This is a genomic window from Nocardioides sp. YIM 152315 (assembly GCF_029210375.1).
In the GTDB taxonomy this organism is placed as follows: domain Bacteria; phylum Actinomycetota; class Actinomycetes; order Propionibacteriales; family Nocardioidaceae; genus Nocardioides.
On sequence record NZ_JARGER010000008.1, the window covers coordinates 55,687 to 113,357 of the forward strand.

Here is a 57,671-nt window from a genome sequence, read left to right on the forward strand (position 1 = left end):
CCAGCGCGAGGTGCGACCCGACCAGCACCGGCGGTGATCTGAGATGGGCCGTCCGCGGACCGACATCGGGACCTTCGGCGACTTCTCCTACCTCCCTACGCCCAACGGCAAGGTCAAAGCGCGCGTCCGCTTCCGTGACGAGGACGGCCGACTCCGCCTGGTTCAAGCAACCGGTGGCACCCGCAAGTCCGCCGAGCGAGCGTTGAAGCAGAAGTTGTCGCGGCGCGACAACTACGCCGCAGGAAGCCTCGACCTGACACGCGACAGCCCGTTCGGAGTTCTGGTCGACGTCTGGCTCGACGATCTCGACGTCACCGGCAAGCTCGCACCGAGCACCCGTTCGCTCTACGAGCGCAACATGCGACAGCTCGTCCTGCCGGCGTTCGAGCACTACGCGCTGCGCGAGATCACCGTCCGCAAGGTCGACCAGTTCATCAAGACCCTCGCGACGACCAAGAGCTACAGCATGGCGAAGCAGGCCCGGACCGTGATGAGCCTGGCCTTCGGGCTGGCCGTGCGCTATGACGCGATGCGCTCCAACCCGGTCCGCGACACCGCTCGCCTGCGCAAGCCGCCCTCCCAGGCGATGTCGCTGACGATCGACCAGGTCGAGGCCATCCGGCGGGCCGCACAGGGCTGGCGCCGAACGGACGGACTCCCCGGGCCCAAACCGGACGGACAGCTCGAGCAGATCATCGACGTGATGCTCGGGACCTCCGCCCGGATCGGGGAGGTGCTCGCCATCCGTCGGTGCGACGTCGATGTGACCACCTCGCCGGCGACCGTGCGGATCTGCGGCACCATCGTGTCGCCCACCGGCAAGCCGACCCACCGGCAGGCCCACCCCAAGACCACGAAGTCGAGCCGGACAGTCTCGGTGCCGTCGTTCGCCGCCGCGGTGTTGCGCGACCGGTTGGCCGGCACCTCCTCCGCGGACTCCAACCAGCTTCTGTTCTTCAGCCGCAACGGGACCCCGTTGACGACGAACAACATCCGTCGCCGCCTGCGGGCGATCCTGGACGAGGCGGGCATCGAGGGCGTCACGCCGCACTCGTTCCGTCGGACCGTGGCGACGGTGCTGGACCGAGCCGGCGGCGCGGACCTGGCAGCCGAGATGCTCGGACACACATCGTCCAAGATCACCAAGGAGCACTACATCCAGCCGGACGAGAAGGTGAACCCCGTGACCGCAGCGATCCTCGAGTCACTCGCTCCTCAGCGGCGGATCGAGGACCGATGAGGGATCACCGGTCCCGGAACGGGTCCGGGACCGACGTCAGCTCGGCATCAGACGCCCAGCCGTACGGCTCCGCGTCCGACGCGGAGCCGGAGACTCCGGTTGTGGACCGGGTGCACCGGGCGCGACCTCCAGCTGGAGTATGGCCCGGCTCCCAGACCGGCATCTGAGGGTTCGTGCATGGGTGGAGGCTAGAGGGAAGTTGTTACCGGATTCCGGTACCAATTCCGGGGGAACGTCGGGGAGCGCTGTGGATAACTGCGCGTTTGCGCAGGTCAGATGCGTTCCCCCAATTCATTCGCCCAGGGCCTTATCCAGTGCCCGAGATTGGTGCCCGTCGGGGCTGGCGGTCGGTTTTCTGGCACCGGGGGAAGAGGGGGAACGGAGCCGCGGCAAGGGACGACAAGTGTCCCGTAGCGGTCGATGGCGTCGATGGCTTGCCGTCGGGCGTGGGCGGGGCCGAGGTCGGCGCGGTCGCGTGCGAAGACGTCGACCCACTGGCGACGGGCGTCGTCGAGGTCGTCGGCGACGAGGTGCGCGGTGTTGTGATGGCGGCCGCGGGTCATGGCCACGTACGCGGCGCCGGCGCCGGTGTGCTCGCCGATCACGACGTGTGCGGCGTCGACGGTCTCTCCCTGGGCGCCGTGGACGGTGGTGGCGTAGGCAAGCTCGACGAAGCGGGCTGCGTACTCGGCCGGCACCAGGCGGTCTCGACCGCGACCTTTTAAAGTGAGGCTCCCGTCGTCGCCGATGCCGGTTACGGTCCAGGTCTGCCGGTTCGCGACCTGGAGGTCGGGGTCGTTGCGACGGGTGGCGACGCGGTCACCGAGGCCGACCCGTTCCCCGGCGGCCGTGGTGACCACCTTGCCCGGATCGACCAAGCCATCGGTGTGGTGGTCGCGGATAGTGGCGTTCAGATCGGCGACCTGCTCGCGGGTGTCGGCAATCACCAGGTCGCCGTGGGAGGCGGCCTCGGCGAGTGCGGCGGTGCGTTCGACCTCGGTGCGGTGAATGACGATCTGTCCGCGTCGGTGGAGGGTGTCGAACACTGCGTCGGGATCGTTGCCGGCACGCATCCTCAAGCTCAGGTCGGCGTAGGCCGGGTCGGTGAACCGGTGCACGGTCTCGAGGCTGACGACGGCGGTGGGGTGCGCGAACGCGACGGCGTGGTCGAGGACGCCGCCGCGGCCGACGGCGGGGAGCTGGTGCCGGTCTCCGACGAGGGCGATCCGTGCGCCGGTCTCGTCGGCGAGGATCAGGAGCGCGCGTGCCGTGTCGTGGTCGAGCATGCCGGCCTCGTCGACGAGCAGCAGATCGCCGGGTCGCAGGCGCGCGGCTTGGCTGGGGGTGGGGTCCGAGTGGCGGGTCCAGTGGCCGTGGTCGTCCCAGCGCCAGCCGTGTTGGTAGATCAGCCAGGAGGCGGAGTGTCCGTCGGCGCCGATCTCGGTGGCGGCGACCTCGGCCGCCTTCAGTGTCGGGGTCACCACCACCATTCGATGCCGACGCAGGGCGAGGTGCTCCTTGATGGCGCGTAAGGCGGTGGTCTTCCCGGCGCCGGCTGCTCCCTCGACCACGACCAATTTCCCGTCGCCGGCCAGGGCGCTCACCACGGCGGCGTGCGCCGGGTCGACCCTCACGAACCCCCGCCCCTCGAGCCGGGAGCGACGCGCCGGCTCGGCACCGCGGCGGGCGAGCCGGGTGATCATGTCGGCTTCGACGTCAAGGACGCGCGAGGAGGTGAGAGACCGGACATGCTCAGGGACCCCGGGGACTTCCTTTCGTTCGAGCAGGCGGGTGCATCGGCTTGTGGTGCGGGCGGTGACGTCCTCGGCGAGCTCGACCCGCGCCGCACGGTCGGCGACTAGGCCGGTCTGGGCGAGCAGGACCTCGGTCCTTCCGCGGATGTCGGCGGTGTTCCACGCCGACCGCTTCGAACCGAGGATGGAGACGACGAGGTCGGCGGCGGCGTCGCGGTCGATCCACCCTGGCCGAGTCCCCTTGAGCACCACCGGCGCATCGGGGTCCCGGTAGCCGAGGTCGCGGAGCTCGCTGTTCCACCGGGCGACCAGCTCGGCACCGTCGCGGGGGACGACCTTGTCGGGGCGGGCCTGGGCCCACGCCCGCCGGTCCCAGCCCTCCCGCAACCGGCGGCCCGGCTCCTCGCCCGGATGATCCCGTCGCCACTTGGCCTCGTAGCGGTCCGTGTTGCGACGGACCTGTGCCGCCCGCGCACTGAACGCCCCCACGTATGGCCTGAGCTGTCGGATCTCGCTGGTCTCGGGGTCGGTCGTGTACCCGTGAGCGGCCAGTGCCGCTCGGAACTGCGGGTCGGTGGCGACCGCGGCGTGGCCGATGCCGTTGATCGCCTCGATGGAGTCGCGGATCCCGACCGAGTGGATGCCGCGCCAGCGTCCGACGGCCCACACACGGGCGTTGATCTGCAGGTGGAGATGCCGGTGCGGATCCCCGGCCCGTGACGTGTAGTGCCGGATCACCGCCGCCTCAACCTGCTCGACCGGTACCTGGACCTGCCGACCCCGCGGCCCCACCCTCGTTGTCGCGTGCGAGGCGACCCAGCCGACGATCTCCTTTGCTGCGCGGTCCTGCGCTGCGTCGAGCGCGTCGGAGATCTCCGGATGCAGTGCGGCGGCGAGGGACCAGGTCTTCGGACCGTTCACGACCACCTCGACGAATCGCAACCCATCCGCATCCGTGCGGAGCCGGCCCTTCTTGCTACCGGTGTCGATGTCGACCCCGGCGACCCACTGCTCGTAGGTGTCGCCATCCATCGCACCCTGCACCTCGATGCGGCCGGGTGTGGCGACCAGCCGGGTTGCGACACCGCTGCCTTCGGCCAGATAGTAGTCATCCGCCCGAGATCGGTCGCGCTCGACGTACGCGCGGGCTGCCTTCGCGGCGCCGCGGTAGAACTTCACCCCACCATGCACGCGACCACCCCTGAAACTCGGTGATCTCAAGGTGTGCATCGGCCGCCTACGGGCCTCCGTAGCATGGGTGCCGACTGCCTTGCCGACTGCCTTGCCGACTGCCTTGCAGTGGTCGGCGATGAACATGCGGTGAGGGAAGGACGACATCCTGGGACCGGGGAGAGCTGGTAGGTGCAATGGTCGGACGACAATGAGGTCGAAGCCTGAGACTTGTGGATCGAGTGCAGCACAGCCGGTGGGCACGTGCGCTGTCTCGTCCGGGCGGGTCGTTCGCGGCCCGGCTCGCCGCCGCGGAAACTCGGCACCTGCGAACTGTGATCACCCTTGAGCCCACAACGGAGTCGCCGAAGGGCGCAACAGCCACCGAGCGGTGACAACGGCCTCCTCCGCCCTCGGGCCTGTAGCCACCGCCTGCAGGCGATCCAACAGCCAGCTCAACAGACCGCACTCCATGGGGTAAGGCCAGTCCGCAACGAGCGGCACGTCGAGCTCCTGCCATGGCCCGAGGGATAGGTCGTCGATCGCACTGGGCAGGTCGCCGTGGACCGCCTCGTCGCCGCCCTCGACGACCCCGTTGTAGATCCGCCGCATCAACTGCATCGCGGCCGTGAACAATTGGTCTTCGTCGAACTGATCGAACAGATGTAGTTGCGCGTCTGGTGTCATCCCTCCATGACAGCGACACAATCGTCCTCGCGGACGTCTGGCAGCAGTGGCTGTGGAGGAACGACGCCAAGTCGCGCTTGGGGCACCGTTCGGGCAAGTGACGAGCTCCTTGCGTAGCGATAAGGCGAGCTCGACCGTCTGGGGTGGGCCGCGGTCGGTGAGGTCTTCGGTGCCGTGGAGGAGCGGGGCTCGAATGCGGCCTCGCCCTCGTCGCGGTAGCGGGCGAGGAGCTCGTAGACCCAGGACCTGGAGACTCCGTAGTCAGCGACGACCTCGCTCACGGGCGTTTCTCGGTGGTGACCAAGCGAGCCTTTGACATGGCACATGGCTATCGACGGGTGTCGTGACGCCTCGCCGTTCGGGTCCGGGATGTCGTGTGACGTCAGGTCGGAATGACGTGAGACATGTGTCCGGGATGTCCCGAGCCAGCACACTGACCCGCTGCAAAATCAGGCTCGGATCCCCTGCGCGGTGACTCCGGGTACCCGCCGCACGCACGAGGCAGTCCGCCAGCTGAGGCGAAGGTCGCCGGCCGTTGCCTGCCGACCACGGATGGCTTCGTCAGCCGGGTCGGCGACGCAGTGCCGCCCTCGTTACCTCCGCCGCGAGAAGGCATCCATCCGCTGGGCCGCGTCCTCGGTCTTGATAGTCGCGGCGATTGTCCGCGCCTCATCGCGCCCGGTCTCCGTCCTGGTGGAGTTCCAAGATGACCTGACCAGGCGCCGCGTTTGTCCCAGTGCGAGTCGCGGACCATTGGCGAGCGTTGCCGCCAGGCGATCGGCCGTGCCACGCGCGTCGGGCTCTACACGGGAGACCAGGCCCCAGTCCAACGCTTCCGCGGCTGTCAGAGTCCGCCCGGTCACCGCCAGATCGAGAGCTCGGACTTGACCGACCGCCCTAGGCAGTAACCACGACACGCCGCAGTCCGGAGTGAGCCCGACCCGTGAGTACGCCATCGTGAACCGGCAGTCGTTCTCGGCGACGATCACGTCCGCGGCGAGCATGACCGCCATCCCGGCGCCGGCGACGGCCCCCTGGACCGCGCACACCACGGGCTTGGAGAGACCGTCCAGCGCGATCAGTGCGGCGTCCAGGGTGGTGGCAAGGTTGTGCACGTAGTTGCTGCGGTCTGTCGCGGCCATCATGGCGACCAGGTCGCCGCCCGTGCAGAACCGGGAGCCCGCGCTGGTGACCAGGACGGCACGCACGGCGTCGTTCAAGGATGCGGTGCGCACCGCATCCTGTAGGGCCATCGCGGTCGGAAGATCGATCGCGTTGCCCATGGAGGGCCGGTTGAGGCGTATCTCGAGGACGCCGCCGTCCTTCACCTGCGCCTCCAGTCCGCTCACGGCTGGTACCGCCTGAACAACGCAGCGAGCGCTTGGCCGCCGCCGATACACATCGACACGATCCCGAATTCGAGGTCTTCTCGTACGAGGTGCTTGGCCACGCGCAGGGTGAGGATCGCGCCAGTTGCGCCGACTGGGTGTCCCAGCGCGATCGCGCCGCCGTACGGGTTGACGCGGGCGGGGTCAAGACCGGCATCTCGGATGCACGCCACCGCTTGCGACGCAAAGGCTTCATTCAGCTCGACGACATCGATGTCGTCGACTGTGAGACCTGCGCGGTCCAGTAGCGATTGGATCGCCAAGACGGGCGCATATCCCATGAGCTCAGGCTCCATAGCAGCCGTAGCGACTGCTTCCAATGAGACGAGTGCGCTCAGGCCGCGTGCACGCACAGCCGACTCGCGAGCGAGGACCAACGCGGCCGCGCCGTCGTTGATGCCGGACGCATTTCCAGCCGTGACGGTGCCACCGGCCTGGAAGGCCGGCCGTAGCCCGGTGAGACCGTCGTGAGTGGTCTCCGGTTTCGGGTGCTCGTCTGCTTCCAGGTGATACCCGCTGCGAGCAGAGACCTGGACCGGGACGATCTCCTCAGCGAAAGCGGCGGCGGCCCACGATGAAGCGGCTCGACGCTGCGACTCGAGAGCAAACTCGTCCTGTTCTGTTCGAGACACACCGTACTTCGCTGCGACGTTCTCAGCGGTCACGCCCATGTGGACTCCGCTGAAAGGGTCCGTCAGCATCATGACAGTGCCGTCCTTGAGGGACCTGTCGCGCAGAGCGAATCCCGAGCGCGCTTCGAAGTCGTAGAACGGCATTCGTGACATCGACTCGTCGCCGCCGGCGAGGGTCATGTCGAGCCCGTTCCACTGCATCTCCATCGCTGCCGACCAGACCGCTTGAAGGCCTGACCCGCAGAGCCGATTCACGGTGTACGCGGGAGTCGAGGTCGGCAGCCCGGCAGCCAGCGCGACACGACGCGCGTTGTAGGCGTCGGCGCCGACCTGCCCGATGCAGCCGAACACGGCTTCCTGGATCAGGTCCGGTGTGATGCCGGCCCGGCTGAGCGCTTCCCGTGCGGCGACGGCACCGAGCTCGTGGGCCGGGACGCCACGCAGGGACCCGCCGAACGAGCCGACGGGGGTCCGGGCACCGTCGACGACCAGAATCCGATCGCCATTCACGCCGCCCTCACGCATGAGAGGGGAAGAGGGCTAGCGAGCAGTCCGGGCACGCAGACGCGCGGCCAGGCCGGAACTCGAGGGTCCAGAAGTACCGCCACGAAACGGCGTACATCCCGCACGCGGTCTGGGCACTCCCGACCCGGCGGGCGTGTTGCAGCCCGTATGGCCTCGGCAGTGTGTCGTCGTCGCCGTGCCTGTCGACCATGTACGGCTCGCGGTGGGGGGCGGAGACGAGGTACTCGGGCCAAGAGTGCCGCTTGTAGGTCGCGTTGGCCAACGATTCGCGTCGTCGTCTGATGGAGTCTCGTCGCTCGGGCATCGGTGTCCTCCTAATTCATCATGAGAATTATGCATGATAGATGCTTGGACGTCCAGAGATGTCGAGGAGGAGTCGCATGAGTTCCAACCCCGCGGGCGACGACGAAATCCGCGATCCCATCCGCGAGGCTCATCGACTCTGGGAGGCGCATGGCTGGCTCGAAGCGGCCAACGGCATGGCAATGGTCACCTCGATTGTTCGTGTTCATCAGCTCCTCCTGGAGCGGGTCGATGCGGTGCTCAAGCCGTACGACCTCACCTTCGCCCGCTATGAGGTTCTGCGGCTGCTGGCGTTCGCATCCAATGGGCGTGTGTCCATGACACGCATGGGATCGCTCCTGCAAGTCCATCCCACGAGCGTCACTAGCGCAGTCGCCCGCTTGGAGCGTCAAGAACTTGTCGAGCGTCTTCGGCGCACCACCGATCGGCGAGTCGTCCTCGCATCGATCACCGACCACGGCAGGGAAGTAGTCGAGGCTGCCACCGTTCGGCTCAATGAAGAAGTCTTCGAACAGCCGGGCCTCGCCCCAGCGGAAGTGTTGACTGCCACTCGTCTCATGACCGACCTGCGGGCGGCCGCCGGCGACTGATTCTTGATTCGAAGATAGTTGGATGTCCTAGTATCTGCGTTGCTAGGACGTCCAACTATCTCGATCGAGGGATCCATGTCCGCTCTGCACTCGCCCGTCCACCCGGTCCGACTGGTCACCGCTTCGAGCTTGTTCGACGGGCACGATGCGTCGATCAACATCATGCGGCGGATCTTCCAGTCGCAGGGGTGCGAGGTGATCCACCTGGGGCACAACCGGTCGGTCCAGGAGGTCGTGGACGCTGCGATCGAGGAGGATGTCCAGGGTGTGGCGGTGTCGTCGTACCAGGGCGGTCACGTGGAGTACTTCGAGTACCTGGTGGACCTGCTGCGACAGCAGGGTGCGGGTCACGTGAAGGTCGTCGGTGGTGGAGGCGGCGTCATCGTCGCCGACGAGATCGAGCGATTGCGCGCCGCCGGGGTCACGATCTTCTCGCCGGAGGACGGGCAGCGCATGGGGCTGCCCGGCATGGTGAACTCGGTCGTGAAGGCCTGCGACTTTGACCCCTGGGGAGCGGGTCCGGTGACGGCGGAGAGCGTGCTCAGCGGCGACCGGGCAGCGGTCGCCCGTGCGCTCACCGGCGCGCAGCAGGGCGTGCTGCCCGCGGGGATGCTCGAGCGTCTGCGCTCGGCCGCGCAGGGTTCGGGGACCCCGGTGGTGGGCATCACCGGCACGGGTGGCTCGGGCAAGTCCTCGCTCACCGATGAGCTCGTGCGCCGGTTCCGCAACGACCAGCAGGACAAGCTGCGGATCGCGGTGATCGCGGTCGACCCGACGCGGCGCAAGGGCGGTGGGGCGCTGCTGGGCGACCGGATCCGGATGAACTCGCTCGACGGGGACCGGGTCTTCTTCCGCTCGCTGGCCACGCGCGGCGCGCACGAGGTGCCCGAGCACCTCGACGACGCGATCGCGGTGGTCAAGGCCGCGGGCTACGACCTGGTGGTCGTCGAGACCCCCGGCATCGGCCAAGGCGACGCCGGGATCCTGCCGTACGTCGACCTCGCGGCGTACGTGATGACGCCTGAGTTCGGTGCGGCCTCCCAGCTGGAGAAGATCGACATGCTCGACTTCGCCAACGTCGTGGCGATCAACAAGTTCGAGCGCCGGGGGGCCATGGACGCGCTGCGTGACGTCGGCCGCCAGCTGGTCCGAAACCGGGAGGCGTTCGGAAGCCAGCCCTCCGACATGCCCGTGTTCGGCACCTCGGCGGCGACCTTCAACGACGACGGCGTGACCGCGCTCTACCAGGAGTTGAAGGGCCTGCTCAGCGGGCTCGGCATGCTGTTCGACGAAGGCGTGCTCCCGGGAGTGGACGCGCGGCACTCGACGCGCATCCAGCAGGTGCTCCCGCCAGAGCGGACCCGCTACCTCGCCGAGGTCAGCGACACCGTGCGCGACTTCCACGCGCGCACCGACGAGCTCGCCGCAGCCGCGCGCCGCGTGCAGCAGGTCGAGTCGGTGGCTACCGAACTGCCCGGCAACCAGGGAGTCGCACAGCTGCTGGAGACCGCGCGCGCGGACCTTCCCGGCGACATCGCCGCGGAGGTGGCCGGGTGGCCCGCCGTCGTGGCGGAGTACGCCGCAGCGCCGGGCCGTGAGTCGCTCTCGGGGAACGTGATCCCGAAGGTCGCGCTCCCGGCGTACGTGGACCACGGTGAGCTGGTGCGGTTCTGGCGGCGCGAGAACCTTCCCGGACACTTCCCCTTCACCGCTGGTGTCTTCCCGTTCAAGCGGGAGGGCGAGGACCCCGCCCGGATGTTCGCCGGCGAGGGCGACCCGGCCCGGACCAACCGACGGTTCAAGCTGCTGTCCGAGGGTCAGCCCGCGACGCGGCTCTCCACCGCGTTCGACTCGGTCACCCTGTACGGCCGTGACCCGGGGGAGCGTCCCGACATCTACGGCAAGATCGGCACCTCGGGCGTGAGCGTGGCGACGCTGGCGGACATGAAACAGCTCTACGACGGCTTCGACCTGCTCGCACCGACCACCTCGGTGTCGATGACCATCAACGGCCCCGCGCCCACGGTCCTGGCGTTCTTCCTCAACACCGTCATCGACCAGGCTCGCGAGCAGGGCATCGAGCCCGCGGCCGCCCTGCAGGCAGTGCGCGGCACCGTGCAGGCCGACATCCTCAAGGAGGACCAGGGCCAGAACACCTGCCTGTTCTCGACCGAGTTCTCGCTGCGCTGCATGGCCGACATCCAGGAGTGGTTCATCGAGAAGGGGGTGCGCAACTTCTACTCAGTGTCCATCTCCGGCTACCACATCGCCGAGGCCGGCGCGAACCCCATCAGCCAGCTCGCCTTCACCCTCGCCAACGGATTCACCTACGTCGAGTCCTACCTCGCCCGCGGGATGGACATCGACGACTTCGCGCCCAACCTGTCCTTCTTCTTCTCCAACGGCATGGACCCCGAGTACTCCGTGATCGGCCGGGTGGCCCGCCGGATCTGGGCGGTCGCCATGAAGGAGAAGTACGGAGCGAACGAGCGCTCACAGAAGCTGAAGTACCACGTGCAGACCTCCGGCCGCTCCCTGCACGCGCAGGAGATGGACTTCAACGACATCCGCACCACCCTGCAGGCCCTCATCGCGATCTACGACAACGCCAACAGCCTGCACACCAACGCCTACGACGAGGCCGTCACCACCCCGAGCGCGGAATCAGTTCGCCGCGCGCTCGCCATCCAGCTGATCATCAACCGCGAGTGGGGCCTGGCGATGAACGAGAACCCCCTCCAGGGCTCGTTCATCATCGACCAGCTCACCGACCTCGTCGAGGAAGCCGTCCTCGTCGAGTTCGACCGCATCAGCGAGCGCGGCGGCGTGCTCGGCGCGATGGAGACCGGCTACCAGCGCGGCCGGATCCAGGACGAGTCGATGCTCTACGAGCACCGCAAGCACGACGGCACCCTGCCCATCATCGGCGTCAACACCTTCCGCAAGCCCGACGATGACGATGTCACCCCCGGCCACGTCGAGCTCGCCCGCGCCACCGAAGCCGAGAAGCAGTCCCAGCTGCAGCGGCTCCGCGCCTTCCAGGACGAGCACCAAGATGAGGCCGAAGCCGCGATCGCGCGCCTGAAGCAGGCGGCCGCATCCGGAGAGAACGTGTTCGCGGTCCTCATGGACGCAGCACGCGTCTGCTCCCTCGGCCAGGTGACCGAAGCCTTCTTCGAGGTCGGGGGCCAGTACCGCCGCAACGTGTGACTCAGGGCGGGTGCCCGGCACATCACGAACATCAAGCCCAGATGGGATTCAGCCACGGACGGTCGAAGGCCCGACCGTTTCGAGTGAGCCAGAAAGTTAGAGGAGTTGTCGGTGAATATCAACAGCACTGCGTCAATCGTGACGGGAGCTGCGTCCGGGCTGGGGGCCGCCACTGCGACAGCCCTGGCAGCGGGCGGTGCTCACGTCTTCGGCTTGGACCTGCCCCGGGCGATCGAGCGCGCCGAGACGGTGCCAGGTGTCGAATACCTCGCTGTAGACGTTACTGACCCAGATCAGATCGAGCAGGCCGTAGCGCACGCGATGGAAGGATCTGCCCCGCTTCGATCAGTCGTGAACTGCGCAGGTATCGGGCCCTCGACGCGGATCGTCGGTCGGGCAGGCATGCACAATCTGGCCGACTACGCACGGGTCGTGCAGATCAACCTCATCGGATCCTTCAACGTCCTGGCGATCGCGGCGCGCGCCATGACTGGACTGCCCGCCACCGAGACAGGGGAGCGCGGTGTCATCATCAACACGGCATCGGTCGCGGCGTACGAGGGCCAGGTCGGCCAAGCCGCCTATGCCTCCTCCAAAGGTGGGATTGTGGGCCTCACCCTCCCCGCGGCACGGGACCTGGCGCAATACGGCATCCGGGTCAACACCATCGCTCCAGGCATCCTGGAGACGCCGATGCTGGCTTCGGTATCCGACGAGTTCCGGGCCGGTCTGGCCGCAGGGATCCCCTTCCCGCAACGCCTGGGCAGGCCAAGTGAGTATGCGGACCTGGCGCTCTTCATCATCGACCACGAGTACATCAACGGCGAAGTGATCCGGCTCGACGCCGGCCTGCGCATGGCATCGCGGTAGCGGAGCGAAGCCGCGCGACGCCCGTGATGCCTGCGACCGATGATCTCGGCACACCTGTCGCCGTCGACGGCGTGGCTCGCCGCGTCGTCTCACTGGTTCCGTCTCTGACTGAGACGCTCGCTGAGGCCAGACCGAGCGCGGTGATCGGCGCGACCGACTGGTGCACTCGTCCCAGAGGTCTCGACGTTGCTCGCGTTCGAGGGACGAAGAACCCCGATCTCTCCAAGATCGCCCTCCTCGCCCCAGATCTGGTGATAGCCAATCAGGAGGAGAACCGCGAGCTCGATGTGCGCCGATTGCGCGCCGCTGGTGTCCCCGTTTGGGTCACGCGCATCGAAACGGTGCCGGGGGCGATTCAGTCGATCGAGCGACTGTTCGACGAGGCACTCCGCTGGCCACGTCCTGGGTGGCTGCGGACCGCTCGCGAGCAATGGTGTGGCCCACTCACCTCAGCGACGAAGCGGGTTGCCGTCGCAATTTGGCGGGACCCGTGGATGTTTGTCGGCCCTCGAACATTTACCGGCGATCTCATCCGCAGGCTTGGCTACGAGAACGTCCTCAATGAACATGAAGATCGCTACCCGACAATGACGGTTGCCGAGATCGAGGCCCTGGCTCCCGGCCTCGTGCTGCTCCCTGACGAGCCGTACGAGTTCTCCGAACGCGACGGCCCAGAGGCCTTTGGCATCCCAACCCAGCTGGTGAGCGGCAGGCTCATCACGTGGTACGGGCCGTCGCTGCTCGAGGCCAGGCAGCTTGCCCTGAAGTAGCTCGCCCCTGGGGCGGCGAGAGTTGGCAGGCTGGTGTTAGCCAGGCTCGGGCGCTCGCCGCTCGTTGTTGGTCGGGGCAACCCCGATCCCGCGGTTCGGCTTTCCCCCTACTTGAGAGCGTTTCACCGCTGTGAACGCGGCTCACATTCAACAGTTCTGGAGTCAACCGCGTCGTCGGAAGTGCGCTCTGGGACTCCCGAGAGCCATGTGACCCCAGCCCCGTCTGGCTATTGACATGAGGAATTGCGCGTGGAATAAACCTCATGATGAATCACCTGAGACGGTGATCACAGGCGAAGCGAGGACGAATGGCTCAGATCGAGACGGCGTCGAGAGCACGAACAGCCGACGGCTTGAGCCTGCGGGACAGGCTCGCCCAGATCGACCAGGGGATCCTCATCGCCCTCGTCACTCTCGTCATGGTCGCGATCGGAGCGGTCCTCGTCGACGGATTCCTGACTGGCGACAACCTGATGACCATTCTGCGGGCATCATCCGCGCTCGGGATCCTCGCCGTAGGTTCGGCGATCGTCATCATGGCCAAGGGCGTCGACCTGTCAGTCGTCGTCGTGACTGCACTGACAGCTCAAGGAGCTGTGCATCTGTGGACCAGGAACGATTTTAGCGAGCTCCAGGCCCTGGTGGTGATGGGCATGGTCGCCATCACCATCGGGGTCATCAACGGCTGGATGGTGGCCTACGTCGGCATCCCGGCGCTCTTCACCACACTCGGGATGTGGCTTCTTGTCGATGGAGCGGCCCGGGTCTGGCTCCTGGACAACCAGGTGTACATCCTCCCCGCGGACTCCAACGTCGTGACCGACTTAGGTCGCGGCGAGCTGTTCGGGATCCCATTCCCGATCGTAGCCGCGACCGTCGCATTCCTCGCGGGCTGGCTGTTCTTGGAATATACGAGCCAGGGACGTCTGATCCGCGCTTACGGCGACAACCCTGAGGCCGCTCGCCTGGCGGGCATCCCGACGAGGCCTCTCGTCGTGCTCACCTTCGTCATCTGCGCTGGCTCCGCCGCTGTCGCCGGCGTTCTCCTTCTCGGAATCAACGGCAGCTACAGCACCGCGTACGGCGGCGGCAAGGACCTGCTGTTCAACGCGATCACGGCTGCGGTCATCGGCGGCGTCTCGCTCACCGGCGGCAAAGGCTCCATCTTCGGTGTCCTCTGGGGAACGCTCTTCATCGGCACCTTCGTGAACCTGATGACCCTGCTGAACCTGAGCGTCGAAGTGAGCTCTCTCCTGAAGGCTGCGGTGCTCGTCGTTGCACTCGCCTTCGACTCCTGGCTTCACCCTCGGGACGAAGAAACCGCCAAGTCCGACGACCTCTGATCGACGTCGATTCATGCGAGCCGAGTTCGTTTGACGCCCTAACCGAAGGAAAGACATGAAACTACGACGAATCGCGCCCGTCGTTCTCCTGTGCGTGCTCGCGGCCGGCTGTACGAGCGGAGCAACAGAAGGCTCAAGCTCCGAGGGCCAGGAAGGTGCCGGCGGCACCGGGGTCGAGGCAGTGACGACTCCCGAGAAGGCACGCGAGCAGGTAGTCAGCTCTCTGAAGGGCAAGAAGATCGCCTACGTCCCGATCGGACAGCAGTTCGACATCACCTCGCTCTGGCGGAGCCGTCTCGAGCGCGCATTCGAGCCGATGGGTGTCGAGTTCAGCGCCCCGGACGCTGCCTTCGACACACAGCGGATGACGCAGATCCTCGACTCCCTGATCAACGACAAGGTCGACATGATCATCCTGCAGAACCCCGATGTCGGTGTTCTCTCCGAACAGATCGCGCGTGCCCAGCAAGAGGGCATCTACGTCATCGCCGTGAACGAGCTCGGCAACCAGTCGCCCGACGCCTACGTCGGGGCCGACCACGTGACGATGGCCGCCGACCTCGCAGATCGCATGGTCAGCGACTGTCAGGCCGCCGGCAAGAACAAGATCGCCATCATCGATGGCAACGGTACGGACGGCACCTCGATCGCAACCAATGAGGGCTGGGACCCGGTCTTCGAGGAGGCGGGCATGGACGTCGTATCCACCCAGCACAGCCGCTACGACCCCGCTGTTGCCAACACGATCGCTTCGACCGTGCTGCAGAAGAACCCCGACCTGTGTGGTTTCGCCGTCAACTGGGACGTCACCGCGGTCGGTGTGGGCGAGGCCATCGACGCCGCCGGCTTGAAGGGCAAGGTCGGTGTCTACAACATCGACGCCTCAGGCACCTGGTGCGACGCACTGGACAAGGGGATCGTCACAGCCGGCGCCGCGTATGACGCGGCCGGAATCGGGACGGCAGCCGCCATGTTCGCCCAGCAGCTCTTCCTCCTCGGCAACGCCCCCGGCACCAGCCACACCGTCTCGTTCGTTCCCTACACCATCGTCGACGAGTCGAACGTCGGTACGACGTCGACGGCATGCTACGGAAAGAGCTGAAGTAGCTGATGGCCCAGTCGAAGACTGCCGGACTGGGCAAGTGGGGGCGTCCGGTCGATGCCTTTGGCCTCACCGGTCGCCCCACGCTTGCCCGGTTCTCACCGATGCGAACGGTCAGCGACGTGCTGTCGAAACAGTGGATGGAAGGCGCGGTTCCCGTCTTCCTAGCTGTGGTGATCAGCCTCGGGTTCGCGCTGAGCACCCCGGAGATCCTGCAATCAGGAGACCGGGACCTGATCCTGCGTAACTTCGCAGAACTCGGGTTCCTCGCCGTCGCGCTCACGATCGTCCTCGTTGGAGGAGGCATCGATCTCTCAGTCGGATCGATCGTCGGCATGTCTTCGATCTCTAGCCTGGTCATGTTCCGGGCCTACGACTGGCCGGTGCCCGTCATCCTCGTCGTCGTCGTCATTCTCGGCGCCGCCTTCGGCGCGATCAACGGGTTCCTCATCGCCGTGGTGAAGACGCGGCCATTCATCACGACCCTGGTAACAGCCGTAGCGCTGCGAGCGGTCGTCACGGTTGTCCAGACGCACAACGCCCCGGATCTCGTCATGCCCCGAACCGACTCGATCTGGACCTTCCTCGGCAACGGAACCGTGGCTGGGATGCACACTTCCGTCGCGATCTTCATCCCGGTCGTGATCATCGCGCACATCGGAATGAGCCGCGTGCGCTGGGGGTGGTGGACCGTCGCCGTCGGAAGCGACCGCCGATCGGCACGACGCAACGGAGTCCCCACCACCCGCGTCACCTTTGCCACCTACGTCGCCAGCGGAGTGCTCTGCTCCATCGCGGGCGTTCTGCTGGCAGCACGACAGGGGAGCACCTCGGCGCTTACCGGCGACGGGTTCGAAATCGCTGCGCTGACCGCTGTCGTCCTCGGTGGAGTCAGCCTGACCGGCGGCCGCGGATCAGTCGCCCGCGCGGCCGTCGGAGTGATGGTGGTCGCGATCATCCAGCAGGCGCTCATCCGACGCGGTGCCGAGAGCGCCTGGAGCACCTTCATCCTCGCCGCCGCACTTCTCTCCTTCTCCGTGCTCGACCTGAAGTGGGGCAAGTACCGCACGCGCATCGCCGACAAGCTCGAGGTCGATCCACTCAGGCTCGAACCGGGGCCGTTGCTCGACGTCACCGACGAGAACTCCATCTGGCGAGTCAACAACCATCTGACGACCGCCGAACCCATCGGTCTCGGACGCATCGAAGGCGCCGAGGACTGCGCAGTCGACCACGATGGCAATCTCTACTGCGGCGACCGTCGAGGGTGGATCTGGCGCTTCGACGCCGGCGACACGACTCGCGGCCAGATCTTCGCTCGCACCGGCGGCAGCCCCCTCGGGCACGCATGGGACCTCAACGGCGACCTCCTGGTCTGCGTTGGAGGCATCGGTCTGTGCCGGATCACACCGGACGGAACATCAACGCCCATCGCCGTCCAGACGCGGCGAAGCCGCAACAAGATCTTCGACGACTCGGCGATCCGATTCGCCGATGACCTCGACGTCGGTCCCGACGGCGCCATCTACTTCAGCGACGCCTCGTCGCGAATCGACTCGGCGTCTTACCACGTGGAGATGGCGGAGTTTCGCCCGAACGGTCGGGTCTTCCGCTACGACCCGTCTAACGGCTCCGTCGAACAGATCGTCAAGAACCACCTCATGGCCAACGGCATCACGACCGCCCACGATGGTCAGTCGATCCTGATCGCCAGCTCCGGGCTCTTCCGGGTGGACCGGCTGTGGATCTCCGGCCCGAAGCAAGGCCAGCTCGAACCGGTCTTGGAGAACCTGCCCGGTCTCCCCGACAACATCAACCGAGCCTCCGACGGCAACTACTGGATGAGCTTCGTCGGCATGCGCACTCCCATTTCTGACCTCTTCCTCCGCCACCGCAACCTACGGCTCCGGATGACCAAGGAGCTCCCCGTCGACGACTGGATCGTCCCGCAGTGGAACGTGTCGTGCGTGGTCAAGTTCACCGACGACGGAATGATCCTCAGCTCTTACTGGGACGGCACCTTGGAACGCCACCCGATGGTGACATCGATGAAGGAGTTCGACGGTCATCTCTACATCGCCGGACTCCAGAACAACCGGATCGGACGATACAAGTTGCCTGAGCACGAAATCGGAACCCTGGACCCCATGCTCACGCCCGGCCGGCTTGCCGACCGGGGCCACGCCGTCGGGTCGCAGGCATGAGCAGGCTAGTCCGGTCCCTCGTCGAGTTCATCCGGCCGGGCACGTTGCACAGCCCGTCCATCCCGCCACTTGAGGCCGGTCTCCGACCGAACACAAGGTTGGAGACGGCTGCCGTCCTCGCTCGCTCGGAGCGACATTGCCTCGACGACATCGTTCTGGCTGAGGGTCGCCTGTTTGTCTCTGCCGGCACCACCGTACTGGAGGTGCAGGACGACGATACGCAGTACGCCATCGCGGAGCTCTCCGGAGACGTGACCGCTCTAGCGGCCGCGAATGGCAGGATCATGGCAGCGGTTGATGGCGTCGGACTAGTCGCGATCAACCCGTCTGGCGGCTTCGAGACTTGGTGCTCGGATCCGCTCGTCCGCCGTGGGGTGACGGCCATCGCGCTCGCAACCGACGACGCACCCGTGCTCACGATCGGCTCGACGTCAGCTGGCGCTGACGGCTGGACTCGATCCCTGGTCAGCGACGATCGATCAGGACTGCTCCTCCGGGTTGACCCATCAACAGGGAAGGTCGAGACCCTCGACACGGGTCTGGCCTGGCCCTCCGGAGTGACGGTCGCCGGCGAGGAGTTCTTGATCTCGCTGAGCCACGACCACCGTATCGAGCGCGGGACGCTCGCCCAACCTCGCCGGCGGTCCGTCCTTCGCGCAAACCTCCCGGGCTACCCGGGCCGGATCGTTGCGCTAGACGACGGGGGATGGTGGGTTGCCGTGCCCTACCTGCGAAACCGAGCCACGGAGCTCATCCTCACCGAGACAGAAGCGTTGGCGGACATGGTGCGCAGCGTCCCCGAAGAGCTCTGGCTGACGCCAACACACGGCGTCACCAATGTCTACCGCGAACCTCTCCAAGTCGGGCAACTACGAGTGATGGGCATTGTCAAGCCGTGGGCCCCGCCGCGCTCGTACGGTCTCGCTTTTCGCCTCGATGCCGATGGCCTCATCGTCGAGAGCGTGCACTCGCGCCCAGACGGCGACGTCCACGGAGTGACCGGAATTGCACTACCGGGACGAAGCACGCTGGTCCTGGTGGCCCGCGGGTCCGGGAAGATCGTGACGCTAGAGGAGCACCATGACTGACCCAACGCAGGGCGCCACGCACGATCGAGCAACGGTCCCTCCGCTGCTCCAACTAGCTGGCGTCTCCAAGTCCTACGGAGGCTCGCTCGCTCTCGACGGTGTCGACTTCGAGCTACGTGCCGGAGAAGTCCATGCCCTTTTAGGAGAAAATGGAGCGGGAAAGTCGACATTGGCGAAGATCATCTCCGCGGCGACAGCCCCCGACTCCGGGAGCGTCCTTGTCCGGGGTGAGCAGGTCGACTTCGACAAGCCCGCCTCCGCGAGCGCCGCCGGCGTTGCAATGGTCTACCAGGAGACATCCCTGGTCGACGCGATGACTGTCGCTCAGAACCTGTTCCTCGGGGACGCCAAGTTCTTCAATCGTCTCCAGCAGCTCAACGTAGATGCCCGCTACCTGCTCGAGTCTCACAACTTTCACATCGATCCGTCCGTTCTGGTGCGCGGCCTCGGTGCCGCCCAGAAGCAGATGGTCGAGATCGCGAGAGCGGTCAACAAGTCCGCGACGATCATCATCTTCGACGAGCCCACAGCCTCGATCACGCCGGAGGAGAAGCAACAGCTCTTCCTGACGATGGAGCACCTGAAGGCCAAGGGTGTCGGGATGATTTTCATTACTCACAACCTCGAGGAAGCGCTGTCCCACGCGGATCGCATCACCGTGATGCGTGACGGCGTCGTCCAACTCACCGAGGACGCGGCAAAGATGGATCGCGACGGCATCGTCCGACAGATGGTCGGCCGCGCCGTGGAGTACGCACCGAAGGTCACTTTGCGGACGACAGCGAGCGAACCCACCCTCGAGATCGACAACCTCACCGTGGCTGGCGTCGTGCAGAACATGTCGTTCTCCGCCTATCCCGGCGAGGTGGTGGCGATCGCAGGCTTGGTCGGCGCAGGACGCACCGAGACGGCGATGGTTGCCTACGGCGCCTTGAAGCGGCGCAGGATCGGCGGAGGGACCGTCCGCCTCAACGGCAAAGCAGTGAGGTTCCGAACCCCGCGGCCGGCAATCCGATCCGGTTTGGCCTACGTCTCCGAAGATCGCAAGGCCTACGGAATCTTCAGCGACCAGACCATCGACGACAACATCTACATCGGCTACCTAGGCTCGCGCAGGCGGCTTCCTCTGATCTCAACCCGACGGCGTCGACGGTCAGTCGCCGAAGGGCTCGTAAAGCGGTTTGCCGTGCGGACGCTCGATCCGACCAAGGCCCGGCTGGTCGAGCTCTCCGGAGGCAATCAACAGAAGGTCGTGCTCGCCAAGAGTCTGACCCGCAAGCCGAGCGCCGTGATCTTCGACGAGCCGACACGCGGCGTCGACGTCGGAGCCATCCAGGAGATCCACTCGTTCATCCGGGAGTACGCAACCCAAGGCGTCGCCGTTGTCGTCATCTCCTCCTACCTTCCCGAAGTGCTCGCGCTCGGCGACAGGATCCTCGTAGCGAGAAACGGACGCGTCGTCGCGGAGTTCGCCGGAGACGAGGCCACCGAAGAATCGATCATGTTCGCGGCGGTCCACTGATGGCACTCGCCCAGCCGCAACGGTTGCTGTTCGAGCCAATCAAGATCGGCACCATGGAGCTGCGGAACCGCATCATGATGCCGCCCCACTCGGCAGCGATCGGGAACCTCTTCGGCACCGACGATGAGGCCACCGCCAACATCGCCTACCTCACCGAGCGAGCTCGTGCCGGCGTTGCGTGGGTCGGCAGCGTCTCTGCGTTGATGCGCAACCTCGTGCCACCCGGATTCGAGCCCACCGGCGTAGGAGCGACGCTTCACGGCTACGTCAGGGCCACGACGACCGCACCACGAATCTCGGAGCTGGCGCGAGCAGTTCACGCACAAGGAGCAGCCCTCACGGTTCAGCTGGTCAACCAGGGCGGGATGCCGCATGGGCCGTCAGCCACGCTCAGCGGTCCGATCATCAACCAGGTGCCTCATGCGCTGCGAGCCGACGAGATCGACTGGTTCGTTCGCGAATACGCCGAGTCCGCAGCAATCCTCGGTGGCGCGGGCGCTGACGGCGTCGAACTGCACATCAACCACGACGACCTGCACGAGTGGTTTCTCTCCCCACTGACCAACCAGCGCACCGACGCATACGGCGGCTCACCGGAACGCCGCGCCGCCTTCACACTCCGCGTCTTGCAGGCCATCCGCGAGCAGATGGGTCCCGACTTCACCGTCGGTGTCCGAATGAATCTCCGTCAGGAGGAGCCTGGTGGCTACGGTGCGGACCAGGGCATCAAGATCGCCACCCTGCTCGAGCAATCCGGAACAATCGACTACATCCATGGCGTGGTCGGCACGCCCTGGGGAAACCCCAGCTACATCCAGCCCGCCTACTTCGCGCCGGCCCACTGGGCGCCGCTCGCGGGCGCACTGCGGCAGCGCATCTCGCTACCCGTCGTCTATTCGGGTCGCGTGACGTCCCCCAGCGTCGCTGAGCAGGTGCTTCGCGACGGTCATGCTGATGTGGTCGGCGTCGCGCGGGCTCATATCGCCGACGCGGAGTTCGCCCGCAAAGCGAAAGAAGGCCGATCCGACGAGATCCGCCCGTGCGTTGGCGGCAATGAGTGCATCAGTCGCAAGCACGTCGAGGGCCTGCCCTTCGGCTGCGCCGTCAACCCCAGCGTCCTCACGCCGCAACCGATCCGGGTCCGCCGGCCAGCTCATCTCGTGGTGATCGGAGGCGGGCCGGCCGGAATGGAGTCTGCTGCCCTCGCAGCCGAGAGCGGAATGAGCGTCACCCTCTTCGAAGCGGCCGACCAACTCGGGGGACAGCTCAACATCTTCTCCAAGGCTCCTGGGCAATCAGACTTCGAACAATACGTCCGATGGCAGAAGGCCAGGCTGGACCGCGATGGTGTCGACGTGCGAACGGGCACGCGCATCGGCTCGAGCCACATCGCCGAGATCGCCGCCGACCATGTCGTCGTGGCCACCGGATCGAACCCGCGTCGCCCCGCGTTCGCAAATCGCCCGGGCCTCGCGCACGTGATTGATGCGCGTTCGGTCTTCAGCGACTTCGCGACCGAACCATCACGGGTCCTGGTGGTGGCCCAAGACGACCACCTGCCGCCGCTCACGACCGCAGACTTTCTCGCCAGTCGCGGACACCAGGTCACGCTTGCCTACGCAACGTCGGCCCCCGCGACCCTGGTGGGGCGCTACGTCCTGGGCGCGGCGCTCGCCCGCCTGGACAACCTCCGAGTCGAGTTGCTGACCTCCCACGAGATCGTCCGAGTCGGCCGGCACGACGTCACCGCTCGACACAGCTTCTCGGGCCGAGAACTAGAACTGGGACGATTCGACTGGATCGTGCTCGCCTGCGGGTCGACCGCCGACCCAGGGCCATTCGACGCGCTCGCTGGCGCCGGGGTGAAGGCACACCTGATCGGCGACGCATTCGCGCCACGACGCCTTGTCTTTGCCACGCGTCAGGCCCACGCGCTGATTCGGCAGCTCGCTGAACAAACCGATGGACCTCCGGCCTGGGCGCTCAGCTGAGACGCGAAACCCACACCACGCAGCGAGCGCTGCCGATCCCGAGGAGAGCATGTGTCCAGCAAGTCAGCGACCACACTGTCGATGCCGCCGCGCTTGCCAGCCGACTTGGTCCGCCGCGTAGCCGAGAACCTGATGTCGCACGACATCGGCGATGACTATTGGGAGCGCCAAGCCGCGATGGCACCGATCCTGGCATTCGGGGAGCCGCTCTGGCGTGAGCAGGTGATCAGTTGGCTCGACCGAGCGATCGCCACGCAAACGACCGACGGCCGGCTGTGCTCGGGCGCTACGAGTCAACTGCGGTACGGCGACTTCCCGATCAGTCGCGCGCCACTGATGGCCGGTTTCGTGCTCGGTCCCTGCGGCGCCGCCTACTTCACCGCGCCCCTGTTCCTCGCGTACGCGAGGACCGGTGACCCGAAGTATCGGCGCGCGGCCCTACGACAGATCGCCGCGTTCCTCGATGGTCCCCGCACGAGCGAGGGCTTCATGCTGATGAACGCCGCTGCGTCCGAGGTTTGGGTGGACACCGTTTATCCGGTGTGTGGCGCCCTCGCCGTCTGGGGTACAGCCGAGGGGAACCAGGCCTGGGTCGACGAGGCCTACCGGCACCTGGAGATCGCCTATCGTCGGCTGCTCGATCCGGCCACAGGGCTGGTCCGGCATGTCTGGCGAGAGATGCCGAACTCGTTCCCGGAATCCAACTTCTGGTCCCGCGGCATCGGGTTCCTCGCCTGTGCTTCGGCCGAAGTGCTCGCTGTCGCCGGTACGCACTCCGAGGCCATCGCCACCCGGGATCGCCTCGGCAACCTTTTGGAGGCCGTCAGCGGCTACCAAGACCGGTCGGGCATGCTGCACGACGTGTTGGACGATCCGACTAGCCCGCCGGAGTCGACGGGCACAGTCATGTTCGCCTACGCGGCAGCACTCGCCGCGGCACACGATGTCGTGGGGGACGATCTCGTTGTCGCCGCGTCGAAGGCGATCGTCGGAGTGAGCCGTTGCGTGACCGCTTCGGGGACCGTTCGCCGCGCGATGCTCCCGCCCGGCGGTCCGGGGGTTCCGCTGGGAGAGATGGTCTTGGGACAGAGCTTCTTTCTAGCGGCGTGCCACCATCTCGACGCCATCCGAGAGCTCCGTGGTACGTAGCAGCGCTGCTCGTTAGCGACTCCCTGGCGACGCTTTACACCGGGTACGCGCGGGTATGGCGGGTCGGGGAACCAGACGGACGTGCCTGCTGCTGCGAGACCTGGCTGACTGAATAGGGCGAATGCTGAGAGTGGGTTGACCCCATACTCGCTCAGGTCAGCGTGCTTCACATGAAGGCACACCTCGGTATGCGCGAAACGGCCGCACCGGGTCGAGCAACTGTGAAGTGATCGGTGCAGCCAACGCGGTCGACGACATCTGGCAGGTGCGCCGCTAGCTGTACTGATCGGGCACGTTGGTCGAGATTGTGACGACACGATCTGAATGAGCTTGGAAGGCGAAGACCTCCGGGCGTGGAGTGGAGCTGTCACAAGAACACCCACTACGCCGCCGCGGTCGACGACCACGGCCGTCTGCTGGGCCATCGCGAGTTCCCCGCGAACGACCGCGGCTATGCCGACCTGCTGAGCTGGGTCCAGGGCCATGGTGACGTGGCGGCGATCGGGGTCGGGTCGAGAGCACCGGATCCTTCGGGGCGACCCTGACCCGGTACCTGACCGCCCGCGCCGTTCGGGTGGTCGAGGTCAACCGTCCCAACCGGCTGGCCCGGCACATGGACGGCAAGTCCGATCGGCTCGATGCCGAGCAGATCGCTCGAGCAGTCCTCGGGCAGACATCGACCGCAACCCGAAGGCCAAGTCCGGCATGGTCGAGGTGATCCGGACCCTGCGGGTGACTCGCTCCAGCGCGGTCAAGGCCCGCACCAACGCCTTCAACACGCTGTGGGGCTTCATGATCGGCGCACCCTCCCCGCTGCGCGACGAGCTCGTGGTGTTGAGCAAGAAGACCTTGGTCAATCGGTGCCTGCGACTGCGACCGGAGTTCGAGGACCTCCTCGCGCTGGCAGCCGCCCCGGACCGGTTGCTGATGGCCGGAGTCAAGACCGCGCTACGCGACCTGGCACGACGCTGGAAGCAGCTCGACGACGAGGTGAAGGCCCTGAACAAACAGCTCGAAGCCCTCGTCCGCGCGGCCGCGCCCGAGCTGATCGCGCTGCACGGGGTCGGCATCGAGATCGCCGGCCAGTTTCTCGTCACCGCCGGCGACAACACCGACCGAATCCGCAACGAAGCTGCCTTCGCCAAGCTCTGCGGCGTCGCACCGCAACCCGCCAGCAGCGGCCGGACCAGCGGCCGACACCGACTCAGCCGCGGCGGCGACCGCGCCGCCAACAGTGCGCTGTACATCGTCACCATCGTCCGGATGCGTCACCACCAGCCGACCCGCGACTACGTCGAACGCCGCACCGCCGAGGGACTGAGCAAACGCGAGATCATCCGCTGCCTCAAGCGCTACATCGCCCGCGAGATCTACGCCAACCTGCCGCGGCCAACGCAGGCAGCCACCACATCGCTATCACCGCTTCCAACAGCGGCTTGACGAACATAGGAGCATCGAACGCTTCCACCGCACCCTCGCCGACGGATGGGCCTTCAAGAATTTCTTCCGCTCCGAGAACGCCCGCCGAGCAGCACTGGCAGCATGGATCCACCATTGCGACCACCACCGGTCCCACACCGCGATCGGCGGGTCAGCACCCATCACCAGGTTGACCAACCTCCCCGATCAGTACAGCTAGCGGGCGGCTGCGTCCCTCCCGGCCAGGTAGCCGAACGTGATCCCCAGCGTGATCGTGCCGCCAGCGCCCCCGTAGAAGCCCTGAGTTGCTGCACCGCCCGCGTTGCCGGCTGCGTACAGGCCGGGAATGACCTTGCCGTCCCGGTCGAGCACGCGCGCGTGCTCGTCGGTACGGGGACCACCGATCGTGCCGATCGCACTCGTCTCAATTTTGACGGCGTAGTAGGGCGCTGTGTCGATCGGCCCGAGCGTGCCGGATGCAGGCCGGTCAAGGCACGGTCGCATGATCCGCGTGAGCACCGGGACAATGCGCTTGCGCATGCGCTCAGGATCGCGCTTGCGAGCGATCCGCCCCATGACGCGGCCAGCGACCGGTCCGACCGCCTTGGCGATCCTCATGCGCGTCCGCTCTGAGAGACCGGGCGCCCAAGCGTTGGGGGAGAGGCGACCGAGGAAGACGTTGTGGTCTCCAAAGAAGCGCTCGAACGTGCTCGAGCCGCGGTTGAACCAGGGATCGCGCCCCTTGGCCGCCTCGGGGTTGAACTCCTTGACCGTCCGGACGAGACCGTCGCGATCGATTCCGCAGAGGTCGGCGAGCTCTTCGAGCGTGTCTGCCTTCAGGACGTTGGCGGGGTAGTCCCCGCCGGGCGGCACGCTCAGGAAACTGTAGTGCTGGTGGTAGTACTCGTCGAAGATCATCCATGCGAACGCGTTCGGCATCTCTCCAGTGACGGGATCGGCCCGCCGCATCACCGCACCCAGGTCGTTGTATGAGACCGCCTCGTTGGCGAACCGCTCTCCTCGCGTGTTCACCATGATGGTGTGGGGGAGCGCACGCTCACCTTGAACCAGCCGGCTGATGGCCTGCCCTTCGAGCTGCTCGCCCGGGACCTGAATGCCTGGCTGCCACCAGGCTTGGTCCATTGCAACCAGGTCGGCACCGACCTCTTCAACCATGCCAAGAGCTGACCCGAGATGCCCTTGCGGACTGACCTGAATCGGGAACGGCGCGCCGAGATACTTCGAGGTGAGGTCGTCCGAGTCCTCAAAGCCGCCAGTTGCGATGACGACGCCCTTGCTGGCCCGCACGCTGTGCTCGCCCGCGGTCGTCTCGACCACAACTCCCGTCACGGCGTCCCCGGACTTGACCAGCCGCGTCGCGCGAACGTCGGTGCGGACGTCGACGCCTGCCTGCAAGCATCCGTCGAGGAAAGCGCCGATCATCGCGTACCCGGCAACCCAGACGCCGTCGATGCCGTTGATGAGCCACAGTGGCAGCGGGTTGCGGGCCATCCCAGACTTCTTGGGCGGTCGCACGAGGTCCGCCGCGTCACCGAGCAGTTCGGGCGGGAACGGGCCCGGGAACAACGACCGGAAGCTCGAGGCGCCCGGGATCTCCGAGGTGTAGTCGGGCCACACGACAGGGATCCAGCTCAGGTAGGTCTTCTCCTCGACGAACCGGATCACGCGAGGCGCCGTCTCGATGAACGCGTCGACCACTGCGGGATCGAGAACCTGCTCTCGACCCTGACCGAGCAGGTAGGTGCGGGCGGCCTCAGGAGAATCGCCGGCTTTTAGGATCTCTTCGGAGAGGCCGTGGTTGGGGACCCACACGGCGCCGCCGGAGATCGCCGTCGTGCCGCCGACCTTCGGCTCGGACTCGAGTACGAGGACGGTAGCGCCGTCTGCGGCCGCGCTGAGCGCAGCCATGAGACCAGACCCGCCGGAACCGATGACGACGACGTCCACGTCCTGAGGCACCCCGACCTCGATCGCCGAACCCACGGCGCCTGTTCTGACGCTCCGCTGCGAACCCATCAGCCCACTCTCACTCGTTGTCTGCTGCCAGCAAGAAACTTTTCATCATGATGAATTCCTGTCAAGGGTTGTCGGAGAGCCTGCGATCGGGTCAATCAAATTTATCATGAGGAACTCTTGACCGAGTCGTGTGGCCGGTGTCACTGTTTGCCGCATGGCCCGGGTCATGTCGATCCACGCACGTGACCTGGTGTCGAGCGGCGTCAGTGCGCCGGAGGAAAATATCGCTTCGCCGAACGTCGGGACCTCACGTCTCGCCGAGATGGCTGGCGATGTGGTGCGCGCCCACGTCGAGGAGTCGGGCTCGGCCGCTCAGTCCTCAACACTCCCGAGAAAAGTGAGGCACTTGCAATGAAGCTTGGAAGAACCGCCGCAGTCGCAGCCACGTTCGCGCTCTCGGCCTGCTTCCTGACCGCGTGCGCCGAGGACGACGGCGGATCTGCGGAGGCAGCGACCGGAGAGGGACTCCCGGTCGGGGCCAGCATGGAGGAGTACCAGGACGCCCTGGCCGACATGGACCCGATCACGCTCAACGCGCAGACGCCCGCGGCCGAAGGCTCGGACATCAGCGCGCTGTACGAGAACTACTTCGACCGGGTGACGGAGTGGTCGGACGGCAAGATCAAGTTCAACGTCTCCTACGCCTACGCGATTGCGGGCGCCCTCGATCAGGACAACGCCATCCAGGACGGCCGGCTCGACATCGGCTTCACCAGCCCGGTGTTCGAGCCCGATCAGTACCCTGCCAACGCGGCACTTGCCGACTCGACCTTCATCGGCTCGCAGTCGCCGATCATCGGCCTCATCCAGACCCACGGCGCCTGGAACGACGCAGCGTTCGGCAGCGATCAGGTGACCCAGGAGCTCGAGGACCAAGGGATGCACGTCCTGCTGCCGGCCTTCTTCGGTGGTCCCAGCGGCATCTTCTGTGCTGAGCCCCGACGCACTGCCGACGAGCTTGCCGGACAGCAGACCGTCGTCAGCGGCCGGGTCCAGGCGGCCGAGCTCGAGGCTCTCGGGGCGACCCCCGCGACCTTCGACTTCACTGAGGTCTACGAGGCCCTGCAGCGTGGCGCCGCCGACTGCGCCCTGAACAGCATGCGGGTCACCGTCCTCGCCGGCCTCGCCGAGGTCGTGCCATACGCGACCTTCGACGACGAGGCTGGGTTTGCCCAGACGCCCGCCCCCTGGGTCATCAACAAGTCGGTGTGGGACGGCCTGCCGCTGGTCGCGCAGCAGCTCCTCTTCGACCAGATGTCCGGCTTCCTGCTCGACAACCTCAATGGTGTCGCCAAGTTCCTGACCGACGGAGTGGCTGCCGTGGAGGCTGCCGGCGGAGACATCGCCGGACTCGACGATGCCTCGCGCGAGGCGTTGCAGTCCGCCAACGAGAAGGAGCTCGAGAACATCCGGTCAAGCGCCGCGCTCGAGGACGGCGCCGGCTTCGTCGACGCACTGGAGTCCGGCTCGGAGGCGTGGACCGAGAAGGCGGCCGAGCTCGGTTACGACCAGGTCGGCTGGGCGGACTTCGCCGAGTGGGCAGCCAACAACGAGATCGACTTCCAGCCGTTCGTCGACTCGTTCTTCGAGGAAGTCATGGTCCCGAACCGCCCGAGCTGAGTCTCAATAGTCGGGGGGGGGGGGGGGGGGGGGGGGGGGGGGGGGGNAATAGTCGGTCGGCGCGGCGTCCCGGTGGCGCCGCGCCGACCGACGACCTTGAATAGAACGAACGAAACCAAGGAGCACCGTGAGCAACAGCCCCGAGTCCCCGACGCTCTTCCCCGAGTTCTTTACTCAGTGTCTGAAGAGCCAGGGCATCGACACGATCTTCGGACTGGTGGGGGACGCAAACCTGTTCCTCATGGACCACTTCACGCGCCAGCCCGGGAACCGGTACGTCTCGGTGACGCACGAGGCGTCGGCCGTGCTTGCTGCGAGTGGCTATGCGCGCGCCACCGGACGTCTCGGCGTCGCAACCGTGACCCACGGTCCGGCGCTCACCAACACGGTCACCGCCCTCGTGGAGAACGTGCGCGGTCGGATGCCGTTGCTTCTGATCGCCGGCGACACGGCTGTAGTCGATCGTGAGAACGTTCAGTCGGTTCCGCAGCGCGACATCATCATGCCCACCGGGGCCGGGTTCGAGCAGGTTCGCGCCCCCGAGACCGTCGGAGAGGACCTCGCGGTCGCGATCCGGCGCGCGATGCTGGAGCGTCGCCCGGTCGTCCTCAACTTGCCGGCGGACTTCCAGTGGGCCCCGGTCGCGGATGCGACCCTGCCCGAGGTCCGCTGGCGCTCGATCAGCGCGGTTGCGCCGGACCGCAACGAGATGGACTCAGTGTCCGGGCTTGTCGCGTCGGCACGTCGCCCGCTCATCCTGGCCGGCCGTGGCGCGATCGAGGACCGCAGTCACAAGGCGGTGGTCGAGCTCGCCGAGCGTCTCGGCGCGCCGCTGGCAACCACGCTCCAAGCGCGCGATCTGTTCCGCGGACACCCCCACAACATCGGGATCTTCGGAACCCTGTCCCACGACGTCGCCCTCGACGTCATCGGCCATGCCGACTGCGTTATCGCCCTCGGGGCGTCACTCAACCGTTGGACGACCGTCGAAGGTGGTCTGCTTCAAGGCAAGCGAGTGATCCAGGCCGACCGTGACCCGGAATGCCTCCAGCGGTTCCAGGTTGTCGACGCAACAGTGCTCGGTGACGTCGAAGAGGTGGTGCGCGCGCTGCTCGCTGACCTTGACGAGATCGAGGCGCCATCGACCGGATTCGCGGACGAGGCGCTCGAGCGACGGTTGGAAGCACGTCCAGCCGTAGTTCACCCCGACTGGAGTACCGAGTCGACGATCGACATCCGAACTGCGCTCGTGGAGATCGAGTCCGGCTTCGAAACAGACCGGACCCTCGTCCTCGACGGCGGTCGGTTCCTGCCGGAGGTTTGGAAGCTCATCTCAGTCCAGCACCCGACCGACTACATCCACACCACGCACTTCGGATCGATCGGCCTCAGCCTCGGCAACGCACTCGGTGCGTGCGTCGCCTCCGAGAAGCGCACTCTGCTGGTGACCGGCGACGGCGGCTTCATGCTGGGTGGCCTCGCCGACTTCCAGGCGGCCGTCCGTCACAACCTCGACATCACGGTCGTCATCCTCAACGACAGCGCATACGGCGCAGAGCACATCCAGTTCCGGCGTCGTGACATGGACCCCGCCCTATCCATGTTCGAGTGGCCATCATTCGCCGAACTGGCCAAGGTCATGGGGGCCGAGGGCCACGAGGTCACCGACATGGAGAGTCTGCGCGCCGCACTAGCTGCCGTCGCGGCTCGTCGCGGCCCGGCGCTCATCGACGTGAAGCTGGACCCAGAAAAGATCACCAGGATCGACGCCTGATGACCGTACCGATTTCCGGACCCACGCGCGCCGAGTGGCGCACCACCGACGGCCTCAGCCTGATCGGCGACACCTGGGGGACGCCCGACCAGCCCACCGTCGTCTTTCTGCACGGGGTAGGACAGAGCCGGCACGCTTGGAGGGCTGCTGCGCGCTCCGTAGCCGCGGCCGGCTTCGCCGCACGCACGTTCGACGCGCGCGGACACGGAGAGTCGGACTGGGCCGCTGACGGCGACTACTCCCGCCCGCGCATGCTGCTCGACCTCGAACCCGTGATGGCCGACCTCGCGCGGCCCGCGGTCCTCGTGGGGTTCTCAATGGGAGGCGACACTTGCCTCCTGAGAGCGGCAAGCAGTCCCCAGACGGTCGCGGGGGTAGTGCTGGTCGACGTTGCGCCGCACGTTGAACCCGACGGGGTCGGTCCGGTTCAGGCCTTCCTGAACGTCAGCCTCGCCGGGTTCGTCGACCCAGCCGACGCCGCAACCGCGGTCGCCAAGCTCAATGATCAGCCCCCGCCAACGGACGTGCAAGCTGCCCGGAGGGCCATGGAACGGCACCTGCGCCATGATCCCACCTCGTCGCGATGGTACTGGAAGTGGGATCCGGCGCACTTCGAGAACGACCCACCGCTCGAACTCCGCGAACGTGAGCTCAACGACGCAGCTCGCGCCGCCACCGCGCCCCTCATGTTGGTGCGAGGCGCGCTCTCCGCGATGCTGAGCGACCGCAGCGTGGAGCGTCTCCTCGACATCCGCCCTGACGCCCGGTACGTAAACGTCTCCGACGCGGGGCACGCCTCTTCCGGTGGAACCAACGCACGATTCACCGACGCCATCCTGAGCTTCGTGAGCGACGTCCATTCCACCACGTCCGAGGTGGGCCACCGATGATGACAGTTCGCACTATCGAGGTGACCGACCACCTCCGCGACGGACGTACCCCCGTGTTCACCCGGGCGGCTTTCGCACGGCTCGCAACGGCGGCCGGAGAGGCCGAGCGCGCGGGGGAGGTGCTGCTCATCGTTCCTGCGGCACCCGGAACGTTCTGCGCTGGCGCGGACCTCGACGATGCCCGCAGGTACATCGACCAACCCGACGACTACCTCAGCATGATCGATTCGTGCTGGGAGGCCCTGGAGTCCGGTGGCGCCCCAATCGTTGTCGCCGTGGACGGCCCCGCAGTGGGAGGAGCGTTCGAGCTCTGCCTCGCCGCCGACGCGGTCGTCGCGACCGACCGGGCATGGTTTTCCCTGCCCGAGGCAACATTCGGTCTTCCGCCGATCTCGGCTACTCGACGACTTGCCGCCGCGGTCGGACGAACACGCGCTCGTGAGATTGTCCTCAGCGGCCGTCGTGTCGCGTGCGACGAAGCTCGTGAACTTGGCCTGGTGAAAACGCTCTGCGCGTCAGACGACCTGCTCACATCAGCCCATGCGATTGCCGAAGCGCTCGGCAAGGCCGGCCCGCACGCCGCGCGGGCGATCAAGAGCGCCTTGTCGACCTCGGCCACCGACCGCGAGATCGCGCGCGAATGGTTCGTCCGCGGAATCGGAGGAAGCCGATGAACGAGTCTGAAAGCAGCGGCCTCTTGCTCAGCACGATGCAGGACATTCCGATCACAGTCAGACGCATCTTCGATCACGGCCGCGACGTTCATGCGAGTAGCAAGATCGTCACCTACCGCAACGGTGCACGCGAAGAAGTGACGTTCGGCGACCTCGCGAAGGATGCCGATGGCCTGGCTACTGCCCTGGCCGACCTCGGTGTCACCGCCGGCGACCGCGTTGCCACCCTGATGTGGAACCAGCCCGAGCACCTCGCGGTGTACTTTGCCGCAACCTGCTCCGGCGCCGTGGTGCATCCGTTGAATCCACGACTGACCCGTGAGCAACTGATCGAGATCATGAGGCTAGCCCAAGATCGGGTGCTCTTCGTCGACGATTCGATGCTGGATCTAGTAGCCGGAATACGAGCTGAGGTGCCCACGCTGAAGGCGATCATCTCCATCGGCGGATCAGGGTCCAGCGACTACCTCGAGTACGAGGCGCTCCGAAAGACCGAGGGCGTCGTACCGCGGCCGGACATCGACGAGCGGGCAGCCGCGGTCCTTTGCTTCACGAGCGGCACGACCGGATCACCCAAGGGAGTGGCATACAGCCACCGCTCGCTCTTTCTACACACCCAGGCGATTTCGACGACCAATGTGTATGGGATCGGGCAGCCGGACAGCATTCTCCTGAGCGTCCCGATCTACCACACAAACGGGGCGAGCATGCCGATCGCCGGGTGGATGGCTGGAGCCCGTCTGGTGATGCCCGAGCGCAACCTGCAACCTCTTCCGATGGGGGAGATGATCGAGCGCGAGGGCGTCACGTTGGCCGTCGGCGTCGTCACACTCTGGAACGACCTGCTCGAGCGCTGGCGGACTGGCCTGGCTGACCTCTCTTCCCTGCGCCTGGTCGTGTCCGGCGGTACCGCGTCTCCACGCGCGCTCCTCCAGGAGTTCCGTGACAAGGGTGTTCCTGTTATCCAGGGATGGGGCATGACAGAGTCGCTCGGCATCTGCACGATGGGCCACCCACCTGCGGGCGTTGAGGAGTCGGTCATCTACGACTACCTCGCGACCGGCGGCCGCATCGTCGGTGGCGTCCGGGTCCGCGTCCGCGACGTTGATACCGGAGTGCTGCAGCCTCACGACGGGGAATCGGTGGGCGAGCTCGAGGTCGAGGGCCCGTGGATCACCGGCGGATACGTCGGACGCACCGAGGGAGACGGACTCCGCGACGGCTGGTTCCGGACCGGAGACATCGGCACGGTGACGCCCGACGGATACGTGCGAATCACCGATCGTCTCAAGGACGTGATCAAGTCCGGGGGTGAATGGATCTCGAGCCTCGACCTGGAGGACGCGATCCGGTCACACCCGGCCGTGCGAGATGTCTGCGTCATCGGAGTGCCAGATGAAAGGTGGCAGGAACGACCGCTCGCCGTCGTCGTCGGCGATGTCCGGGTCGACGACTTAGTCTCCTGGCTCAAGGCACGCGTCGCTCGCTGGTGGATCCCGGAGCGCTGGGTCGTTGTTGACGAACTTCCCCGCACGAGCGTCGGAAAGATCGACAAGCGGCAGGTTCGCCGAACCTACGACGACGACAGCTACGCGCTCGCCCCGACCGCGCAGAACTGACCTCCCGTCCTTCTCTCTGCAAGGAGATCACAGTGGTTGTCCACGCACATCTGGGTGCCGTGTTCCCCCAGGACGAAATCGAGCCCAATCCCTCCGCAATCAAGTCCTACCTGCGCGGGGTCGAGGAGCTCGGCTTCGATCACATCGTCGCTGCGGACCATGTCCTCGGTGCGGACCAAGCTGTGCACCAGCAGGCAGCGCCGTTCGGCCGGCCCGACCCCTACACTCTGGACAACAACTTCTGGGAGCCATTCGTGCTCTTCGGGTTCGTCGCTGCGGTCAGCCGACTCGGGGTGATGACCTCCGTGCTGGCCCTCCCGCAGCGACAGACGGCGCTCGTCGCGAAGCAGACCGCGACGGTCGACCACCTTCTGGAAGGACGCCTCCGACTGGGTGTCGGGCTCGGGTACATCCAGGCAGAGTTCGAAGCGCTGGGTGTCCCGTTCGGGGCACGGGGCCGCCGGTTCGAAGAGATGATCAGCGTTCTCAGGAGGCTCTGGACTGAGCAGAGCGTGACGATGTCGAGAGAGTTTCACACCCTCAACGGTGTCGGCCTCGCACCTCGCCCCGTGCAACGGCCGATCCCCGTGTGGATCGGAACGGGGGACGCTCGCCCGGCACTCGAGCGCGTCGGACGGATCGCCGATGGCTGGCTGCCGCTGCGCATCCCCGGCTTCGGCTTTGAGCAGGACTTCGATGTCGTGCGCGCAGCCGCCGAGGGTGAAGGCCGCGATCCGTCCCAGATTGGCATCCAGGGGCGCGTGCAATGTCGAGACCGGGACGTCGATCGAACCCGCCGGCAGGTCGCACGGTGGATCGACGCGGGCGCGAGCTATGTCGGGATCGACACCGAACAGGCCGGCCTAAAGGGACAGCCCCACGACGCCCACCTCGAGCTGCTTGCGAAGATCGCGCAGTTCTGACCCATCGGATCGAGCCCTCCGCGGAGCTTGTGGTGCGGGGTCAGGTGCGAGTGCGATATCGCACGGCGCATGTCGCGCGACAGTGCGAGTCACGCTGCCGAGAGCGTGCGGCGACCTGTGACCGCGAGGCGTGCCCACAACGATGACGAAAGCGGTCAGTCGAATCGCTTCGGCGATGACTACATCGCCGGATCGACCTCGAGCTTTCGAGCTGGCGACGTAGCGGACACCCTTGCCTACGCGCTGCGCGACCTCCCGCGCGATTCCCGAAAAGACCCTTGCGACGAGATGGTGACTCCGCCACCGAATGTATCGATGTCGACTGCTTCGTGCTGGGCATGCGCACACACGACGTGAAGCGCGGCGTTCGTCGCGCGAGCTAGTCCGCATCGATCTCCGCGACGCGTTCCGATCCCTCCACCCCGTCCACTCCAACGACGACAGTCCTGGTCAGCGGTGTGGCTCGGCGCTCCGCTCGGAGCTGGTTTCCGTTCATCCTTCGCCAAGCTGACCGCCTGCGGCAGCGTCGCGTGCCAGGGAGCGCACGTCCGCGCCCGCGAGCGCATCGCCGTGCAGTTCCGCGTTGTGCGCGTGGCCCACGTGATGGAGCCCGAACGCGGCATCCAACCCGACCCGAAGGCCTTGCGAGTCCTCGGCCTGGTTCACGGCACGCTTGGCCAAGCTCAAGCCGAACGCAGGCATCCTTGCGATCTTGGTCGCGATCGCGCGAGTACGTTGCTCGAGTTCGTCCCGGGGGACTACGTGGTTCACCATGCCGAGACTCTGCGCCCGGTGGGCGTCGAAGCGATCGCCGGTAAACAGGAGTTCCTTCGCTGCCCGGGGGTTGGTCGCCCAGGGGTGGGCGAAGTACTCGACCCCGGGGATGCCCATCTGCACGACCGGGTCGGCGAAGAAGGCGTCCTCGCTGGCGATGATGAAGTCCGCAATCCAAGCCAGCATCAGACCGCCGGCGATGCAGCCACCTTGGACCATGGCGATCACGGGCTTCGGGATCTCGCGCCAGCGACGACACATCCCCAGGTACACCTCGGACTCGCGCGCCATTCGAGCGTCGGCGCCCTGCTTGCCCACGTGATCCCAGCACAGCACTGCTCGGCGCGAGAACGACTGGTCAACGTCGCGACCGGGCGTCCCGATGTCGTGTCCAGCACTGAAGTGATCTCCGGCGCCGTTGAGCACGATGACTCGGATGGCGTCGTCATCAACAGCAGCTACGAACGCGTCGTCGAGGGCGTACGTCATCGCCGAGTTCTGCGCGTTTCGGTACTCTGGCCGGTTCAGCGTCACCCACGCGATCGACCCCTCGTAGCGGGTCGTAACCACATCATCCAAGTTATTCATCATGATAAATAGAGTAACGCGATCGCAGCTGGGTGACAGTGTTCGGAGGATGTGGTGAGCACCTCAGGCGACGAGCAGGATCTTGCCCGTGTGCCGTCCTGATTCGAGCAAGTGGTGGGCGGCAGCCGCCTCGGCCAGCGGGAAGGTCGCGTGAATGACCGGACGGATCGCTCCTGATGTCACGAGAGGCCATACTCGGGCCTCGACGTCGGCGCAGATCGCCGCCTTCTCCTCGACGGGTCGGGGGCGGAGAGCCGTCGACAGCACGGTCCCGCGCTTCTGCATCAACCTGCCGATGTTGAGCTCGCCACGGGTCCCGCCCTGCATGCCGATGATCGCGAGGCGTCCGCCATGGGCCAGGGCGTCGACGTTCTTGCCAAGGTAGGAACCACCGATCGTGTCCAGGATGACGTTTGCACCTCCGCCCGAGGTGGCCGAACGTGTCGCTTCGACGAAGTCGGTGGTTTGGTAGTCGATCGCCACATCGGCACCCAAGTCGCGGCATCTGGCTACCTTCTCGGCGCCCCCGTCGGTGGCGATGACCCGGCTGCCCAGGGCGTGAGCAAGCTGGATCGCGAAGGTTCCGATCCCGCCGGCGCCACCGTGGACCAGAAGGGTCTCGCCGGCGAGGAGACCCGCCTCTAGGTAGACATTGGAGCACACGGTCGCGGCAACCTCAGGAAGGGCCGCGGCTTCAGCAAGGGAGACGTTCGCCGGCACGGGAAGCAGTTGTCCTTCGGGCGCGACCACGCAGGTGGCGTAGCCGCCACCCGCGAGCAGTGCACAGACTTCGTCGCCGACCTCCCAGCGCACGACGCCCTCGCCAACTGCGCTGACCACGCCACTGCACTCGAGGCCGATCACCTCAGACACCCCGGGTGGCGGCGGGTAATAACCCTGGCGTTGCAGGGTGTCTGCTCGGTTGACCGCCGTTGCTGCAACCTCGATGGCGACCTCGCCCGGTCCAGGGATCGGCGTCGGCACTTCCTGAAGGCTGAGGTTCTCGGGCGGGCCCGGTTCGCGGGCGATGACTGCGTGCATGAGCAAAGTCTAGCAATTTGTCATGAGGAATGATTGACGCCAGTCGAATCCACTTGCAGACTTGCTGTGGCCGCCGTCACGAGACGTCCGCCACAAGCCCCTCAGCTGGATCGAGCCTCAGATGACGCCCATCACGGTCGGCCGGAACCGTTGGTCCCGTGCCGCTGACCTCGCGATCGAGGTCCCCGCGGTCATCGTCACGTTCGTGATGATGGCACACATCACCGCCAACGCGGTCGCCAGAAAGTTCTTCGAGCATCCGATCGAGTACACACTCGAGATCACGCAGTACTGGTACATGCCCATCATCGCGTTCTTGGGCTTCATGGCCGCGCAGCGTCGAGGGCAGCACATCGCAGCTGACCTGATCTTCCAGATGCTGCCGACTGTCACCCGGCGTTGGGTCCTAGCCGCCTTCAACATCGTCGGCGCTGGGGTCCTCGCTGCCTTCTGCCGTTTCGGATGGACAGAGGCGCAGTTTGCGCGGGAGATCGGGCGGCACGCGGGGATCACGCCGATTCCCGCTTGGCCCGTCTACTACCTGGTTCCTCTCACCTTCGGAGTGATGACGCTTCAGTTCCTCTTCGCGGCCATCGCGGCGATCCGCCTCGGCGTTGACGACGAGTCGCTCGAGGAGCTCGAGATGAAGGAAGTCGTGAGCGAGGACCCCGACACCCACGTCGGAGAGAAGGAGACCGTGCGATGAGCGCCGTTGTCGAGGACCGGGTCGCGACCGCTGAGGAGTCCCCCGGGGACCCGCATGTCGGCGGCCTGCGCTCGTGGATCATCTTCAGTCTTGCGATCGGCACGGTGAGTGCCTGCACGATCGCTATGTTTCTACCTCTCGTTCCTGAGGCGATCGGGACGTTCGGTTGCGTCCTCATGCTGGCACTGATCTTCCTCCGCATGCCGGTCGCGCTCGCGATGATCATCCCGTCGCTTCTCGGTCTGTACGCGCTCCGCGGATCGGCATTGGTCGAGTCGACACTCGCCACCATGCCCTACGCCGAGACGGCAACCTGGTCACTCAGCGTGATTCCCATGTTCGTCCTGATGGGTCTGCTGCTGTGGAAGGCGGGCCTGACCGAATCCATCTACGAGGCAGCGCAGCGCTGGCTCGGCTGGGTGCCGGGTGGGCTGGCGGTAGGTACGAATCTTGCCGGCGCGGGCCTCGCGTCGGTCAGCGGCTCCTCCGTAGGCATGACCTACACCTTGGGGCGGATTGGTATCCCCGAAATGCTTAAGGCGGGATACGACAAGCGGATGGCAATCGGTGCAGTCATCGTCGCCGGCCTCCCCGGGCAGCTCATCCCGCCGAGCATCATGCTGGTGATCTACGCCGGCATCGCCGAGGTTCCTGTCGGACCCCAGCTCATGGCTGGAATCGGTCCCGGGATCCTGGTCGCGGTCATGTTCACGATCATGATCGTTGCGCTCGCTGTGCTCCGCCCAGCCTGGGGAGGGCGGGATGCGCGATTGGCTGCACGGTCGTCGGTCACGTGGAAGAGCCGATTCAGCTCCCTGGTCTCGATCTGGCCGCTTCCGATTGTGATCGCGGTCATCATCTGGGGAACGCTGTCGGGAACCTTCACGGCGACCGAATCGGGGGCAGCAGCGGCGCTCATCTCGTTGGTCATCACCCTGTGGTGGAGGCGGTCGGACCGGCCGCTCCAAGCGGTAGCGGAAGCCGCGGTCGCCACCATCAGCAGCGTCGGCGCCATCTTCTTCATGCTCATCGGTGTCGAGATGCTCTCGCGCATGATGGTGCTCACCGGCATCACGACTGCGTTCTCCGAGTGGATCGACTCGATGAACCTGGGGCGGATCAGCTTCCTGCTGATGATGCTGGTGGTTTATCTCATTCTCGGAACGTTTCTCGAACCCCTTCCGATGCTCGTGCTCACGGTGCCGATCCTGCTACCCACGCTGAACAACCTCGACATCTCGCTCCTCTGGTTCGGCGCGTTCGCCGTCTTCATGGGAGAGCTCGCTGTCGTGTCGCCGCCCGTCGGGATCTTGTCCTTCATCATCTACTCGATCGCGAAGGACCCCGAGGTTAACGGTGGTCAGCGAATCACCTTGGGGGACGTGTTCGTGGCGGCCGGTTGGTTCATGCCTATGGCGCTGATTGTCAGCCTGATCCTGATCTTCTTCCCAGGCATCGCGACCACCATTCCTGAACTGACCGGCGGTGGCTAGCGGGCGCTGGCAATTCAGACGGGTGCCGAGGTGATCGGTGACCCGTGTCAACCGTTGGAGGAGACGAACTGATGACGACGAGCTGCCGCCGCACTGTGGGAGTCGGCCCGTACTGCGGACCCATGCCCGGGTTCTCCCTGTCGGCCCCTTGGTCCGCTCGGGTACGGGTGAGAGTTAGCCTGCGAGCCGCGCTCGCTTGGACTGAGGGGGAGCGTTGACCGCCACCGACGAGAGCGCGCTGGATCGCGAGATGATCGACGGGGTCTCGGTCTCGTCGGGTGCGGCGCGCCTGCTCGGAAGCATGCCTGTGCCGCACGTCATCGACGGTCGCCTGACGGCCTCAGTCGACGGCGCCGTCCGTGACATCGTCAACCCGTCCACCGGAAACGTCATCGGGCACGTCGCGCGCGGGGGCGCAGCCGATCTGGACAGCGCGGTGGATGCCGCACGAACAGCCTTCGTTGACGGACGGTGGCGAGATCTTCCGCCGCGACAGCAGGAGGCGGCGATGTCGCGCCTCGCCGGGCTGCTCGAACGCGACGCTGAGCTGATCGGTGACCTGGACTCCCTTGACGCCGGAATCCTGCGGCGGTACGCCAGTCACATCGCCGAATACTCTGCCAATGCTCTGCGCTACTTCGCAGGCTGGCCGACCAAGCTCAGTGGTCAGCTGCCCCCGGTCGGACCCGACTACGTCGTTCAGGAGCGGATCGAGCCCGTGGGCGTGATGGGTGTCGTCAAGCCGTGGAACGGGCCAGGCGCCATCTTCGCGCAAGTCGCACCCGCACTGGCAGCCGGCAACTCGGTCGTCCTCAAGCCCGCCGAACACACGCCCCTGAGCGCCACTTACATGGCGCAGCTCGCGCTGGAGGCCGGTATTCCTCCGGGCGTCTTCAATGTCGTGCACGGTGACGGCGTCGTGGGCAGTGCGATGGTGGACCACTCCGGCGTGAATCGAATCTCCTTCACCGGTTCCGTCGCGACGGGGCGCAAGCTCGCGGCAGCAGCCGCCAACACGTTCAAGCGACTGAATCTTGAGTTGGGCGGCAAGAGCCCTGTGCTTGTGTTCGCGGACGCGGACCTGGAGCTCGCGGCCGCGGCGGCCGCACAGTCCGTCTGGAACAACGCGGGCCAAGTCTGTACTGCGGGCACCCGGACGCTCGTCCAGCGCGACATCTACGACGAGTTCCTGGCCGAGGCTGTACGGGTCTCCGAGGCGCTTCGTGTGGGCCACGCCTTCGATCCGGAGGTGGCGATCGGTCCCTTGATCACGCCCGACCAGCTGGCCAAGGTCCGTTCGTATGTGGAGGTGGGCAAGTCCGAGGGCGCTACCCTCGCCTACGAAGGTCTCCTCGTTGAGGGCCTGGCCGGCGGGAACTACCAGCCGCCAGTCATCTTCTCCGATGTCTCCAACGACATGGTGATCGCGCGCGAGGAAATCTTCGGACCAGTGATGTCCGTCATCCCCTTCGAGGACGAGGACGAGGCCTTCCGTCTCGCCAACGACAACGAGTTCGGCCTGGCCGCGGGCGTGTTCACCCGCGACATCGCACGAGCGCACCGGGCGTCGGTTGCGTTGGACGTCGGCACTGTCTGGACCAACTGCTACCAGGTCACCGACGCCGCCGTCTCCTACGGAGGCGCCAAGTCGTCGGGCTATGGGCGCAGCCTTGGCGCGCCGGCGCTCGAGGAGTACACCCGGCGGAAGGCCGTCTGGTCCCGCAACTACTGACAGCGCCGGCGAGCCGGGTGAATCCGCCTGGACCAGAGCGTGCGGCAGGTGGCTTGCCTTAATTCTCATGATGAATTAGGTTTGAGGTGTTCGCGATCACAGCATCCCGACCGTGTGAAGTGGAGGAATCACCGTGACCGGTGACTCGATCGAGCAGCGTCTGCAATGTCTTGTGGACGACCTCGAGATCCGTCGCGTCATGCAGGACTACGCGGCAGCGGTGGATGCGCGCGACTGGACTGTCCTGCGAACGGTCCTCGCCGACGACCTCGTCGTCGACTATCACAACGGCCGGACGATCGTTCGCGGTGGCGACGCAGTCGTGACGTACATCCGTGAGAACACCGCACACCTTGCGTGGCAGCACCACAACGTCTCCACCTACCGCGTGGACGTCGACGGGGACACGGCCACCGGACTCACCTATCTGATCTCGCACCAGCAGATCGCCGAAGATCTGTCACACCTGCTGATGATGGTCGCACGCTACGACTGCCAGTTCAGGCGTAGGGACGACCGGTGGCAGCTGAGCCGCATGGCGCACACCATCCAGGCCAACAACTTCGTGCCGCACCAGTCGGCACCCCCCAGCGACCTGGACATCCCACCCGCGGTCCGGCCCTGACCCGCAACATCTCCCAGGAGACTCGTATGCACGACAACCCAACCTCGATCGGCGAAGGCGACCGTTCGCGCGCGGCCACTGATCGAGCAGAGCGAGCTCGGGCAGCCGGATGCCCGGTCGTGCACTTCGACTACACGACCCCGAAGCCCGCGCTGAGCTACTTCGCGGAGTTCGACAGGCTCCGTGCCGAGACGCCCGTGGCGTACAGCGACTTCGGCCCGGGCTTCTGGATGCTGCTCACCGCCGACCTCGTTCGACAGGCGTACCAGACTCCCGAGATCTTCAGCTCCAGCGCGACCATCCCGACGGTGCCCCATCCGGACTGGACCTGGATCCCAACCATGGTGGATCCGCCGGCGCACTCCGACTTCCGCCGGGTGCTCAACATTGCTTTCTCGCCCCGATTCGTCCGTGACCTCGAGCCCACCATCCGGCAAGACTGCATCGACACCATCGAGGCGTTCGTGGCCGACGGTGAGTGCGACTTTCTCGGGAAGTTCGCCAAGGTCTTCCCCACCCAGGTCTTCCTGCGCATTCTGGGACTCCCGGTCGACCACACGGACAGATTCATGTCCTGGGTCGAGACGGTGTTCGAAGGCCTCGGACACTTCGGTGACTTCGCTGAGGACCAACTGCAGGCCCAGCGCGACATCCACGCATACTTCGCGGACGTCTTGGCCGACCGCCGGTCGAACCCTCGACCGGACGAGGATGGCGACTTCTTCACCATTCTCGCCAACGCGAAGGTCGGCGACCGTCCGATGAGCGACGACGAGTTCCTCAACATGTCCGAAGTCCTTCTGCTGGCTGGACTCGACACCGTCAAGAGCCAGCTCAGCTACATGTTCTTCCATCTCGCCACGAACGATGTCGATCGAGCATGGATCGTTCGAGAGCCCGAGATCATCCCGAACGCAGTGGAGGAATTCCTGCGCGCGCACACCATCGTGATGGGCGCACGCCAGGTTGCCCAGGACACCGAGTTCGCCGGCTGCCCGATGAAGAAGGGCGACATGGTCATGGTCGCCGGACCGTCCGGCTCCCGTGACGAGGCCGAGTACGACAACCCCACTCAGGTCCAGCTCGACCGGAAGGTCAACCGGCACTTCTCCTTCGCCGCTGGGCCGCACCGCTGCGTAGGAGCCCACTTGGCACGCACCGAACTCGCCATTGCCCTCGAGGAGTGGCACAAGCGCATCCCGGACTATCACGTGACCAACACCGAAGGGCTCGTGGAGAGCGGCCCGCAGGTCGGGATCGAGCAGCTCCACCTCGCCTGGGACTGCACTCCCCAGGAGGCACTGCGATGAAGCTGACGGTGGATCGCGACAAGTGCAGCGGACACGGGCGCTGCTACAGCCTTGCGCCGGACTACTTCGACTGTGACGACGAGGGTTACCCGGTGATCCTGAACGAGCAGCTCGACTCCAACGACGGCTCGAAGGTCACGATCGCGGTCGACAGCTGCCCCGAGCGAGCAGTGACCCTAAAAGAGGGGAGTGCCTGACATGACGTCCGCTCCGCAGGTCGACAAGCAGGATCTCGCCACCTACGCCGAAGCCGCCCGTACCTGGCTGGCTGTGAACGGGCCAGAAGACCACGCCGTTCGCGATCCGCACGACGTCTCGATCTTCCACAACCTCGATACAGACACCGAGCGCGCGATCCTCGGAAAGCTGCGCGCCTGGCAGAAAGCGAAGTTCGACGCAGGGTACGGAGCCATCGCCTGGCCCACCGAGCTTGGCGGAGCGGGTCTGCCCACCTCATACGCTGACGCCTTCAAGTCCGCCGAAGCCGCTGCCGTCTCCCTGACCCGGCATGAGTTGTTCTCCGTCACCCTCAACCTAGTCGCTCCGACCGTCCGGCTCTTTGGCAGTCAGGAGCTCAAGGAAGAGGTCTTTCCGGGTCTCCACGACGGATCCCAGCTCGCGTGCCAGCTCTTCTCGGAACCTTCAGCAGGGTCAGACCTCGCAGCGGTTCGCACCCGCGCAGTGCGCGAGGGCGACAGCTGGATCATCAGTGGGCAGAAGGTCTGGACCTCAGGCGCTCAGTTCGCGGAGTGGGGACAGGCACTCGTTCGCACCGACCCCTCCGCAGCGAAGCATGCCGGCTTGACCGCATTCCTCGTGCCGATGAACAGTCCGGGTGTCGAGGTCCGCCAGATCAAGCAGATGTCCGGCGGCACCAGCTTCAACGAGGTCTTCCTGACCGAGGTCCGGGTGCCGGACAGCTACCGCCTGGGGGAGCCCGGCGAAGGGTGGAAGGTGACCCGCGCAACCCTAGGGTTCGAGCGCGCCAACGCTTCGAACAAGAAGGGGGTAGGCGGAAGCTTCGATCAGCTCGTCGAGCTCGCGATCCGCACGGGTGCACTCGGCCATCGCGACATCCGAACCCGCCTCGCCGAGCTGCGCGCTCGCGAGATCGCTGCCGAGGTATCGCTGCACCGCGAGCAACGGGCACGCGACACCGGAGCGCCCCCAGGGGCGAGCGGATCCATGCGCAAGCTCCAGTGGGTGCGCAAGCTCAATCTAGTGTCCGAACTCGCGCGTGACCTGCTCGGCTCCGCCCTCATCGTCGACCGCGGCGAACCCGGAACCTTCTCCTGGAACGCCCACATCCTGGGTGCGCCCGGCTATCGAATCGCCGGCGGCTCGGATCAGATCCAACGAAATATCGTTGCCGAGCGCCACCTCGGTCTGCCGGCTGAGCCGGCCCGTCCTCAGGAGTCCATGTGACCGTAGCTATCGACCTAGGCGGCAAGGTCGCCGTCATCACTGGTGGCAGCCGAGGACTCGGCCGGGAGATGGCACAGGCCTACGCGGCCGCCGGCGCCCACGTCGTCGTCGCCAGCCGGAAACAGGATGCATGCGACGCCGCCGCCGCCGAGATCACCGAGAGCACCGGCGTCAAGGCCGTCGGCGTGGCGGCACACGTCGGCGACTGGGACGGCTGCAGCCAACTGGTCGACGCCACCATCGACGCGTTCGGCAAGATCGACGTCCTCATCAACAACGCCGGCATCGCACCGGCCTACGACTCAATCGAGAGCGTGACCGAGGCCCTCTTCGACAAGACCTTCGACGTCAACCTCAAGGGTCCTTTTAGACTCGCATCTGTCGCCGCTCCGCGGATGGAGGAAGGCGGCGCCATCATCAACGTGAGCAGCATCGCGTCGGTCCGCCCGAAGGAATCCGACCTGGTCTACGCCGCCGCCAAAGCGGGTCTCAACACGATCACCAAGGCACTTGCGCAGGCATACGGGCCGCGCCTTCGTGTCAACACGATCATGGCGGGACCCTTCCTCACCGAGATCAGCGAGGCCTGGTACACCGATGCGTGGCGTGAACGCGCCCGCTCCTTCCCGCTCGGCCGAGCGGGCCGGCCCGACGAGATCAGCGGCACCGCTCTTTACTTCGGCAGCGACCTGTCCACCTTTACCACCGGCACCGTGCTTGCCGTCGACGGCGGCCGCACGGCGATGTCGTGACGGAACAGCGCCGCTTCGATGAAAGGAATGGCATGACCGCCACCGCCGACCGCCGACCCGTACCCCGGGTCGGCCCCTTGGCCGGCATCCGCGTTGCCGACTTCTGCTGGATGGGAGTCGGCTCCGTCGCCACGCGAATGCTCGGCGACTTCGGTGCCGAGGTCATCAAGATCGAGAACCGGCGACGCATCGATCGTCCGCGGCTCCTCCCCATCTACAAGGGCGAGGCGCGCAACTACGGTGAGGAGCTCGCCGACGCAGACCCCGACCGCGGGGGCCTGCACAACAACTACAGCCGCAACAAGCTGGGCATCACCGTCGACATGAAGACTGCGCGAGGACGAGAGCTCGTCGACCAGCTCATCAGCGCCTCCAGCGTCGTGACCGAGAACTTCGCACCCGGCGTCATGGAACGCTGGGGCCTGACCTACGCCCGACTCGAAGAGCTCGCGCCTGGAGTGATCTACGGCCGCATGAGCGGCTTCGGCCACTCCGGACCGCACGCCCACTACAAGAGCTACGGTCCGATCGTGCAGGCCGTCAGCGGCCTCTCCTTCATCAGCGGACTTCCGGGTCAACGCCCCTCCGGCTGGGGTCTGTCATACATGGACAACCAGGCCGCCTACTACAACTCCGCCGCACTGATGATGGCGATCTTGCGTCGCAACAAGACCGGTCTCGGCGCTGAGGTCGACGTCTCTGCCGTCGAGGTCGGCGTCGGGATGATCGGCCCGGACCTGCTGGACGTCACTGTCAACAAGAACCACATGCGTCGACCCGACTATCCCCGCGGGAACCGGCTCGAGAGCCCCACGGCCGCGCCGCACGGTGTCTATCCAGCCGCTGGTGAAGACTCCTGGCTCGCCATCGCCGTGTTCGACGACCGGGACTGGGGCCGGTTCGTGACTGCCATCGGCTCTCCCGGCTGGACGAACGAGCCGAGATTCTCGACCGCCGAAGGACGCCACCAGCACCAGGACGCGCTCGACGCACACGTCTCGTCCTGGACACGACAGCAGGCGCGACGCGACGCGATGGAGCTGCTCCAGAACGCCGGCATCGCGGCCGCAGCGGTGCAGAACGCGGAAGATCTTAACGAGAAGGATCCCCAGCTCGCCGCACGCGGGACCTTCTTCGAGCTCGATCACCCCGTGATCGGTAAAGCTCGCTTCGAGGGAACACCCATCACGTTCTCCCGCACGACTCAGCACACTTGGCGCTCGGCGCCACTGCTCGGCGAAGACAATCACTACGTGTTCGGGACGATCCTCGGGCTCCCTGAGGACGAGATCACCGAGCTCGAGAACGAGGGAGTGATCTGAATGTGGACCGGGCCCACCGGGGAACTGACATACAGCGGTCTCCGCGTCGTCGAGCTCGCTGACGAGCTGCGTGGCGAGATCGTCGGCAAGCTCCTTGCCGACGAGGGTGCTGACGTGGTGAAGGTCGAGCCTTCCGGCGGCAGCATCGGGCGCCATATCGGGCCGCACGCCGAGGGGTTCGAGCACGACCCGAACGCCAGCCTCTACTTCTGGACCTACAACACCGGCAAGCGCAGTGTGGTCATCGAGGTCGACGAGACCAGCGGACGACAGCGGTTCGACGAACTCGTCGCTGCGGCAGACGTGCTCATCACGAGCGACGGACCCGGTCGGCTCGGTGAACGCGGCATCGACCTCGACGCCTACCTCGTTCGCCACCCAGCACTGATCGTGCTGTCCGTCTCTCCCTACGGCCTGACAGGGCCGTGGGCCGACCGTCGCACCAGCGAGCTCGTCGGGCTGGCCGCCGGCGGCCCCCTGCTGAGCTGCGGCTACGACGACCACACCATCCCGCCCATCCTTCCCGGCGGGAACCAGGCTTCGCAGATCGCGGCGAGCTTCGGCCACACCGGGTTGCTTCTCGCGTTGCTGGAACGGCAGAGCAGTGGCCTCGGGCAGATGATCGACGTCTCGATGCATGAGGCGATCGCCGTCAGTGGGGAGCTGGCCAACCCCTACTGGTTCTACCCGCGGGTGCACCTACACCGACAGACGTGCCGACACGCGCAGCCCTCGCCGACCCAGCCCGCGCTCTTCGAGTGCGCAGACGGCGTTGATGTCTACTTCGCGCTGATCCTGAGCGACACCAAGACCTGGCAGACGCTCGTCGAGTGGCTCGACACGCTTGGGTTGGCGTTAGACCTCGCGGACGAGGCGTACCTGTCGCTCGCACATCGTCAACAGAACTTCGCGCACATCCAGGACATCATGGAGTCGTTCTTCTTGATGCAGGAGTCGGCCGACGTGTACCGCGGTGCCCAAGATCGCGGACTCCCGCTCGGTCCGATTTTGGCGCCGGAACAGCTTCTCGACGATCCGCACCTCCAGGCACGTGAGTTCTTCGTTCCCGTCGAGCTGCCCACGCAGGGAGAGGCGCTGTTCCCGTCGAGCCCGTATCGGTTCTCATACGGCAACGGTCGACCGGGTCGCCCCCCGAAGCTGGGGGAAGACAACGGTTTCGACTTCAACGACTCCAGCGCCGAGTCCCAAGTAGCGGCCCACGATGCCGCCCACGCCAGCACAGGAGTGGGCCTTGTCTGAGCACGACTACGCCTGGAAGCCAGATGCCTGCGCGATCGCCGGTATCGGCACTACCGCCTACACCAAATCGTCGGGAGCCAGCGTGACTGCCCTCGCCGCCGAGGCAGCGCTGGCCGCGATCGAAGATGCGGGCCTCGAACCGGCCGACATCGACGGCTTCGTCCGCAGCGACTACGACGAGGCATCTCCTGCAGCCCTCGCGGACACCCTCGGCATCGACGACATCGCCTACTGGGGGCAGACCGGAGCCGGGGGAGCAGCGCCCTGCGCGATGGTGGGTCAGGCAGCTGCGGCCATCCTCTCGGGTCAGGCCCGCCACGTGGTCGTCTACCGAGCGCTCAACGGTCGCTCAGGGCGGCGCCTGGGCCAAGGCGTCCCTGCCGCGGCCGCCGTCGGCGGCGGTTCGGGTTACTTGGAGCTGTTCTCACCCTGGGGAATGACTTCCCCGGGGCAGTTCTTCGCGATGCTCGCCCGCCGACACATGGAGGAGTTCGGTCTCACCGACCGCACCCTCGCCGAGATCGCCATGGTCTGCCGACGCCGCGCGAACGCCAACCCGGCAGCGATGATGCACGGGCGCACGATGAGCCTGGACGACTATCTCGAGTCGCGAATGATCGCATCGCCCCTCCGCATGTTCGACTTCTGTCTCGAGACCGACGGGGCAGCCGCAGTCGTGGTCACCTCCAGTCCACGAGCGCGCGACCTGAAGCAGCGACCAGCGCTGATCCGATCGGTTGCGCAATCGACCGGCAGCAGCCGACTCGGTCCGGGACAGATGTACCCGGTCCTGATGGGACAGTCCCTGACCGATCTAGCCTCGCGCCGCGCGGCTGATCGACTCTACGAACGCGCGGGACTCTCACCCGCTGATGTCGACGTGGCTCAGCTGTACGACTGCTTCACCATCACCGTCTTCCTCCAGCTTGCCGACTACGGATTCTGTAGCCAGGAAGATGCCGTCGCCTTCGTCGAGAGCGGTGCACTGGACGTCGGGGGCGCACTTCCCATCAACACGGCGGGAGGACAGCTCTCGGAGAGCTACATCCACGGCATGAACCACATCGTCGAAGCCGTGCGACAGGTCCGAGGCACGTCAACCAGTCAGGTGCCGGGGGCCGAGGTCTCGCTCGTGACATCCGCCCCACCGCCAGGCACCAGCGCCATGATCTTGGTGGCGTCGTGACGTCCCCGACCAGCCGGCTCCTCCCGGTCACCGATGATCCCGACACGGGTGGCTTCTTCGCTGCGGCACGGGAGCATCGACTCGTGGCCCAGACGTGCCAGTCGTGCGGCAACGTCCAGCAACCGCCCCGACCGCGCTGTATTGCCTGTCACGGCACGGACCTCACCTGGCGAGATGCCCCGGCGACCGGAACCGTTCACAGCTGGACCGTTGTCGAACACCAGATCAATCCCCACTTCCCGGCTCCGTACACCGTCCTCCTGGTCGACGTGGCCGTGCCGGGCGCCACGCACCCGGTGCGCTACCTCGGTCATGTGCCCGGTCGCACAGAGCCGGCGGTCGGCGACGCGGTCCGACTCGTCTTCGAGGACTTGGCCGAAGGCGTCACGATTCCCAACTGGGTCCTGGACGACTGACCGCGCCCCGCGACCACTCACTGCCGATCGTCGCCGGAACGCCGGCCCGACAAAGAACAGGAACTCCCATGTGGGAATTCGAGACTGATCCCGACTACCAGGCCAAGCTGGACTGGGTCTCGCAGTTCGTTCGGGAGGAGGTCGAGCCCGCTGACCTCATGTACGAGCACCCGCTCGACATGAAGGACCCGGTGCGGAACGCTCTCATCAAGCCGTTGCAGGTCGAGGTACGCAACCAAGGACTGTGGGCATGCCACCTCGGACCGGAACTGGGTGGCCCGGGCTACGGCCAGCTCAAGCTGGCGTTGCTCAACGAACGGATCGGAACCACGCTGAGCGGCCCGGTCGTGTTCGGCACCCAGGCGCCGGATTCCGGGAACGCCGAGGTGCTCGCCCACTTCGGCTCCCATGACCTCAAGGATCGCTACCTCAAGCCCCTTCTGGAGGGCGAGATCGCCTCTTGCTTCTCGATGACCGAGCCGGCGGGTGGGTCGGACCCGACGGGCTTCACCACGCGCGCCGTTCGCGACGGGAACCACTACGTCGTCAACGGCGAGAAGTGGTTCTCCTCGAATGCACGATTCGCCGACTTCCTGGTTCTGATGGCCGTGACGGATCCCGACGCGGACCGTCACCATCGTGCCTCCATGTTCGTCGTCCCGGCTGACACCCCCGGCATCGAGATCGTCCGCAACGTCGGAGTCACTGGCCACGCGGGGCACGAAGGCACCCACGCCTACGTCCGCTACACCGATGTCCGGATCCCGGCCGACCACTTGCTGGGCGCAGAGGGCGACGGCTTCAAGGTGGCCCAGGTGCGCTTGGGCGGTGGCCGCATCCACCACGCGATGCGCACCGTCGCACTCGTCCGCCGCTCGCTCGACATGATGCTGGAGCGCGCAGTCTCGCGCGAAACCCGAGGAAGGCGCCTGGCCGACATGCAGCTCGTCCAGGAGATGATCGCCGAGTCGTGGGTCCAGCTCGAGCAGTTCCGACTTCTTGTTCTCCAGACGGCTTGGAAAATCGACAGATACCGCGACTACAAGCTCGTGATCAAGGACATCGCAGGTGTGAAGATGGCGATGCCGAAGGTCCTCCAGGACGTCGCCGGTCGCGCACTCCAGATCCACGGATCGCTCGGGGTCTCCACCGAGATGCCGTTCGGGAAGTGGGTTCTGGAAAGCTTCCACATGGCGATTGCGGACGGCGCAACCGAACTGCACAAGCAGCAAGTCGCTCGTCAGCTCCTCCAAGGCGTCGACCCCGCACCTGACCTGTTTCCATCGCGGCACGCGCTGCGGTTGGATGCCCAAGCGAGAGCGAAGTTCGCCTTGCTGCTCGCTGAGGTCGACATTGCAGGCCAGTCATGATCCTCACCGACCCCGACGCTGCCCAGGCGCGAGCCGAGCTCGCCCAGATCGTCGATGCGCTCATCCAGAAGGTTGCACCACGCCCCGAAGCGGTGAACCGGGCAGAAGCGATGGCCGCCGGGGTCATCGACATGAAGCTCTGGGCGCGGCTCACCAAGGACCTCGGCGCCACCGCGATGACAGTCCGAGAGGAGATCGGTGGCGCCGGCGCCGGACTGGCCGACATGGGCGTCTTTTGGGAGGCGGTGGGGCGAAATCTCGCGTCGGTTCCTCTGCTGGGAGCCTGGCTTGGCGTCGAAGCCGTGCTCAGAGCAGGCTATGACGACCAGCCGCATCTCGGGGCGCTGGTGGCGGGAGAGCGCATCGCCGTCCTCGCGCTGCCGCGCCGCGACTCGACGACCGGGACTACCGGCAGGCCCGGGTTGCTGGAGGCGCGGCAGGTCGGCGGAGTGTGCCGAACGAGCGGTGTCCTCGAGCTCGTCGTCGATGCGCCCCACGCGGTCGATCTCGTGCTCCCGGTGAGGATCGACGGCGCCGTGCGATGGGGCATCGTCAGTTGCTCCGACGCCCACGTCGAACAGCAGCCGGCTCTAGACCTCACGCGAGCGATCGGACGGGTGCAGCTCGAGGACGTCGAGATCCGCCTGCTCCCCGTTGCCGAGGCCGAGGCCGACGAGCTGCGAGGCGAGCTCCTCGATCTCGGCCGACTCGCGGTTGCCTGCGAGCAGCTCGGCGTCGCGGAGCAGGCCCTCGCGGATGCGGTTGCGTACGCCAAGGAACGCGAGCAGTTCGGTCGACCGATTGGGAGCTTCCAAGCCATAAAGCACCTGCTCGCCGACATGGCTACCGACGCTGACTACGCCCGGTCCCTGGTCGAGCATGCCGTGTGGGCAGCCACCGAAGGCGTTGCAGACCGGTCGAGCGCCATCGCCATGGCTTTGGCTCAGGCGTCACGGTCAGCGATCAGCATCACCGCAGAGAACGTGCAGATCCACGGAGGAATCGGGTTCAGCTGGGAGCACACGGCCCACCTGTACTTCCGCAAAGCGCGCGGCAACGAGGTGCTGTTCGCAGAGCCGTCCGACCTGGTCGAGAGCGCCTTGGCTGGTACCGCAGCGAGCCGTTGAGAGCGCCATCGGCGATCGGCTGCCAGATCTGCGCCTACCCGCCCGGCGACACGACGACCGCGTGAGGAGCCGTTCCACTCACTGCATGGGCTCCTCGAATGGTTGGATTCGCAAAAGACACTTGAAGCAGGACGCACCACGTCACAGAGCGAGGAGCCGACATGGCCCACGACACAACACCACAGGCGAGAGTGGCCGGCGGTGACGCAACCGGCATCCCGATTGCCTCCGGGAAGTCGCTGCTACGCCCGCTCAAGGCGGCCGAGGTCGTTGCTCGAGACGTTGTTCGGGACATCACCGCCAACCGGCTCGCTCCGGGCGACAGCCTTGAGTCCGAAGCAGAGATGCTCCAGAAGTACGGGGTCAGCCGCGAGTCGCTGCGCGAGGGGCTCCGGCTTCTCGAGGTCCAAGGCATGATCAACATTCGCCGGGGACCGGGCGGCGGGCCGTCCGTCGGGACCGTCGATCCTGGGAACCTCGGCCGGGTTGAGGCACTGTTCTTCCATCTGGCCGGAGCCACATACCAGGAGCTCTTCCAGGCTTGGATCCTGGCCGAGACGACGCTGGCGGGGCTGGCGGCAGCCAATGAGGACGCGGACCTACGTTCGGAGCGAATGGAACCCTTCCTCGATCGAGATGCCCACCGCCACGAGCACCAGGAGCTTGCCGACTTCGTGGAAGGGCACGAGGGCTTCCACGCCGCAGTAGCCGCCCTGAGCGGGAACAGGGTCCTCGAACTCACGTTCCGGGCCTACGGACAGTTGGTATCGCACCACGTCGCGACGGTTGGCGATCCGCGGCCAATTCAGGATGCCTTGGTCGAGACACACCTCGGCATAGCTGAAGCGATCATCCGCGGGTACTCCGACGCAGCCGGGCAGCTGATGCGTGAGCACCTCGAGGAAGTGATCGCCATCAATATCGAGCAGCTGGGTGACTTGGTGGCGGGGCCTGTGGAATGGCTCTGATCGAGCTGTCGGGTCCTCGTCGGCCAATTGCGAGCCCCGTGGCCTGGGGACAATCGACGACGCGATACCGATGCGGGCGGGCGGCCGTTCCTCGCGAGCGGGCTCGATCGGCGGACAACTGAGGACATCGTCGCTCGACGGCAAATCTCTCGCTGGACAGTCTTGACCTAATTCTCATGAGGAATTAGATTTCAGGGTGTCCCGGAGCGTGCTCTCCATACACGGCAGCACGCTCCGGGGCCTTCAACCGTCCGTACGTCTGAGGGAGGCCCCGTGAGAGCGAGTCATGCGCCGAGCGACGTGGCCCCGATCAGGGACGGGGAGCAGCTTGACTGGGCCCGGCTCGAGCACTACCTGAGGACTCAACTGCCTGAAGCCGAGGGGCCGTTCAGTGTGCTCCAGTTCCCCCGGGGCTCGGCAAACCTGACGTACCAAGTCCGCTTCGGTGAGGCGACCTTGGTGGTTCGGCGCCCGCCCTTTGGGCAGCTCGCCAAGGGGAGCCATGACATGAAACGGGAATATCGCGTTCTGTCAGGGCTGAACTCGGTCTACGATCGTGCGCCTCGAGCCCTCCTGCATTGCGCAGATTCCCGGATCATCGGAGCCGAGTTCTTCGTCTCCGAGTACCGATCCGGCGTCGTCGTCTGGGACAGCATCCCGAACTCCCTGAGCTCGGAGGTCGACGCGACCGAACGCGTCGGTCTGGCCGTGGTGGAGGCACTTGCAGACCTGCACCAGGTGGACCCTGCTGAGACGGCGCTCGCAGACCTCGGACGCCCCGACGGCTATCTCGAACGGCAGCTCGCAGGCTGGACCCGGCGTTGGGACGCTGTCGGCGCCCAGTCGAACCTCCCAGACGCACATGAGACACGGGCCGCCATGGACGAGGTGCAACGTCGGCTGACCAGTGCCGTTCCGGCCGCCCAGCGAGCCGGCATCGTGCACAACGACTTCAAGATCGACAACTGCCAGTTCCGCGTCGGCGACCCCGACCGCGTGTACTCGGTCTTCGACTGGGACATGGCGACCACAGGGGATCCACTGTGCGACTTCGGCACTCTGCTCAACTACTGGCCCGATTACACGCTGCCTGTTGACGACACGCGCGCCTTCATCGCCGCCACGGCGACCCGGAACCTCAACCTCCCCTCGCGAGCCCAGATCGTCGAGCGCTATGCCGCGAGCTGCGACCTCGACCTGTCCCACATCGACTGGTACGAAGCCTTCGGGTGCTGGAAGACCGCTGTGATCCTGCAGCAGCTCTACGCGCGAAGCGTGCGCGGCGAGACAACGGACCCCCGAATGCAGCAACGCGGCGAGATGGTGCGCCCTCTTGCCTTGCGTGCGCTCGCAACCCTCGGCACGGTCCCCTGACCTCCGCTCGACCCCACCGTTCTGACAACGAAGGAATTCCATGAAGACAGGCACCCGGCTCGTCAGTGTTGCGTGTGACACCGAAGTCATGGTCGTCCGCAGCGCCGACGTTGACCTCCACTGCGGCGGTCACTTGATGGTCGACGCCGTGGGTGAGCGAAGCGCCGCTGAACCTTCCTCTGAGTTCGCGGGCGGTACCCTCCTCGGCAAGCGCTACGCGCACGCCGGGTCGGGGCTCCAGGTTCTCTGCGTCAAGGCTGGACAGGGCACGCTCTCTGTGAACGGCGTTGCGCTCAGCATCCTGGAGAGCAAGCAGCTCCCCAGCTCGGACTGAGTTCACATGAACCTGCTGATGCTGCTCGAGATGGTCGCCCAGGCTGACCCGGATCGAATCGCGGTCACCGCCGGTGATCGGAACGTTACCTACGGCGAACTCCTCCGACGTGCGTCTGAGCTGGCCGTCGAGATCCATCCTGACGATGCCGCCGCAGCGTACCTCGGCGAGAACTCGCCCGAGGCGGTGGCACTGCTCTTCGCGGCATCGATGAGAGGCGTTCCGTACGCGCCGATCAACTACCGCTGGACAGACACGCAGATCAACGAGGCGATCGGACGGATCGCACCGGTCTCCGTGCTCACCGACCAGAACTGCTCCCCTCGGGTCCGCACCGGTCCAGCCGTGCGCCGCATGGGACGGACAGGTGCCACCACGGCGATAGCGGTGACGCCCGACCAGGATGCACCGGGCGTGCTGCTCTTCACCAGCGGCACCACGTCGGCCCCCAAGGCTGCCGTCCTACGCAATCGCCATCTCGTGCCGTACGTGCTCGATACGATCGACTTCCTCGGAGCCGGCGCTGATGAGGCGATCCTGGTATCGGTGCCGCCGTACCACATCGCGGCTGTCAGTTCGGTGCTGACATCGGTCTACTCGGGCCGTCGAATGGTTCAGCTCGCGTCCTTCGAACCCGATGAGTGGGTCCGGACGGCTCGCAGTGAACGCATCACCCAGGCCATGGTCGTGCCCACGATGCTGAATCGGATCCTCGACGTCATCGACAGCGACGGCGGTGGACTCCCGGACCTGCGACACCTCTCCTACGGGGGCGGCCGCATGCCGGCAGCGGTGGTCGAGCGGGCGATGCGGCTGCTGCCCACGCTCAACCTGGTGAACGCCTACGGCCTGACCGAGACCAGCTCGACGATCACCCTTCTCTCGCCCGAAGACCACCGAATCGCTGCGTCGAGCACCGACCCCGCGGTTCGCGCCCGCCTGGGATCCGTCGGTCGAGCCCTCCCCTCGGTCGAGATCGAGATCCGGGACGAGACCGGTTCGTCACTTCCAGCAGGACGTTCCGGCGAGATCTTCGTGCGAGGCGACCAGGTCTCCGGGGAGTACCTCTCCCATCAGGCTACGGACGCCGAGGGTTGGTACCCGACCCGCGACCGCGGCTACCTGGACGGTGCGGGATTCCTCTTCCTCGAGGGGCGAGCCGACGACGTCATCGTCCGGGGAGGCGAGAACCTCTCACCCGCTCAGATCGAGGACCGCCTTGTCGCCCACCCCGCGGTCGCTGACGCCGCAGTCATCGGAGTGCCCGACCTCGAGTGGGGCGAGCGGGTCGAGGGGTTCGTCGTCCTCGACGACGAAGCCGTCCGTCCCGAAGCGCTGCAGGAATGGGTGAGAGCAGAACTCCGGTCGAGCAAGGTGCCGGCCCAAATCCACGTGGTCGACGCGCTTCCCTACAACGAGACCGGCAAGGTGCTTCGCCGCGAGCTCCGCGCCAGGTTGGCCCACGAAGGAGCCCTCGGCTGATGGGGATCTGTGAGAACCGCGTCGTCGTCGTCACCGGGGCGGGGGCAGGTATCGGACGCGAGCACGCACTGGAGTTCGCGCGACAAGGCGCCCGTGTCGTCGTGAACGACGTCGCCGACCCGGCGCCGGTCGTGAAGGAGATCGAAGAACTCGGGGGCGAGGCCGTGGCTAGCACCCACGACGTGGGCGACTGGGACCAAGCCCGACAGCTGGTCCACACTGCTCTCGAGGCGTTCGGAAACGTCCACACCATCGTGAACAACGCCGGAATCCTCCGCGACAAGATGCTCGTGAACATGACCGTCGAGCAGTGGGACGCCGTCATTCGCGTGCACCTGCGAGGCACGTTCTGCGTCACACGCCATGCAGTCGATCACTGGAGGGCCATGCAAAAGGCCGGGACGCCGGTCGCAGAGCCACGAATCGTCAACACCTCCTCACCATCCGGCCTGTTCGGAAACGTGGGGCAGTGCAACTACGGCGCTGCAAAGGCCGCAATCGCGAGCTTCACAGTGATCGCCGCCGACGAGCTGTCACGTCTCGACGTCTGCGTCAACGCCATCGCCCCGACCGCGTTGACCGATATGACGGCGGGTCTCGACGCCTACGTCGCCCACGTGCGGGCCGAGGAGGAGCGCACTGGGTTCGACGCTGGATCGCCCGCCAACATCGCACCGCTGGTCGCCTACCTCGGAAGTGGCGAGTGCGTGGGTATCACCGGCCGCGTCTTCACCGTGAAGGGCGGCGAGATCGCTGTCGCCGAGACCTGGGTGAAAGGTCCCGCCCGGGCGAAGATCGGTCGGTGGGAGGTCGCTGAGATCGGCGGCATGCTCCCCGAGCTGGTGGCAAGCGCACGACCGAACACGCGGATCGACGGGACGCCGCGGTCATGAATCCTGAGACGTCGGCGAACACCTCGGCGCCGGCCCCGGCGGGCCGGGTCTTCGACGGGATCGACGAGTTCCGTTCCGCCGTGGGCGAGGAGCTAGGGCTCGGTGAGTGGTACGAGATCACTCAGGAGCAGGTCAACGCCTTTGCCGACGTGACCGAGGACTGGCAGTGGATCCACGTCGACATCGAGCGAAGCCAGGCCGGCCCGTACGGCGCCACAGTCGCGCACGGCTACCTCACCCTGGCGCTCATCCCGCGACTAGGTGGCGGGATCTTCCGCGTCAGCGGACCGCGCATGGCGGTCAACTACGGAACGAACAAGGTGCGCTTCCCACATCCGGTCACAGTGGGCTCTCGCATCAGGGCTCGCGCAACCTTGGCCGAGGTGACTGATGTACCTGCCGGCGTTCAGGCAGTCGTGCGCTACACCATCGAGATCGATGGTCAGGACAAGCCCGCCTGCGTCGCTGAGACCGTGCGTGTACTCGTGATGTGACGGCAACAGTGAAGCGTCTCGCCGACGAGCCTTCACGAGACCGCCTCGGATGAATGCGTGACGAGAGCCGGCGCCACGATCCTGGCGTTGAACCGGAGAAAGACGAACCCGGCCAGAACCACGAGGACCGACAGTCCGAGGTACATGTGGGCGTACCCGGTCCACGGGATGAGCAGTCCGAGAAGGCTCGGGCCGAACGCGACCGCTGCGTCTAGCGCGAGGTAGAAGGTGGAGACAGTCAGTGGCAGGCGCCCCTGAGGCGCGTGCGCCACCGCCAGCACTGTGGACACGCAGAGCACGGACCCATGCCGAGTCCACAGAGCATCCCAGCCACCATGAGTGTCGCGCCGGTCTCGGCAAGGCCGGTGGTGCCGACGCCGAGCGCCAGCACCGCGATGGCCGGCAGCATCACCGTTCGCACATCCCGCCGATCCACAGCGCGTCCCGTCAGAGGGCGGGCCAAGATGACCATTGTCGAGTAGGCGATGAAGAACCATGGTGCCCA

The 57,671-nt window shown here is 66.2% G+C and carries 50 protein-coding genes and 1 pseudogene (2 of these 51 only partly in view); 43 read left to right on the top strand and 8 right to left on the bottom strand.

From position 1 onward, the window contains the following. Both PZ894_RS01425 and PZ894_RS01430 read left to right on the top strand, forming a co-directional pair. Positions 1-37 carry the final stretch of a helix-turn-helix domain-containing protein gene (locus PZ894_RS01425; protein WP_275741718.1) on the top strand. Its footprint begins 188 nt before the window's first position, so only the last 37 of its 225 coding nucleotides appear in the window; its start codon lies off the left edge, out of view; it ends in the stop codon at positions 35-37. 6 nt (positions 38-43) lie between these two features. Next, on the top strand, positions 44-1,240 hold the full coding sequence (locus tag PZ894_RS01430) for a site-specific integrase (RefSeq protein WP_275741720.1): 1,197 nt from the start codon (positions 44-46) through the stop codon (positions 1,238-1,240). Between the two features lie 272 nt (positions 1,241-1,512). Here PZ894_RS01430 and mobF read toward each other — a convergent pair whose 3' ends face one another. From mobF to PZ894_RS01450, 4 genes are all read right to left on the bottom strand, one after another. Next, on the bottom strand, positions 1,513-4,173 hold the full coding sequence (gene mobF / locus PZ894_RS01435) for a MobF family relaxase (protein WP_275741722.1): 2,661 nt from the start codon (positions 4,171-4,173) through the stop codon (positions 1,513-1,515). 330 nt (positions 4,174-4,503) lie between these two features. Beyond that, positions 4,504-4,851: a hypothetical protein gene (locus tag PZ894_RS01440; RefSeq protein ID WP_275741724.1), complete on the bottom strand. Its 348-nt coding sequence runs from the start codon at positions 4,849-4,851 to the stop codon at positions 4,504-4,506. Positions 4,852-5,444: 593 nt separating this feature from the next. Beyond that, positions 5,445-6,200, bottom strand: coding sequence for an enoyl-CoA hydratase/isomerase family protein (locus tag PZ894_RS01445; RefSeq protein WP_275741726.1), 756 nt, complete (start codon positions 6,198-6,200; stop codon positions 5,445-5,447). Next, on the bottom strand, positions 6,197-7,396 hold the full coding sequence (locus tag PZ894_RS01450; RefSeq protein ID WP_275741728.1) for a thiolase family protein: 1,200 nt from the start codon (positions 7,394-7,396) through the stop codon (positions 6,197-6,199). Before PZ894_RS01450 ends, PZ894_RS01445 begins: the two co-directional genes overlap by 4 nt. 380 nt (positions 7,397-7,776) lie before the next feature. On the opposite strand from PZ894_RS01450, the gene PZ894_RS01455 reads away from it, so the two are divergent. The 14 genes and pseudogenes from PZ894_RS01455 to PZ894_RS01520 form a co-directional block, all read left to right on the top strand. Next, positions 7,777-8,289: a MarR family transcriptional regulator gene (locus PZ894_RS01455; RefSeq protein ID WP_275741730.1), complete on the top strand. Its 513-nt coding sequence runs from the start codon at positions 7,777-7,779 to the stop codon at positions 8,287-8,289. Between the two features lie 75 nt (positions 8,290-8,364). After that, positions 8,365-11,499, top strand: coding sequence for a fused isobutyryl-CoA mutase/GTPase IcmF (gene icmF / locus PZ894_RS01460; protein ID WP_275741732.1), 3,135 nt, complete (start codon positions 8,365-8,367; stop codon positions 11,497-11,499). 111 nt (positions 11,500-11,610) lie between these two features. Further along, positions 11,611-12,369, top strand: coding sequence for an SDR family oxidoreductase (locus tag PZ894_RS01465; protein ID WP_275741734.1), 759 nt, complete (start codon positions 11,611-11,613; stop codon positions 12,367-12,369). Between the two features lie 26 nt (positions 12,370-12,395). Beyond that, the gene (locus PZ894_RS01470) at positions 12,396-13,139 is read left to right on the top strand and encodes a helical backbone metal receptor (protein ID WP_275741737.1); all 744 of its coding nucleotides are present in this window, start codon (positions 12,396-12,398) and stop codon (positions 13,137-13,139) included. Positions 13,140-13,447: 308 nt separating this feature from the next. Then, entirely contained in the window at positions 13,448-14,482 is a 1,035-nt protein-coding gene (locus PZ894_RS01475; protein ID WP_275741739.1) for an ABC transporter permease, read from the top strand. 181 nt (positions 14,483-14,663) lie between these two features. Next, on the top strand, positions 14,664-15,584 hold the full coding sequence (locus PZ894_RS01480) for a sugar ABC transporter substrate-binding protein (protein WP_275741741.1): 921 nt from the start codon (positions 14,664-14,666) through the stop codon (positions 15,582-15,584). 8 nt (positions 15,585-15,592) lie between these two features. After that, complete coding sequence (locus PZ894_RS01485; protein ID WP_275741743.1) at positions 15,593-17,788, top strand: SMP-30/gluconolactonase/LRE family protein; 2,196 nt, start codon at positions 15,593-15,595, stop codon at positions 17,786-17,788. Continuing rightward, the gene (locus PZ894_RS01490) at positions 17,785-18,876 is read left to right on the top strand and encodes a hypothetical protein (protein WP_275741745.1); all 1,092 of its coding nucleotides are present in this window, start codon (positions 17,785-17,787) and stop codon (positions 18,874-18,876) included. Before PZ894_RS01485 ends, PZ894_RS01490 begins: the two co-directional genes overlap by 4 nt. Beyond that, a complete protein-coding gene (locus PZ894_RS01495; protein WP_275741746.1) occupies positions 18,869-20,398 on the top strand; it encodes a sugar ABC transporter ATP-binding protein in 1,530 nt (509 codons plus the stop codon). The genes PZ894_RS01490 and PZ894_RS01495 overlap by 8 nt, the downstream gene beginning before the upstream one ends. Continuing rightward, positions 20,398-22,389, top strand: a complete 1,992-nt coding sequence (locus tag PZ894_RS01500) for an FAD-dependent oxidoreductase (protein WP_275741748.1) — start codon at positions 20,398-20,400, stop codon at positions 22,387-22,389. The genes PZ894_RS01495 and PZ894_RS01500 overlap by 1 nt, the downstream gene beginning before the upstream one ends. Before the next feature lie 51 nt (positions 22,390-22,440). Then, a complete protein-coding gene (locus tag PZ894_RS01505; RefSeq protein WP_275741750.1) occupies positions 22,441-23,538 on the top strand; it encodes a glycoside hydrolase family 88 protein in 1,098 nt (365 codons plus the stop codon). Between the two features lie 353 nt (positions 23,539-23,891). After that, the gene (locus tag PZ894_RS01510) at positions 23,892-24,083 is read left to right on the top strand and encodes a hypothetical protein (RefSeq protein ID WP_275741752.1); all 192 of its coding nucleotides are present in this window, start codon (positions 23,892-23,894) and stop codon (positions 24,081-24,083) included. A gap of 160 nt (positions 24,084-24,243) precedes the next feature. Continuing rightward, positions 24,244-24,978, top strand: a complete 735-nt coding sequence (locus PZ894_RS01515) for a transposase (protein WP_275741753.1) — start codon at positions 24,244-24,246, stop codon at positions 24,976-24,978. A gap of 13 nt (positions 24,979-24,991) precedes the next feature. Beyond that, positions 24,992-25,177 (top strand): annotated as a pseudogene (locus tag PZ894_RS01520) (integrase core domain-containing protein); the annotation flags it as partial. Here PZ894_RS01520 and PZ894_RS01525 read toward each other — a convergent pair. Then, entirely contained in the window at positions 25,174-26,994 is a 1,821-nt protein-coding gene (locus PZ894_RS01525) for an FAD-dependent oxidoreductase (RefSeq protein WP_275741756.1), read from the bottom strand. The pseudogene PZ894_RS01520 and the gene PZ894_RS01525 overlap by 4 nt on opposite strands. 154 nt (positions 26,995-27,148) lie before the next feature. Between PZ894_RS01525 and PZ894_RS01530 the strand changes: the two genes are divergently transcribed. The 7 genes from PZ894_RS01530 to PZ894_RS01560 all read left to right on the top strand — a co-directional run bounded on the left by PZ894_RS01530 (position 27,149) and on the right by PZ894_RS01560 (position 34,494). Beyond that, positions 27,149-27,349: a hypothetical protein gene (locus tag PZ894_RS01530; protein ID WP_275741758.1), complete on the top strand. Its 201-nt coding sequence runs from the start codon at positions 27,149-27,151 to the stop codon at positions 27,347-27,349. Further along, positions 27,346-28,614 carry a TRAP transporter substrate-binding protein DctP gene (gene dctP / locus PZ894_RS01535; protein ID WP_275741760.1) on the top strand — a complete coding sequence of 423 codons (1,269 nt, stop codon included), beginning with the start codon at positions 27,346-27,348 and terminating at the stop codon, positions 28,612-28,614. Before PZ894_RS01530 ends, dctP begins: the two co-directional genes overlap by 4 nt. Before the next feature lie 127 nt (positions 28,615-28,741). Further along, positions 28,742-30,388, top strand: coding sequence for a thiamine pyrophosphate-binding protein (locus PZ894_RS01540; protein WP_275741762.1), 1,647 nt, complete (start codon positions 28,742-28,744; stop codon positions 30,386-30,388). Beyond that, positions 30,388-31,278 carry an alpha/beta hydrolase gene (locus PZ894_RS01545; RefSeq protein WP_275741764.1) on the top strand — a complete coding sequence of 297 codons (891 nt, stop codon included), beginning with the start codon at positions 30,388-30,390 and terminating at the stop codon, positions 31,276-31,278. Before PZ894_RS01540 ends, PZ894_RS01545 begins: the two co-directional genes overlap by 1 nt. Positions 31,279-31,298: 20 nt before the next feature. After that, positions 31,299-31,952 carry an enoyl-CoA hydratase/isomerase family protein gene (locus tag PZ894_RS01550; RefSeq protein WP_275741766.1) on the top strand — a complete coding sequence of 218 codons (654 nt, stop codon included), beginning with the start codon at positions 31,299-31,301 and terminating at the stop codon, positions 31,950-31,952. Next, the gene (locus tag PZ894_RS01555; RefSeq protein WP_275741768.1) at positions 31,949-33,571 is read left to right on the top strand and encodes a long-chain-fatty-acid--CoA ligase; all 1,623 of its coding nucleotides are present in this window, start codon (positions 31,949-31,951) and stop codon (positions 33,569-33,571) included. Before PZ894_RS01550 ends, PZ894_RS01555 begins: the two co-directional genes overlap by 4 nt. A 32-nt stretch (positions 33,572-33,603) precedes the next feature. Then, positions 33,604-34,494, top strand: a complete 891-nt coding sequence (locus PZ894_RS01560) for an LLM class F420-dependent oxidoreductase (RefSeq protein ID WP_275741770.1) — start codon at positions 33,604-33,606, stop codon at positions 34,492-34,494. 492 nt (positions 34,495-34,986) lie between these two features. Here PZ894_RS01560 and PZ894_RS01565 read toward each other — a convergent pair whose 3' ends face one another. Continuing rightward, positions 34,987-35,859 (bottom strand): enoyl-CoA hydratase, encoded by an 873-nt coding sequence (locus tag PZ894_RS01565; protein ID WP_275741772.1) that lies wholly within the window; start codon positions 35,857-35,859, stop codon positions 34,987-34,989. Positions 35,860-35,919: 60 nt separating this feature from the next. Then, the gene (locus tag PZ894_RS01570) at positions 35,920-36,897 is read right to left on the bottom strand and encodes an NAD(P)H-quinone oxidoreductase (protein ID WP_275741774.1); all 978 of its coding nucleotides are present in this window, start codon (positions 36,895-36,897) and stop codon (positions 35,920-35,922) included. Between the two features lie 121 nt (positions 36,898-37,018). Between PZ894_RS01570 and PZ894_RS01575 the strand changes: the two genes are divergently transcribed. The 20 genes from PZ894_RS01575 (at position 37,019) to PZ894_RS01670 (ending at position 57,166) form a co-directional block, all read left to right on the top strand. Further along, positions 37,019-37,603 carry a TRAP transporter small permease gene (locus PZ894_RS01575; protein WP_275741776.1) on the top strand — a complete coding sequence of 195 codons (585 nt, stop codon included), beginning with the start codon at positions 37,019-37,021 and terminating at the stop codon, positions 37,601-37,603. Continuing rightward, entirely contained in the window at positions 37,600-39,096 is a 1,497-nt protein-coding gene (locus PZ894_RS01580) for a TRAP transporter large permease (protein WP_275741778.1), read from the top strand. Before PZ894_RS01575 ends, PZ894_RS01580 begins: the two co-directional genes overlap by 4 nt. A 214-nt stretch (positions 39,097-39,310) precedes the next feature. Beyond that, on the top strand, positions 39,311-40,828 hold the full coding sequence (locus PZ894_RS01585) for an aldehyde dehydrogenase family protein (RefSeq protein ID WP_275741780.1): 1,518 nt from the start codon (positions 39,311-39,313) through the stop codon (positions 40,826-40,828). Between the two features lie 133 nt (positions 40,829-40,961). Further along, positions 40,962-41,453, top strand: a complete 492-nt coding sequence (locus PZ894_RS01590; RefSeq protein WP_275741782.1) for a nuclear transport factor 2 family protein — start codon at positions 40,962-40,964, stop codon at positions 41,451-41,453. A 119-nt stretch (positions 41,454-41,572) separates the two neighbouring features. After that, on the top strand, positions 41,573-42,763 hold the full coding sequence (locus tag PZ894_RS01595; protein WP_275741784.1) for a cytochrome P450: 1,191 nt from the start codon (positions 41,573-41,575) through the stop codon (positions 42,761-42,763). Next, positions 42,760-42,960 carry a ferredoxin gene (locus tag PZ894_RS01600; RefSeq protein ID WP_275741786.1) on the top strand — a complete coding sequence of 67 codons (201 nt, stop codon included), beginning with the start codon at positions 42,760-42,762 and terminating at the stop codon, positions 42,958-42,960. Before PZ894_RS01595 ends, PZ894_RS01600 begins: the two co-directional genes overlap by 4 nt. Before the next feature lies 1 nt (position 42,961). Beyond that, positions 42,962-44,188 (top strand): acyl-CoA dehydrogenase family protein, encoded by a 1,227-nt coding sequence (locus PZ894_RS01605; protein ID WP_275741788.1) that lies wholly within the window; start codon positions 42,962-42,964, stop codon positions 44,186-44,188. Beyond that, on the top strand, positions 44,185-44,940 hold the full coding sequence (locus PZ894_RS01610) for a glucose 1-dehydrogenase (RefSeq protein WP_275741790.1): 756 nt from the start codon (positions 44,185-44,187) through the stop codon (positions 44,938-44,940). The genes PZ894_RS01605 and PZ894_RS01610 overlap by 4 nt, the downstream gene beginning before the upstream one ends. A gap of 32 nt (positions 44,941-44,972) precedes the next feature. After that, entirely contained in the window at positions 44,973-46,262 is a 1,290-nt protein-coding gene (locus PZ894_RS01615) for a CoA transferase (protein ID WP_275741792.1), read from the top strand. Further along, positions 46,263-47,522: a CoA transferase gene (locus PZ894_RS01620; RefSeq protein ID WP_275741794.1), complete on the top strand. Its 1,260-nt coding sequence runs from the start codon at positions 46,263-46,265 to the stop codon at positions 47,520-47,522. After that, positions 47,515-48,708: a lipid-transfer protein gene (locus PZ894_RS01625; protein ID WP_275741796.1), complete on the top strand. Its 1,194-nt coding sequence runs from the start codon at positions 47,515-47,517 to the stop codon at positions 48,706-48,708. Before PZ894_RS01620 ends, PZ894_RS01625 begins: the two co-directional genes overlap by 8 nt. After that, positions 48,705-49,124: a zinc ribbon domain-containing protein gene (locus tag PZ894_RS01630; protein ID WP_275741797.1), complete on the top strand. Its 420-nt coding sequence runs from the start codon at positions 48,705-48,707 to the stop codon at positions 49,122-49,124. The genes PZ894_RS01625 and PZ894_RS01630 overlap by 4 nt, the downstream gene beginning before the upstream one ends. Before the next feature lie 68 nt (positions 49,125-49,192). After that, positions 49,193-50,494 carry an acyl-CoA dehydrogenase family protein gene (locus PZ894_RS01635; RefSeq protein WP_275741799.1) on the top strand — a complete coding sequence of 434 codons (1,302 nt, stop codon included), beginning with the start codon at positions 49,193-49,195 and terminating at the stop codon, positions 50,492-50,494. Then, complete coding sequence (locus PZ894_RS01640) at positions 50,491-51,621, top strand: acyl-CoA dehydrogenase family protein (RefSeq protein WP_275741801.1); 1,131 nt, start codon at positions 50,491-50,493, stop codon at positions 51,619-51,621. The genes PZ894_RS01635 and PZ894_RS01640 overlap by 4 nt, the downstream gene beginning before the upstream one ends. 161 nt (positions 51,622-51,782) lie before the next feature. After that, positions 51,783-52,589, top strand: coding sequence for an FCD domain-containing protein (locus tag PZ894_RS01645; RefSeq protein ID WP_275741803.1), 807 nt, complete (start codon positions 51,783-51,785; stop codon positions 52,587-52,589). A gap of 273 nt (positions 52,590-52,862) precedes the next feature. Continuing rightward, on the top strand, positions 52,863-53,963 hold the full coding sequence (locus tag PZ894_RS01650; RefSeq protein ID WP_275741805.1) for a phosphotransferase family protein: 1,101 nt from the start codon (positions 52,863-52,865) through the stop codon (positions 53,961-53,963). 40 nt (positions 53,964-54,003) lie between these two features. After that, positions 54,004-54,297, top strand: a complete 294-nt coding sequence (locus PZ894_RS01655; protein WP_275741807.1) for a hypothetical protein — start codon at positions 54,004-54,006, stop codon at positions 54,295-54,297. 6 nt (positions 54,298-54,303) lie between these two features. Further along, positions 54,304-55,779 (top strand): class I adenylate-forming enzyme family protein, encoded by a 1,476-nt coding sequence (locus PZ894_RS01660; RefSeq protein WP_275741809.1) that lies wholly within the window; start codon positions 54,304-54,306, stop codon positions 55,777-55,779. Then, a complete protein-coding gene (locus tag PZ894_RS01665; RefSeq protein WP_275741812.1) occupies positions 55,779-56,672 on the top strand; it encodes an SDR family NAD(P)-dependent oxidoreductase in 894 nt (297 codons plus the stop codon). The genes PZ894_RS01660 and PZ894_RS01665 overlap by 1 nt, the downstream gene beginning before the upstream one ends. After that, positions 56,669-57,166 (top strand): MaoC family dehydratase, encoded by a 498-nt coding sequence (locus PZ894_RS01670; protein ID WP_275741814.1) that lies wholly within the window; start codon positions 56,669-56,671, stop codon positions 57,164-57,166. Before PZ894_RS01665 ends, PZ894_RS01670 begins: the two co-directional genes overlap by 4 nt. 238 nt (positions 57,167-57,404) lie before the next feature. On the opposite strand, the gene PZ894_RS01675 is transcribed toward PZ894_RS01670, so the two are convergent. After that, on the bottom strand, positions 57,405-57,671 hold the 3' portion of the coding sequence (locus PZ894_RS01675) for an MFS transporter (RefSeq protein WP_275741816.1). It continues 750 nt past the right edge of the window; the window shows 267 of its 1,017 coding nt (coding positions 751-1,017); the start codon falls outside the window, past its right edge — the gene reads right to left on this strand; the stop codon is at positions 57,405-57,407.

Coding starts and splice junctions, on each gene's coding strand:
- PZ894_RS01565 (WP_275741772.1), bottom strand. CDS start 35,859: ATGATGAATAACTTGGATGATGTGGTTACGACCCGCTACGAGGGGTCG.
- PZ894_RS01640 (WP_275741801.1), top strand. CDS start 50,491: ATGATCCTCACCGACCCCGACGCTGCCCAGGCGCGAGCCGAGCTCGCC.
- PZ894_RS01645 (WP_275741803.1), top strand. CDS start 51,783: ATGGCCCACGACACAACACCACAGGCGAGAGTGGCCGGCGGTGACGCA.
- PZ894_RS01635 (WP_275741799.1), top strand. CDS start 49,193: ATGTGGGAATTCGAGACTGATCCCGACTACCAGGCCAAGCTGGACTGG.
- PZ894_RS01575 (WP_275741776.1), top strand. CDS start 37,019: ATGACGCCCATCACGGTCGGCCGGAACCGTTGGTCCCGTGCCGCTGAC.
- PZ894_RS01430 (WP_275741720.1), top strand. CDS start 44: ATGGGCCGTCCGCGGACCGACATCGGGACCTTCGGCGACTTCTCCTAC.
- PZ894_RS01660 (WP_275741809.1), top strand. CDS start 54,304: ATGAACCTGCTGATGCTGCTCGAGATGGTCGCCCAGGCTGACCCGGAT.
- PZ894_RS01440 (WP_275741724.1), bottom strand. CDS start 4,851: ATGACACCAGACGCGCAACTACATCTGTTCGATCAGTTCGACGAAGAC.
- PZ894_RS01655 (WP_275741807.1), top strand. CDS start 54,004: ATGAAGACAGGCACCCGGCTCGTCAGTGTTGCGTGTGACACCGAAGTC.
- PZ894_RS01615 (WP_275741792.1), top strand. CDS start 44,973: ATGACCGCCACCGCCGACCGCCGACCCGTACCCCGGGTCGGCCCCTTG.
- PZ894_RS01485 (WP_275741743.1), top strand. CDS start 15,593: ATGGCCCAGTCGAAGACTGCCGGACTGGGCAAGTGGGGGCGTCCGGTC.
- icmF (WP_275741732.1), top strand. CDS start 8,365: ATGTCCGCTCTGCACTCGCCCGTCCACCCGGTCCGACTGGTCACCGCT.
- PZ894_RS01555 (WP_275741768.1), top strand. CDS start 31,949: ATGAACGAGTCTGAAAGCAGCGGCCTCTTGCTCAGCACGATGCAGGAC.
- PZ894_RS01515 (WP_275741753.1), top strand. CDS start 24,244: ATGGTCGAGGTGATCCGGACCCTGCGGGTGACTCGCTCCAGCGCGGTC.
- PZ894_RS01665 (WP_275741812.1), top strand. CDS start 55,779: ATGGGGATCTGTGAGAACCGCGTCGTCGTCGTCACCGGGGCGGGGGCA.
- PZ894_RS01470 (WP_275741737.1), top strand. CDS start 12,396: ATGCCTGCGACCGATGATCTCGGCACACCTGTCGCCGTCGACGGCGTG.
- PZ894_RS01580 (WP_275741778.1), top strand. CDS start 37,600: ATGAGCGCCGTTGTCGAGGACCGGGTCGCGACCGCTGAGGAGTCCCCC.
- PZ894_RS01600 (WP_275741786.1), top strand. CDS start 42,760: ATGAAGCTGACGGTGGATCGCGACAAGTGCAGCGGACACGGGCGCTGC.
- PZ894_RS01455 (WP_275741730.1), top strand. CDS start 7,777: ATGAGTTCCAACCCCGCGGGCGACGACGAAATCCGCGATCCCATCCGC.
- PZ894_RS01475 (WP_275741739.1), top strand. CDS start 13,448: ATGGCTCAGATCGAGACGGCGTCGAGAGCACGAACAGCCGACGGCTTG.
- PZ894_RS01525 (WP_275741756.1), bottom strand. CDS start 26,994: ATGGGTTCGCAGCGGAGCGTCAGAACAGGCGCCGTGGGTTCGGCGATC.
- PZ894_RS01500 (WP_275741748.1), top strand. CDS start 20,398: ATGGCACTCGCCCAGCCGCAACGGTTGCTGTTCGAGCCAATCAAGATC.
- PZ894_RS01450 (WP_275741728.1), bottom strand. CDS start 7,396: ATGCGTGAGGGCGGCGTGAATGGCGATCGGATTCTGGTCGTCGACGGT.
- PZ894_RS01545 (WP_275741764.1), top strand. CDS start 30,388: ATGACCGTACCGATTTCCGGACCCACGCGCGCCGAGTGGCGCACCACC.
- PZ894_RS01620 (WP_275741794.1), top strand. CDS start 46,263: ATGTGGACCGGGCCCACCGGGGAACTGACATACAGCGGTCTCCGCGTC.
- PZ894_RS01570 (WP_275741774.1), bottom strand. CDS start 36,897: ATGCACGCAGTCATCGCCCGCGAACCGGGCCCGCCCGAGAACCTCAGC.
- PZ894_RS01530 (WP_275741758.1), top strand. CDS start 27,149: ATGGCCCGGGTCATGTCGATCCACGCACGTGACCTGGTGTCGAGCGGC.
- PZ894_RS01670 (WP_275741814.1), top strand. CDS start 56,669: ATGAATCCTGAGACGTCGGCGAACACCTCGGCGCCGGCCCCGGCGGGC.
- PZ894_RS01605 (WP_275741788.1), top strand. CDS start 42,962: ATGACGTCCGCTCCGCAGGTCGACAAGCAGGATCTCGCCACCTACGCC.
- dctP (WP_275741760.1), top strand. CDS start 27,346: ATGAAGCTTGGAAGAACCGCCGCAGTCGCAGCCACGTTCGCGCTCTCG.
- PZ894_RS01495 (WP_275741746.1), top strand. CDS start 18,869: ATGACTGACCCAACGCAGGGCGCCACGCACGATCGAGCAACGGTCCCT.
- PZ894_RS01490 (WP_275741745.1), top strand. CDS start 17,785: ATGAGCAGGCTAGTCCGGTCCCTCGTCGAGTTCATCCGGCCGGGCACG.